We start from the raw sequence: 56596 nt of genomic DNA, 5'->3' as shown, positions 1-56596 counted from the left end.
GCGGACGTGGTGAACCGGCTGACCCACTCCGGCTTCTACGCCCTGGGCGCCATGGCCGCGGACCTGCCGCGGCCGTTCGACGCCAACCGGGCCGGCATCGTCACCGGCGAGGGCGGAGCGGCCCTGCTGCTCGAACCCCTCGACCACGCGCTGGCCCGCGGTGCCCGCATCTACGCGGAGGTGCTCGGCTACGCCGCGAACTGCGACGCCGAGCACATGGTGCACCCGGACGCGACGAGCATCGCCGCGTGCATCCGGGCCGCCCACCGCAACGCCGGGGTCACCCCGGAGCAGATCGACTACATCTGCGCGCACGGCACGGGTACGCCCACCAACGACTCGACCGAGGTGAACGCGGTCCGCCAGGTCTTCGGTGACCGGCTGCCGCCCATCAGCTCGCTCAAGTCCATGCTCGGCCACACCATGGGCGCGGCCAGCGGCTTCGGTGCGATCGCCTCCTGCAAGGCCCTGGAGCAGGGGTTCCTGCCGCCCACGGCCAACCTGCTGGAGATCGACCCGGAGCTGGGTCCCGGCGTGGACGTCGTTCCCGGCCGGGGACGCGACGCCCAGGTGGAGATCGTCCAGAACCACGGTTTCGCCTTCGGCGGCAACAACGTCATCACCATTCTCGGGAGGTACTCGTGACCACAGCGGCGCCCGTGCGGCCGTTGACCGTAGTCAGCGCCGGGGTCGTCTCCAGCGCCGGCTACGGCCTGGCCCCCCTGGCCGCCCTGCTGAGCGGGGAGGCCGTGCCGGGCGCCGGCGCCGGAACCGACGCGGAGGACTACCCTCCGCGTCCGGTCCGGCCGGTTCCCGACTTCAAGCTCGCCGACCACCTGGGTCGCAAGGGCATCAAGTACCTGGACCGCCTCACCGGCCTGAGCCTGGTCGCCTGCAAGCAGGCGCTGGAATCGGCCGGTCCGGGCGGGGCCGGCGAGGAGCCGGCCCGGACCGGTGTGGTGCTGGCCACCAACACCGGCAGCATCTCCGGGTACACCGACCTGCTGTACGACACGCTGACGCTGGACAAGCCGCAGCTCATCAACCCCGGCAAGTTCTCCCACAGCGTGATGAACGTCAGCGCCGGGCAGATGGCCATCCGGCACGGGTTCAAGGGCCTGAACGCCACGGTGGCCGGCGGGCGCAGCGCCAGTCTCTACGCCTTCCGCCACGCCCGGATGGCCATGTCGGTCGGGCACGCCGACCGGCTGCTGGTGGGCGGTTCCGAGGAGCTCAGCGCTCCGACGGCCTGGGCGTGGCACCACGCCGGGACGCTGGACGAGCGGGCGTCGGTCGGCGAGGGCTCGGCCATCTTCGTCGTCACGTCCGATCCGACCGCCGAGGAGCAGGAGAGCGCCCTCGCGGACCTCCTGGCCTGTGAGGTCGGCTACAACAGCTGGACGGGCGTCAGCCAGCGCCAGGAGGGGCAGCGCGGGCTGGCGAACGGGCTGGCCGCGGCCATCACCCGGGTGCTGGACCGCAGTGGGGTCCGGGCCGAGGACGTGGACGTGGTGTCCCTGGGCGCCACCCACCACGTGGGGCTGGAGCGGCTGGAGGAGCGCGCGGTCCGTCTCGCGCTCGGGCACCTGCCGCAGCAGGTGCGCGTCGGCGAGGTGCTGGGCGAGACGTACAGCGCCAGTGGCGCCATGCAGCTCGCGGGCCTGCTCGCCCACTGGCGGAACGAGCCGGCCGACCGGCCTCGGATCGGCCTGGTCACGTCGGTCGGCCATGACGGGAACGCCGGTGCGCTGATCGTGCGCAGCCGGGTCTGAGTGCACAGCGCGAGAAGGGGACGGTTACCCGTGGATCGGGATGAGTGGGACGCCATCGTCGTCGGCAGCGGCATCGGCGGTCTGGTGTGCGCGGGGTACCTCGCGGCCGACGGCCGGCGGGTGCTCGTGCTGGAACAGCACGACGTGGCGGGCGGCAACAGCCACGTCTTCCGCCGCCGCCGGGCTTACGAGTTCGACGTGGGCGTCCACTATCTCGGCGACTGCGGTCCGGACGGGGTGCTGCCCGCGATCCTCTCCGGCCTCGGTCTGGGCGGGCGGGTCTCCTTCCGGGAGATGGACCAGGACGGCTTCGACCAGATCGCGTTGCCGGACCTGACCGTGGACGTCCCGACGGGCTGGGACAGGTACGCGAAGCGGCTGTCGGAGGCGCTTCCGGAGGATGCCGCGGGCATCCTGCTGTTCACCGACGTGTGTGCCGCGATCGCGGACGAGACCCGTTCGCTGATGCTGTCGCGGGACGAGCTGTCCGTGGCCGACCTGATGGCCCGCACGCCGGTGACGGCCCGCTGGGGACGCCGTACGGTCTCCGAGCTGTTCGACCACTGCGGCCTGTCCCCGCGGGCGCGGACGGTCCTGGCCGCCCAGTCGCCCAACTACGGGATGGGTGCGCGGCAGGCCGTCGTGTCCATGCACGCGGCCGTCACCGACCACTACCTGCGGGGCGCCTACTACCCGGAGGGCGGTGGCCAGGTGCTGGCGGCCTCGCTGGTCGAGGCGCTGGAGGCGCACGGCGGCGAGCTCCGCACCCGGAGCCGGGTCGGCCGGATCCTCGTCGAGGACGGCAGGGCCGCCGGGGTGGAGATGAGGGACGGCGAGGTGCTCAGGGCGCCCCTCGTGATCTCGAACGCGGACTACCGCAGGACCGTGCTGGACCTCGTGGGCGAGGAGCACTTCGGGCGCCGGCTGGTGGCCAAGACCCGGCAGGCGGAGATGGCGCTGCCCTTCGCGACGCTCTACATCGCGCTGGACCGGGAGCTGCCGGCCCGTCCGAACGCGAACCTGTGGTGGTACCGGAACGACGACATCGAGGCCGCCTTCCAGGACCTGGCCGACGAGCGCGTCGACGAGGTGCCGCTCCTGTTCTTCTCCTTCGCTTCGCTGAAGGATCCGGGCGCGCGCAACGTGTGCCCGCCCGGGCACAGCAACTTCCAGGTGATGACGCTCTGTCCGCCCGGGTACGAGTTCTGGGGCGTCAACGAGGGGCCCGCGGCCGGGGAGCGGTACCGGCGCAACGCGGGCTACCAGGACCGCAAGGCGCAGCTGACCGAGGCGATGCTGAGGGCGGCGGAGGAGGCGATCGGACCCTTCCGGGAGCACATCGTGCACCTGGAAGCGGCGACGCCGATCTCGCACGAGCGGTACACGCTCGCGACCGGCGGGACGCCCTACGGGCTGGCCCACTGGGGCGGCGTCGGCGGCCGGCCCGACACGGCCACCACCGTCGAGGGCCTGTACGTGGTGGGCGCCAGCACCCGGTACGGCAGCGGGATCACCGGTGCCGCCGTCGGCGGGATGGCCTGTGCCGGCCAGATCACGGGGCGCCGGCTGCTCGCCGAGGTCCACGCGGGCGCGGTGCTGGGCGACCCGGGCCTGCTCCCGCCGCGCGCGGCGGACTGGGACCCGCTCGCCGTGTCCCGCGGGGCCGGCCGGCAGGGTGCGCGCGGCCTGGCCAGGATCGGCTGAGGTCAGCCGACGTCGCCCAGGCTGGGTCTGCGGACGATCAGCTGGGCGTCGATGGCCTTGTTGACCGCGTCCACCCTGGACACCGCTTCGAGCTTCTCGAAGATGTTGCGGAGGTGCCGTTTGACGGTGCCTTCCGCGACGCCGAGCTCACTGGCGATCTGCCGGTTGCTCATGGCGTGCGCCACCAGCGTCAGGACCTCTCGCTCCCTCGGCGAGAGGCCCGAGGGCGCCGGCGCGAAGGCACTGGGACGACCCTGCTGCGGCACCGCGATGATGGTGTGCGGATCCACGTTGCGGATGTTGCGGATCGCCGAGAGCAGGGTCTCGTGGTGCGTGCTCTTGTGCAGGTAGCTCCTGGCTCCCTGGCGCAGCAGCTCCTGGATGAGCTGCGGATCACCATGCATGCTGAGTATCAGGACCTGCAGATCGGGCAGGGCCCGGCTCAGCTCCCCCACCACGGTGGGTGCATGGTGATTCGGCATTTCCACGTCCAGCAGCACGACTTCCGCCCGGTGCTCGACGGCCAGCTCGACGAGGGCGGCCGACGAGTCGGTCTGGGCGACGACGCGCAGGTCCCCCTGCAGGTCCAGCAGCTCGCACAGGGCGTTGCGCAGGAGGGAGTGGTCGTCGACGGCGATGATCCGGATGGGGTCGGCCTCAGACGCCGGGTTCGCCATGACTGCCTCCGAGGAACGGAACGGTGATGGTGATCTGGGTGCCGCTGCCGGGGGAGCTGATGAGCTTCACGCTCCCGTCGAGCAGTCCGGCGCGCTCGTAGAGCGACCTCAGGCCGTTGCCGCTGCGCAGGTGGGGTTCGAACCCGACTCCGTTGTCCTGGACCCGCGCGACCACGTTGCGTCCCTCGATGCCCACGTCGACGGTGGCCACGGAGGCGTCGGCGTGGGCGAGCATGTTGCGCAGGCATTCGCGCACCATGAGGAAGAGGGCGTCTCCCATGCCCATGGCCGCGATGACGCAGTCCACGTCGTCGTCGACGTGGACGTGCACGACCGGGTGGGAGACGTCCGCCGCGGCGAGGTAGCCGAGCAGCGCGGACTTGAGCTCGTGGGGCGCGTCGAAGTCGCTGCGCAGGCCGTCGACGAGGTCCCGGGTGCTGTTCATGGTCTCGATGAGGGTGCGCTTGAGGTGTCCGATGCGCTCTTCGTGTTCCAGTCCCTGTTCGCCGGCTCCGCGCCTCAGCATGACCTCCAGCAGTTCCAGCTGGCGCAGCGCGAGGCTGGTGTGGTTGCCGATGCGGTCGTGGACCTCCCGGGACAGTTCGCGCTGGTTGTGCAGGGTGCTCAGGAGCTCGATGGCCGGCTTTTCGAGGCTCCGGTGGAGGACGGTGTGCAGGTCGGTGAGGACCTGGGCCAGGCGCCGGCTGTCCCGGGGGGCCGGGAAGACCTCGCACAGGACCTCGGAGATGACGCCGAAGAGGGTGCGGGCCGCGTGGATGCAGTGGAGGGCGGCCTGGTCGCGCTCTCGTGGGGTGCTGTAGCTCCGCCGGAGGTCGAGTCCGGCGCCTCCGGTGGCCGGCAGCCGTCCGAGCTGCAGGGAGAACAGGCACTCCGCGAAGACTTCGAGTGCGTACCTGCTGGTGTGCCACCAGTGTTCGGGATCGGTGCCGAAGGGGCTGCGGTCCATGATGAGCCGCTGCCGGTATGTCTGGATCATGTCGGACTGTCGTGCGATGAAGTCGGGTGTCGGGTCGAATGCGATTCCGACCCAGGCCGTCCTGTCCTTCTCGTTCGTCGAGGCCATTTTTTGCCATTCCCCCCGTTGCCGCATTCGCGATCTCAAACAGTGTGCCCCCCTCCTCTTAGAAGATCCCTTGAATGCCGCATGAGGAGGGCCGCAAGGCCGCTCGGGGGTTGGTTCAGGCCACTTTTTGGCGTTTCGGGCGCTTCCCCGGGGGGCGTCGTTGCCCGGGCATGCCGAAAGGCCGCCGGCTTCCGGGAAGCGGCGGCCTTTGCTCTGCGGGGGTCAGAGGCCCTTGGCGAGGTCGTCCAGCGGGTCGCGGTGCTGCGGGATCCAGCCCAGCTCGTCCTGGGCCCGCGTGGTGGCGAACTGCTGGTCCAGGAACAGGGCGTCGGCCAGGAGGCCGAGCTTCTGGGCGAGCTCCTCGACCGACACCGAGCGGGTCTGGCCGGGAATGCCCGCCGCCCGGCTCAGGGCCTCGGCCACCTCGCGGGTGCGCACGTTCACGCCGGTGACGCCCAGGTACTGGGTGCCGGCCGGGGCCTTGAGCGCGCGGGCGTAGAGGTCGGCTATGTCGTCGACGTGCACGAGCGACCAGGAGGAGTTGCCGTCGCCGAGGTAGCCGATGGCGCCGGCCTGGAGGCCCTCGCCGAGGAAGAAGCCGGGCAGGCCGCCGGACCGCCCGTAGACGAGACCGGGGCGCACGATGACCGGGTGCTTGCCCTGCGAGGTGGTGGCCAGCAGCTGCTGCTCCAGCGGCACGCGCCAGCCGACGACCATGGGCGGGGCGAACGGCGCGTCCTCGGCGACGGCGCCGTCGGTGTCGCCGTAGGCCCAGCTGCCGCCGGTGTGGACGTACGGGTTGCCGCCGACGCCCTCCAGCAGCGCGTTCGCCGCGATCCGGTCCACCTCTCCGGAGCGCTCGTCCCCGGTCAGGGCCAGGTGCACCACGCCGTCGGCCGCGGCCGCCGCCTCGCGCAGCAGCGCCTCGTCGGTCAGCTCGCCCACCAGCGGGGTCGCACCGAGGTCGGCGACCACCTTCGCCGACTCCTGCGAACGCACCAGCGCGGTCACGGAGTCACCCTGGGCGGCCAGCACGCGCAGCAGTGCGCGGCCGATGTAACCCGACCCGCCGGTGACGAATACCTTCATGGGATTTCCTTTCGAATCAACAGGACGTGCGTGCCCCGGCCGTCGGCGGCCGGGGCGGCGCGGCCGCCGGCGGTCAGCCGAAGGCCACGCCCGTGAACAGCGCGGCGAGCGTGAGCCCCTGGAGGACGACGCGCACGTTGATCACGCTGTCCCAGGTCTTCTGCAGCTCGCGGGCGTCGGGGAGGGTGACGCCGGCGAGGGCCGCCGCGCCGAGCTTCTTGTTCACCGGGCCGCTGATGCGGTTGTAGATGACCAGCCAGATCACGAGGGAGACGAGGGCGACCGCCCCGGTCACGATGGCGAGGGCGCCGCCCGTGAACACGGCGGCGACCAGGGTGAGGGCGGTGGCGATGACGCCGGCCACGCCCGGTACGGGCATCCGCTTGTCGCCGTAGTGGTGGGTGAGCCCCATGGCGCTGGTGAGCACCTCGTCGTTCGCGTGGGCCATGGCGGGCCGCTGGACCAGCGCGGAGAAGAAGTCCGTGCCGTACACCACCGCGTTGGCCAGCAGGGCTACGCCCGTCAGGACCGCGTGCAGGACCTCCATCAGGCCGCCACCTCGGGCGTGAGCTTCGGCGGGGCGTTCCAGGTGTGACCGGCCGCCGCGGCCGCCGCGTCGTCCAGCAGCCACGGGTCGGTGCCGTGGATGTCGCGGACCTGCTCGCGCAGCCACAGGTCGAAGGGGTCCTCGGAGGCGTCCCAGAGGCGGGCGACCCGGGCGGGGTCCTTGGCCTCGAAGTAGACGGCGACCTGGTCCCCGTCCGGACCCGGGGTGATGCGGAAGACCTCGTGGCTGATGCCCAGCCGGCGGCGGGAGGCCTCGTACTCGCGCAGGCGGGGGCCGGCCAGCTCCGTGTTGAGCCGGTGCCAGGCCTCGGACTTGTCCGCCGGCAGGGGGAGGACGCGGACCACGGGCAGGTCCGTCTTGCGGACCGTGCGCCGGCCCTTGCCCGGGGCGAACATCCGCATCCCGAGCTGCGCGAACATGTTGGACGCCACGCCGATCGCCCAGCGCTCCGCGATCAGTCCGTCCTCGAAGCGCCAGACGACGATCCCGGTGGACTCGATGGTGCGGCCGGTCGGCTCCATGCCCAGCAGCTCGCCGAGGTGGGTGCCGTGCCAGGTGTTGTGGATGACCACGTGGTCGCCGTGGGCGCTCATGTCCTCGATGACGACCTTGAGGTCGGGGAACGCGGTGCGCAGCCCGGCGATGGTGTACTTGACGCCCTCGACGCCCTCGGGCGCGCCCGGCAGGCCTTCGTGGTCGATGATGTCCGGCCGGTAGATGTCGTCCACGATGGAGAAGTCGCCCTGGTTGACGAACTCGTCGAAGACGCGGCGGATGGTCGCCTTGTTGTGTTCCGTGGAGCCGGTCGCCATGACCGTCCCTTCCTCTCGTGCCCTCTCGGGCTGGGGTCAGTGGTGGTTCTGCAGGGCGCGCTCGCGCCAGCGGGTTCCGTAGGCGACGTGCTCCTTCTCGGCGGCGGCGAAGGCGACGCGCGTCCAGGCGGCCCGCATGAGCTGGTCGCGGATCCAGACGGCCAGCGGGTTCTCCAGCGCGCCGGCCCAGCCGATCCGCGCGGCCAGCGTCTGCATGGGGGCGGTGCGGGTGCGGCGCTCGGCCTCGTAGGCGCGCAGCGCGGAGGTGACGTCACCGGGGCGGGTCAGGTGCTCGGCGAGCACCAGCGCGTCCTCGATGGCCAGGCAGGCGCCCTGCCCGATGTTGAAGCTGACCGCGTGCGCGGCGTCGCCCAGCAGGGTCACGCGGCCGCTTCCCCAGACGGGGTCCGGCTTCCGCTCGGTGACGTCGTTGCGGATGATGCTGTCGGGGTCGGTCGCCGCCAGGATCCGGGCGACCGGGTCGACCCAGCCGCGGTGCCTGGCCTGGAGCATCCGCAGGGTGTCCTGGGGGGTGCCCTGGTCGCGGCCGCCGGCCGGGCCGTTCGCCACGCTCATCCAGTGCACGACACCGGGGGCGATGTCGTAGTAGGTGAAGCGGGTGCCGCGGCCGAAGAGGCCGAGGAAGCTGCCCGGGGGGATCTCCTCGGGGCTCATCTTCGCGTGGCCGCGCCAGGCGATGTAGCCGGTGTAGTGCGGCGGCTGGGGGCCGAGGAGCTGGGCGCGGACCGCCGAGCGGACGCCGTCCGCGCCGATCAGCACGTCGCCGCGCTCCTCGGTGCCGTCGTCGAAGCGGACGGTCACGCCCTCGCGGTCCTGGGCGTAGCCGGTCACCCGGGCGCCGGTGCGCACGGGCACGGTCAGGGCGTCGCTCATGATGCCGTGGAGCTCCGACCGGCCGATGGCGACCGTCGGCTGGCCGTAGCGGGAGGTGAACTGGCCGACGGGCCAGTCACCGATGGAGTTGCCCCGCCAGTCGGCGAACGAGCAGACCTCCTGCGCCGGGGCGGTCTCGCGGACCGCGTCGGCAAGGCCCAGGTACTCCAGGGCCAGCATGCCGTTGGTCCAGATGTGCAGGCCTGCGCCTCCGTCGCGCAGCTGGGGCGCGCTCTCGAAGACGATGGAGTCGATTCCCTGCTGCTGGAGGGCCAGCGCGGTGGCGATGCCGCCGATGCCGCCGCCGGCGATCAGCACTCGGCGTATGCGCGGTGCGGACACGGTGTTCTCCTTGACTGGTGGGGGGGCGGGGGCTCAGCCGTTGAGCTGGGCCATGGCCTCGGCGGGGTAGCGGTCGCCCGCGGTGATGCCGTAGGGAGCGATGCGCTCGATCTCGGCGAGGGTCTCGGCGGAGAGGGTGACGGCGACGGCGCCGAGGTTCTCCTCCAGGTACTTGCGGCGCTTGGTGCCCGGGATGGCGACCACGTCGTCGCCGCGGGAGAGCACCCAGGCCAGTGCGAGCTGGGTGGCGGAGATCTCCAGGCTCGCCGCGAGCGCGACGAGCCCGTCCACGACCGGCAGGTTGCGCTGGAGGTTCTCCTCGGCGAAGCGCGGGGCGAAGCGGCGGAAGTCCAGGCCCTGCGGGATGTCCTGGGTGCTGCGGATGCCGCCGGTGAGGAAGCCGCGGCCCAGCGGGCTGTAGGCGACGAAGCCGATGCCCAGCTCGCGCACCGTGTCCAGCACGCCGTTGACCTCGACGTCGCGGGTGAAGAGGGAGTACTCGGTCTGGACGGCGGCCAGCGGGTGCACGGCGTGCGCCTGCCGGATCGTCTGCGCCGAGGCCTCGGACACCCCGAGGTGGCGGACCTTGCCGGCCGCGACGAGCTCGGCCATGGCGCCGATGCTCTCCTCGACGGGCACGTCGGGGTCGATGCGGTGCAGGTAGTACAGGTCGAGGTGGTCGGTGCCCAGCCGGCTCAGGCTGCCCTCGACGGCCTGCTTGATGTACTCGGGGCGGCCGTTGAGGCCGCCGGTCAGCTTGCCGTCGGCGCCGATCTCGTTGCCGACCTTCGACGCCAGGACCAGCTCGTCGCGGCGGCCGCGGATGGCCTTGCCGACGAGGGCCTCGTTGGTGTGCGGTCCGTACATGTCGGCGGTGTCGAGCAGGGTGACCCCGAGGTCCAGGGCCCGGTGGACCGTGGCGATGGCCTCGGTCTCGTCCGAGTCCCCGTAGCCGAAGGTCATCCCCATGCAGCCGAGGCCCTCGACGGAGACGGTGACTCCGTCCCGGCCCAGCGTGCGGTGTTCCATGTGTTCCTCCATCGTGCGCTGTGTTCGTCCTGGTGTTTCCGCGTCCCGGCCGGGTCAGGCGTGGGCGGCGGCCCGGAGCTCCTGGAGGACCTCGGTGAGGTTGGTCTGGTCCCAGTGCTCGGCGAACAGGCCGTCCTCCAGGCGCCAGATGTCGATGGAGCGGATCTGGACCTTGCGGTAGGTGGCCGGGATGCCGAGGAACTCGCCCTGGTGGGTGCCCTCGTACTCGAAGCGGCCGGCGACGCGGTCGCCGGAGACCAGCAGGTCCTTGACGGTGGCGGTGATGTCGGGGAAGGCGGCGAAGACGTTCTTCCAGAAGAGCCGGTTGGCCTCGCGGCCGTTGGGGACCACGGGGTTGTGGTCGATGTGCTCGAAGGTGCAGTGGGTGTCGACGCGGTCCGCGTCACGCGTGTTGACCATGGCGAGGAAGTCCTCGACGGCGGGGTGGGTGGTGGTGATCACTGACATCTGATTCGCATCCTCTTGTCGTGGGTGGGGGGGGCGCCGGGCGGGCGGGGATCAGGCGGCGGCGGTGACCGGCGCGGGGGCGTGCCAGGTGAGCGACAGGCCGGTGTAGACGTAGCGGCTGGCCTCGATGCCGAGCAGCACGACCTTGTGGCCGGGCTGGATCCGGCCCGACGTCCAGGCGGCGTCCAGGGCGAGCGGCACGGCGGCGGAGCCGGTGGCGCCCACTTCGGCGAGGTTCTCGACGATCTTTCCGGTCTTCAGGGCCTCGTCGTCGGCGGCGGACAGGCCGGCGTCCTCGTACTCGCGGGCGAAGTAGTCGGCGTTGCCCTCGGGCAGCACCAGCGCGTCGAGGTCGCTCAGCGACCAGCCGGAGCGCTGGGACATGTCCTTGATGGCCTCGACGAAGACCCGGGGGCCGAAGGTCGTGGTGCCGGGGACGTCCACCTTCATGTCGATCAGCCGCTTGCGGCGCAGCTGCTCGGCCTGCGACACGTCCGTGCCGCCGCCGATGATCTCCATGCCGGGCTTGCGGAGGCCGCCCATGCAGGCGTTGACGAAGGCGAAGTCGTCCTGGTGGCCGGCCTCGGCGGGCTCGGCCCGCAGCAGGACCGCGCCGGCGCCGTCGCCGAAGGTGTACAGGGTCAGGCGCTCGCGCATCCGGACCTTGAAGGGGTCCTTGCCGATGAACATCGGGGCCATCAGCGGCGAGATGGCCTCGCTGCCGATCACGAGCGCGGTGCGCGCGGTGCCGTCGGCGAGCTGGCGGCGGGCGATGTCCAGGGCCTGCACCCAGCCGGCGCAGGCGCCGCGCACCTCGATGGCGGCGCACCGCTCCAGGCCGAGGTAGTGCTGCACGGTCGTGGCGACGTTCGGCAGGAGGTACTCGGGGCTGGCGGTGCACACGACCAGCAGGTCGATCTCGTCCGCGCCGACGCCGGCCCGTTCGAGGGCCTGGCGTCCGGCGGCCTCCGCCATGCGGCTGTTGGAGGTGAGGTGCTCGCCGGTGACCGTGTCGATCATCCAGTGGCGGGTCTCGACCTGGATCCCGGCCAGGACGTCGTCCGGGAGGGGGCCGACGATCTTCTCGATCTGGGTGTTGTCGATCGGGTCTCCGGGGACGTACCCGCCGGTGGAGAGGATCTTCACGCTGAGGTTCTCGGTGGTGCCGGTCATCGGGCGGACTCCGTTCGGGAGGTCGGGGCGGGCGACAGCACGATCGACGTGTGCGTTCCGCCCAGCGAAGAGCTGTTGATCAGGGCGTCGCCCTGGGAGAGGCCGTGCTGCCAGGAGCCGATGGCGAGCACCGCCGCCAGCTGCGCGCCCGCGCCGACCGGCTCGCCCAGCGAGCGCTTGGGGGTGCGGACGGGCACCTCGGCACCGTCCAGCAGCCGGTCGATGGCGGCGGCCTCGGGCTGGTCCACCGGGGTCAGTCCGGCAGCGTTGGCCCACACCTCGGCGAGCTCGCCCGGTGCGATCCCGGCGCCGGCCAGGGCGCCGCGCATGGCCCGCTCCAGGCCGTCGCCCGACGGGTCCCAGCGGCCCACGCCGGCAGCGTCGGAGGCCGTGGCGTGGGCGCGGACCACGGCGTGGACGGTCGCCCCGCGCTCGCGGGCCGCTCCGGCGCGTTCCAGCACCAGGGCGATGCCGCCCTCGGCCAGGGTGTAGTCGGCGGCGGACCGCGAGCCGAACAGCGGGATGGTGCGGTAGCCGTCGAGGGCGCCGGGCGAGAAGGCGTCGACCGCCGGGACCACGATCCGGTCGGCCCGCCCGCTGCGCAGCAGGTCGTGGGCGACGCCGATGGCGGCGGCGCCCGCGGCGTGCCCCGAGGTCAGGGTGGACGTCGGGCCCTTGACCCCGAGGGCCATGGCCACCTGTCCGGCCGCGGCGTTGTACACGGTGTTGGGGAAGACCCCCGGGTTGCCGGCGGCCGGGCCGTCGGTGAGCAGCGGGAGGAAGAACCGCTCGTTGCTCTCCACGGGGCCGATGCCGGTGCCGAGGACCACGCCGGTCGCCGCGCGTTCGTCGTCGCCGGTCACCCCCGCGTGCTCCAGGGCCGCCCGGCAGGCGGCGATGGCGAGCTGCGAGATGCGGTCCATGCGGCGGCGGTCCTTGCGGGTGCCGGCCGCTTCCGGGTCGAACACGGCGCGGGCGACCCGCAGTCCGTCCTCGTCCTCGCCGGGGCGGGTACCGGCCTCGAAGGCCTGCCACAGGGCCTCGACCCCGTCGCCCGCCGCGGTCAGCGCGCTGAACCCGGTGACGACCACCTCGTCGTGGTGCTCGTCCGCGGGACCCTCGAAGAGGGCTCCGGGGCGGGCGTAGGCGACCGTGGCGTTGGCTCCGCCGAAGGCGAAGTTGTTGGAGAGGGCCACGTCCAGGTCCATCGGGCGGCCCGTGCCGGGGATCGGGTCGAGGCCGCACTGCGGGTCGGTCTCGGTGAATCCCGCGGTGGGCGGGGCGATCTGGTCGCGCAGGGCGAGCACCGTCGCTATGCCCTCGACCGCTCCCGCCGCGCCCAGCAGGTGGCCCACCATGGACTTCGTGCTGCTCAGGGCGGTCTTCTCGGCCGCCTCGCCGAGGGCCAGGCGCACCGCGCCGCTCTCGGCGGAGTCGTTCTTGGGGGTGCCGGTGCCGTGTCCGTTGACGTAGCGCACGTCCTCGGGCGCCAGTTGGGCGGAGGCGAGCGCCGCGCGGATCGCACGGGCCGCGCCCTCGCCCTCGGGGTGGGGGGCGGTGGGGTGGTAGCCGTCGGCGGACAGGCCGTAGCCGAGCACCTCGGCGAGCACGGGGGCGCCGAGCCGGGCCGCGGCGTCCGCCGAGAGCAGGACGAACATGCCGCTGCCCTCGCCGAGCGACAGCCCGGAGCGGTCCTTGGAGTAGGGGGCCGCGGGCTTGCCGGACAGCGACTCCAGGCCGCTGAAGCCGGCGAACGCGGTCTCCGTGAAGGCGTCGCTGCCGCCGACGAGCATGGCGTCGGCCCGGCCCGCCCGGATCACCTCCAGGGCGTGGGCCATGGCGTGGGCTCCGGACGCGCAGGCGGTGTTCACCGAGAGCACCGGCCCCTTGATCCCGAAGGCGGCGCCGAGCGCCTCGGCCCCCGCCTGGGGCGGTACGAGGGCGTACCGCTGCCAGTCGGGCTCCTCGTCGGCGGCGCGGGCGCGCAGCGCGTGTTCGGCGCTGCGCCAGCCGCCGTTGCAGGTGCCGTAGGAGACGCCCCAGCGCTCCGCGGGGATCTCGACGCCCGGGGTGAGGCCGGCGGCGCCGAGGGCCTCCTCGGCCGCGACGAGCGCGAAGTCGACCGAGGGCTCACGGACCTCTTCGTCCGAGGTGTACGCGTAGGCGGGCCGCCGGGTCTCGGTGACCTCGCCTCCGATGCGGGTCTGGTAGCCGTCCATCGGCAGGCCGCGCACCGGCCGGATCGCGACCCGTCCCGTGCGGACACCTTCCCAGAACTCTTCGGCGGTGCCCCCTTGGGAGGTGATCGCGCCCACGCCGGATACCACCACCCGCGCAACGCCGGAAGGCATGTTCTCCATGTGTCTGACTCCTCCTGACCTGGGTTTCCCGTCTCCTCGGACGGACTGGACGTACCGGATGTACTCGATGAACTCGCCCTCCGGTGTCCCGGAGGGGATGGGACTCGGCACGGGCTAGGCCGCCCGTCCCAGGGCCAGCGCGACGGCCTGGCCTTCGAGGCCGCGGGCCAGGGCGAGGGCCGTCTCCGGCCGGGTGTCGCGGGCCTCGCCGCGGACGAGGTCCATGTCGCAGGCCGCGTCCGGGGTTTCAAGGTTGGCGGTGGCCGGGATGGCGCCGTAGTGCAGGGCGAGCGCCGACACCGCGACGTTGAGCGCGCCGGCGCCGCCGACGAGGTGGCCGGTCTGCGGCTTGATGCTGCTGATCGGGACCGACCGGGAGGCCTCGCCGAGCGCGGTGCGCAGGGCGGCGGTCTCGCTGCGGTCGCCGATCTTGGTCGCGGCTCCGTGGGAGGCGATGTAGCCGAGGTCGGCCGGGGCGAGCCGGGCGTCGTCCAGGGCCCGCCGCACGGCGCGGACGAGGCCGCGGCCCTCGGGGTCGGTGGCGGGCGGGGTGCGCCCGTCGTGGCCGTTGCCCACGCCCCGCAGCTCGGCGTAGATCCGGGCGCCGCGGGCGAGCGCGGCCTCCTTCTCCTCCAGGACCAGCAGGGCGCCGCCCTCGCCGAGCACGGCTCCGCTGCGGGTCTGGTCGTAGGGCCGGAAGGCGGTCTCGCCGAGCTCGTTGCGGGTGGTGAGGACGCCCATGCGGTCCATGTGCGTCATCGACCACCAGCTGGTGGCGTCCTCGTAGCCGCCGGCGATGATCCGGTCGGCGTCGCCGCGCTGGATGGCCCGCACGGCCCTCGCGATGGCGGTGGCGCCGGCGTCGGCGGTCCCTGCGAAGAAGGCGTTGGCGCCGCGGATGCCGAAGGTCTGCGAGATGTGGAAGACGGCGCCCGGCTGGAGCCCCTCGACGAAGAAGAGCGGCGGCATGATGGTGTCGGCCTTCTCGCCGAGCGCCTTCATGTCGGCGGTGCCGTCCGGGCGGCGGACCGTCCGCAGCCCCTTGATCAGCTGGTCCATCCGGCCCATCGACTTGTTGCCGCCGAGGAACAGCCCGGTGCGCAGGCCCAGTTCGGTGCCGGTGTCGATGCCGGCGTCCGCCAGGGCCAGGGAGGCCGCCGCGAGACCGAGCTGGTCGCCCCGGTTCATGGTGTTCAGCTGGCGCCGGGTGGCGAAGCGGCTGGGGTCGAACCCGTCGATCTCCGCGCCCAGCGTGGTCTGGAGCCGGGAGGTGTCGTAGGCCTGGATCTGCCTGACGCCGCTCCGGCCGTCGACGATGGCCTTCCAGTTGGCCTCACCGCCTTCGCCGAGCGCGGTCAGCAGGCCGATGCCGCTGATCACTACCTGGCGTCCGATGCCGCTCATCGCTGCTCCTTGGGGGATTCGCCGACTGTGGCCGGGGCGGGGAGCCGGCGTACGAGGGTCAACTGCCGGACGGTGGCCACGGGCTGGCCGTCCACCGTCGCGGCGATCTTGAAGTGGAGGGTGTCGTCGCCGTCGCGGCCGGTGAGCTCCGCGAGGATCGCCACCTGGTCGCCCGGCCGGACCGGCCGCCGCCAGCGCACCCGGGTCGCCTCCCCGAGGCGCCAGCCGTGGTCGGATGCCGGCGCGGCCAGGGCGGCCACGTCGGCGGCGCTCGCGACGAGCAGCACGCCGGGCAGGATGGGGAAGCGCGGGAAGTGGGTGGCGAAGAGGTCGAGGGTGTTGGGGACGTTGCGCAGGGCCGTGGCCTGCTCGCCCGGGCGGACCTCGGGGTCGAGCAGTGCGCCGTGCACGGGGTGCCCGGTGGCCCGGTGGTCCGTCGTCACGCTCATCGCTCGTAACCGCCGACGACGAGGCTGATGTTGGTGCCGCCGAACGCGAAGGCGTTGATCAGGGCGTGCGAGACGGACCGGTCGCGGGCCGTGTTCGGCACGTAGTCCAGGTCGAGCTTGCGGTCCGGCGAGGTGAGGTTGATGGTGGGCGGCACCAGCGAGTTGTTGATCGCCCCGATCGCGGCGAGCACGTTGAGCGCGGCGCCGGCCGAGGTCAGGTGCCCGGCCATCGACTTCGGCGAGCTGATCACGAGCCGGTGGGCGTCGTCGCCGAACACCTTCTTGATCGCGACGGTCTCGGACTGGTCGTTGCCGTGGGTGCTGGTGCCGTGGGCGACGACGTAGTCGATGCCCTCGGTGCCGACTCCGGAGTCGGCGATGGCGCTCGCCATCGACTCGATCGCGCCGGAACCGTCCGGCGGCGAGTCGGTGATGCGCCAGGCGTTGAGGCTGGACCCGTAGCCGAGGACCTCGGCGTGGATGCGGGCACCGCGCGCCAGCGCGGACTCCAGCTCCTCCAGGACGAAGAGCACTCCGCCCTCGCCGAGGACGAACCCGGACCGCTCGCCGTCGAAGGGGCGGCTGGCGGACTGCGGGTCGTCGTTGTACCGGTCGGTGAGCGCGCCGAGCAGGGTGAAGCCGAGCACGTCCATCCACGAGGTCAGCGAGTCGAAGCCGCCGGCCACCATCAGGGTGGCATCGCCCTCCTGGATGGCCCGGAAGGCCTCGCCGATGGCGTGGCCGGAGCCGGAGCAGGCCGTGCTGACGCCCATGAGCGGACCCGTCGCGTCGAACAGCCGCGCGATGGCCGCGGCGGGCACGTTCTGGCTGAACTCCAGGGACTCCGAGGGCGTGTACGGCAGGAACGCCGTCTCCTCGCCCGTGGTCTCGCGCAGCTCGCCGACGTCGAGCAGCCACTGCAGGCCGGGCCGGCCGACGCTGGCGCCGACGGAGACGCCCATCTCGCCGCTCTCGTAGGTGTCGCGGTCCACGCCCGCGTCGCGCAGCGCCTCCGCCGCGGCCGCCAGGCCGAACTGTCCGGGCCGGGACAGGTGGCGCAGGCCCACCTCGCGCGGTACCAGGTCCTTCAGCCGGAAGTCCTTGACCTGGCCGGCGATGCGTACGGGGAACCCGTCCGTCTCGATGGTGGTCAGTTCACCGACGCCGCTGCGGCCGGTGGCCAGTCCTTCCCAGGTGGTCGGGGCGTCGTTCCCCAGGGGGGTCACCGCCCCGATCCCCGTGATCACTACACGCTTCATCGCAGCACCTCCGTGCGCAGCAGATGCCGGCCCATTCGCTCGGTGTCCTCCGGGTCTTCGAGCTGGTCGCTGCCGAGGGCGGCACACATCAGGCCGCTGACCTCCAGCACCGTCCGGTCGCCGACGCGGACGGTGCCGTCCAGGGTCACGGCCGTCTCGTCGAACGAGACGAATCGGACATCAAGGTCGAGTACGTCGCCGGGGAGCACCTCGGTGTGCCAGCGCACGCTGGCGGCGCTCGCCAGAGCGGCACGCCTCTTGTAGCCGGTGCTCAGCAGCAGGAGCCAGGTGCCCGCCTGGGCCAGCGCTTCCAGGACCAGCGCGGCGGGCATCACGGCCCCGTTCGGCGTGGGGGTCCAGTAGGACTCGTCGGCGGAGGTGACCTTGCGCCCCCGCAGACTCACCCCGGACTCCCATGCCTCGATACGGTCGATCAGGTGGAATCGCACGGCCGGCCCCTACTTGGAGCGGCCCAGGCCGAGCTGGCCCGCCCAGCCGCCGTCGACCCGCAGCAGCTCACCGGTGACGTACGAGGAGTCCTCGCCGGCGAGGAAGGAGACGACGCCGGCCACCTGCTCGGGCGTGGCGAACTCGCGGAAGGGCAGCTGGCGCTTGATGTTCTTGCCGCCGTCCTTCTCCAGCAGTCCGCCGATCAGGTCGGTGGCCGTGTATCCCGCGAGGACCGCGTTGACGCGGATCTCGAAGCGCGCCAGCTCGATGGCGGCGGCGCGGGTGAAGGAGTTGACGGCACCCTTGGAGGCGGAGTAGTTAGACTGCCCCACCCATCCGCCCTCCCCCATGACGGAGGAGATGTTGATGACGTTGCCCTCGCGCTGGGACATGAAGTGCCCGGCCACGGCGTGGGTGCAGTTGTAGACACCGCCGACGTTGACCTTGAGCACCTCCCACCAGTCCGCGGGAGCCTGGTCGTAGATGAGGCCGTCCTGCGCCACCCCGGCGTTGTTCACCAGGATGTGCAGGCCGCCCAGGCCGTCGATGGTCTCCCGGACCAGCCGCTGCGCGGCCTCGGGGTCCGACACGTCGGCCTGCAGGGCGACCGCCCGGCCTCCCGCCGAGGTGATCTCCTCGACGACGCGCTCCGCCTCGTCCTTGCGCGAGCGGTAGTTGACGGCGATGGCAGCACCGTCGGCGGCGAGGCGGAGCGCGATGGCCCGCCCGATGCCGCGTGAGCTGCCGGTGACCAGAGCGACGCGGCCTTCGAGCGTCATGAGTCTTTTCCTCCTTATTGGTTCCACACCAGGAGCGCCTGGGCTATCGCCAGCCCAGCGCTGTGAGTCATAGAAATGTCGAGCTGCTGCATCCCCAGCCGCTCGGCCTCTGCGGCCACCTCGCCGTACAACCTGACCGTCGGACGGCCGGCACGGTCGTTGACGACCTCTATGTCGGTCCACTCCATGCCCGCCGCCATGCCGGTGCCCAGTGCTTTGAGCACGGCTTCCTTGGCGGCGAAACGGGCGGCCAGATGATCACCGGGTCGGCGTCTTCGGCGGCAGTAGGACCGTTCCCGAGCGGTGAAGACCTGCTCCTCGAAGCCGGTGTCCGAGGCGACGAGTTCGTCGATCCGCTCGATTGCGACCACGTCCGTGCCGATACGCATCCGAGGTGGGACGGGGCGGTCGGCCGACGACCGCTCCATCACGTCGTCAGGCCGCGGCCAGGGTGCTGTCGGCACGTTCCGAGACCATGTCCGTCAGGTTCTGGACGGTGAACAGGGTGAGGACCTCGTCCGCGACGAGCTTGCCCGCGAGGGCGTCCGTGTCGATCTGCGGCAGCACCTTCTTCAGCTGCGCGAGACCGACCGCGGTGATGACGTCGTCCTCGTCGGCGAAGTCCTCGTCCGCGATGCCGCCCTGGATGACCTCGGTGAGGTCGGCCATCTTCACCTTCACGCCGGAGGCGCGCTCGATGCGGAAGAGGATGTCCAGGAGGTCGATCGACTCGGCGTCCAGGTCGCCGAGGAGGGTCGCGTCGGGCACGACCTCCTCGGTGTCCAGGCCGAGCGCCTCGGCGATGGAGTTCTGGACGATGGCGTCGAGGCTGGCGTTGTTCGTCATGCGTGAATCACCTTTTCCTGAGGGGATTTTGTGTGTGGGTCGTGGGGTCAGACCGGGACCGGCACGGCGGCCGAGAGGGTGTCGACGAGCGAGCCGAGGCGCCGCTCGTCGCCGGTGCTCGCCACCCGCGCGTCCGGGTCCGTACGGCGGACCAGCCCGTTCAGCACCCGGCCCGGACCCACTTCGATGTAGGTCTCGGTGGGGAGCCCTCCGGCCCGCCTGACCACGTCCACCCAGCGGACGGGTCCGCTGAGCTGACGGCGGAGCAGCTCCCGCGCCTGCTCGCCGCCGCGTACGTGGTCACCCGTCACCGAGCTGATGACGGGCAGTACCGGGTCCGCGAAGGAGTGGCCGGCCAGTTCGGCGGCGAACTCCTCCTCGATGGCGCTCATCAGGGAGCAGTGGAAGGGCGCGCCGACCTTCAGCGCCACCACCTTCTCCGCCCCCTCCAGGAGCGCCGCGCGGCCCGCCGCCTCGACGGCGGCGGCCTCGCCGGACAGGACGGTCTGCGTCGGCTCGTTGAAGTTGGCCACCTCGACCAGCCCCGTCTCACGAGCCTGTTCGCAGATCCGGACGACCTGCTCGGCGGACAGTCCCAGAACCGCTGCCATCGCGCCCGGCTGCTTTCGGCCCACCTCCGCCATGAGCCGACCGCGTACCTGGACGAGACGGAGCGCCGACTCCGGCGTCAGGACCTCGGCCGCGACCAGGGCCGCGTACTCGCCCAGGCTGTGACCGGCCACCGCGCCGGGCGCGCAGCCCGCCTCGCGCAGGACCTGCCAGGTGGCCAGGCTCGTCGCGAGGATCGCGGGCTGGGTGATGTCGGTGGCGGCGAGTTCCTCCGCCGTTCCGGTGGTGCAGATTTCGGAGAGCGGCATGCCGAGCACGGCGTCCGCCTCGTCGAACACCCGTCGGGCGGCGGAATACCGCTCCAGCAGGTGAGTGGCCATGCCGGCCCGCTGAGACCCCTGTCCGGGGAACATCACCAGGTCGGCGGAGCTGTTCGAGTTCATCAGTGGGATTCCTTCGGTACCTTGTGGCCCGGCTGGTGCGGCGCGGTCTCCGTCGACCGTTCCGGGGTGCCGGGCCGGCGCCTCATGGCCGACGGACCACCCGCCCGATGCGGGCTTCGACGACATGGATGCGATCGGGCGGGCTGGTCGTGATCGGCACTGCCCTTCGAACCTAAGGCAGGCGCTCGGCCGCTCCCAGACTTCCAATGGTCAGTGGCCATGCCTCCTTAGAGGCATTACAGGCGCTCACCCGTGGTGACCTTGAGGTTCGCGGCGCGCAGGTCGACACCCTGGCCCCAGATCCGGCTGCCGGTCTGGCTGGTCTCGTCGAGGAACGTCTGGCCGGTGGGCGCGCCCAGCCGGGTGTTGTAGTAGAAGCCGTTCGTCGAGTCCAGGCGCACCAGGCCGCGGCCGTCCGCGCCGGCGCCGTCGAGCATCGTGAACACGCCCAGCCCGCAGGTCGCCTGCTTGGGTGCGACGACCTCCTCGGTACCGCCGTGGTCCGTCTGGAGGTACTTCCGGTCGAGTTCGAGGGTGCCCAGCTTGTTCACGGTGAGCACGGTGAAGCCGTTGAGCTTCCAGCGGGCCCGGGTGCCGCCGTTCTCCAGGACGACCTGGGTGTTGACCTGGGTGCCCGGGGTGATGCGGGCGACCGGCACCGCGTAGGTGAACGCCGCGTAGTTGGTGCCCGGGTACCGCAGGCGCTCGTAGAAGGCGTAGACGGTGTTGTTGGTGACGTGGAAGTCCATGACCATGCCGGTCTGCAGGTCCGCCGTGACCAGACCCGCCGAACCGAGCCGGACGTCGCCCTGCGGGTCGCTGACCGCGCTGCCGAACGGGTGCTTCTCCATGTTGCGCGTCTGGACGGACAGCGAGGACTCGCAGGTCAGCTGCCCGTTCGGCGGGATGTCGTAACCCGGGTAGCCGGTGGTGCCGTTGTGCCGCGGGTAGGCGAGCCACTTCATGTGGTCCTTGTCGCCGCCGCCGCCGGCCGCCTGCTGCCCCGTGGTCCAGGCGAACGCCGGCTGGCCCGTGACCGGGTCCGTGCCGGAGGGCACCACGTTCAGACCGCGGGTCGAGGTGGTCGCGATGCCGTCGTTGGCCGTGAGCCCGCCGTTCTCGAACAGCTGCCACTTGCCCGCGGTCGAGGTGTCGAAGCCGTTCTGGAAGGTGTCGCTGAAGACGGTCTTCTTGAGCATCGGGGCCTCTTCGACCTGCTCGGCCTGCTCGACCGCCACCGCTCCCGTCGCCGGCGTGACCACGACCGCCATGGCCACCGCCACCGCGCCGAACATCAGCCGCTTCTTCCAACTCGTTCTCACTGTCGTCTCCTTGAGTGGTCTCGGATGTCTTCACATCGTCGGGACCGCCCGTAGAGATCGACTTAAAACTTCTTTGTCGAACGCATGAGGTCGTACTTCGACAGAGCTTTGATGCCGCCTTGAACACCGCCGGGCAGCGTGGAACGCCCCTCTTGCCATCGATCCGAGGAAAGGGCACCACGTGAGCATCACCGAGGACCGTCCGACGTGGACGCAGTCGCACCTGCGGTCGTACACCGCCGAACTCTCCGAACTGCGTGACTCCGTGGTCCGGGGTCCCAGCGAGGCCGCCACCGAGGCACAGCACGCGAAGGGCAAGCTGACCGCCCGCGAGCGCATCGAGCACCTCTTCGACGAAGGGACCTTCACCGAACTGGAGGGCCTGCGCCGGCACCGGGCGACCGGTTTCGGCCTGGAGAACCGCAGACCGCACACCGACGGCGTGGTGATCGGCTGGGGCCTCGTGCACGGCCGCACCGTCTTCGCCTACGCCCACGACTTCCGCATCTTCGGCGGCGCGCTCGGCGAGGCGCACGCCGAGAAGATCCACAAGGTCATGGACCTGGCGGAAGCCGCCGGGGCCCCCGTGGTCGGCCTCTGCGACGGCGCCGGCGCGCGCATCCAGGAAGGCGTCACCGCGCTCGCCGGCTACGGCGGGATCTTCCAGCGCAACGTCCGCAACTCCGGCGTCATCCCCCAGATCAGCGTGATCCTGGGCCCCTGCGCGGGCGGCGCCGCCTACTCCCCGGCCCTGACCGACTTCGTGTTCATGGTCCGCGGCATCTCCCAGATGTTCATCACCGGCCCCGACGTCGTCCAGGCGGTCACCGGAGAGGTCATCACCCAGGACGCGCTCGGCGGCGCCGACGCGCACGCCGCCACCTCCGGCGTGGCCGCCTTCGCCTACGACGACGAGCAGAGCTGCCTGGACGACGTCCGCTTCCTACTCTCCATGCTGCCCTCCAACAACCGCGAGCTGCCGCCCGCGGCCGAGACCGACGACCCCGCCGACCGCCGCACCGAAGCCCTGCTGGACCTGGTGCCCGGCGACCCCAACCGCTCCTACGACATGCGCAAGGTCATCGAGGAAGTCGTCGACAACGGCGAGTACTTCGAGGTCCACGAGCTGTGGGGCACCAACATCATCTGCGCCCTGGCCCGGCTGGACGGCCACGTCGTCGGCATCGTCGCCAACCAGCCGTCCGTCACGGCGGGCGTCCTGGACATCCACGCCTCCGAGAAGGCGGCCCGCTTCGTCCAGACCTGCGACGCCTTCAACATCCCGCTCGTGACGCTGGTCGACGTACCCGGCTTCCTGCCCGGCGTGGACCAGGAGCACAACGGCATCATCCGGCACGGCGCGAAGCTGCTGTACGCGTACTGCAACGCCACCGTGCCCCGCATCCAGCTGATCCTGCGCAAGGCCTACGGCGGCGCCTACATCGTCATGGACTCGCGCTCCATCGGCACCGACGTGTCCCTGGCCTGGCCGAGCAACGAGATCGCCGTGATGGGCGCCGAGGGCGCGGCCAACGTGGTCTTCCGGCGCCAGATCGCCGAGGCCGACGACCCCGACGAGGCCCGCACCCGCCTGGTCAAGGAGTACAAGACCGAGCTGATGCACCCCTACTACGCCGCCGAACGCGGCCTGGTCGACGACGTCATCGACCCGGCGGAGACCCGGTCCCGGCTGATCGGCGCCCTCGCGATGCTGCGCGGCAAGCAGGTCACCCTGCCCAGCCGCAAGCACGGGAACCAGCCCCAGTGAGCGGGGCCGAACCGCAGATCCGGATCACGCGGGGGGCTCCGGATCCCGTCGAGGTGGCGGCGCTGACCGCGGTCCTGCTGGCCCTGGGCGCCGCCCGCGGCGACGCGGACGCCGGCTCCGGCGAGGCGACCGCGCCCGCGCCCTGGTCCCGCGTCGGATCGGGACCCGGCTCGGCCGGCTCCTGGTCGGGCCGCGGCCTTCCCGCCTGGCGCGCGAACCTGTGAAGACGCGCGTACGACATCAGAAGGGAGAGATACCGAGGCCGGTCATCGGGGACGGAACCCGTCAGGGCACGCTCGTCGGCTCGTTACTGCCCCCGGGGGTCGCCACCTCCGAGGCGTTCTCCGATCCGGTCCTGCCCACGCCCCTCTTCGCCTCCGAGGAGGAGCTGATAGCCGGCGCCTCGCCGGGCCGCCGCCGGGAGTTCAGCACCTCCCGGGCCTGCGCCCGGGAGGCCATGGCCGACCTCGGGGTGGCACCGGTGGCAGTGCTCCGCGACGCCCACGGCGCCCCGCTGTGGCCGGCCGGGGTCGTCGGGAGCATGGCGCACAGCAAGGGGTACCGGTGCGCCGCCGTGGCACGGTCGGCCGACGTGGCCGGCATCGGCATCGACGTCGAACCCAACGAACCGCTGCGCCACACCATGGTGCGCGAGCGGGTGACCATCCCGGAGGAGCGCGGACAGCTGGCCCGGCTGAGCACCTGCCCGTCGGGCATCCACTGGGACCGGCTGCTCTTCGCCGCCAAGGAGAGCGTGTACAAGGCCTGGTACCCGCTCACCGGGGTCATCCTGGACTTCGACGAGGCCGCGGTCGCCGTGAACCCGTGGTCGGGCACCTTCAAGGCCCGGGTGCTGGGCCGGGGACCGGTCGTCAACGGCGTCCGGCTCTCCGTCTTCCACGGGCGCTGGCTCGTGGAGGACGGGCTCGTGATCACCGCCGTGGCGCTGCCCGCCCCGGACCGGGGCGCCGGCACGCCGAACACATGACGGCGGGCCTCCACCTGGGTGGAGGCCCGCCATCAGCAGACGCACGCGGCCTGTTCGGAAGGCCGCAAGGAGCCCTTGGTCGGGGATTCCCGCGTCAGCCCTCGGCCGGGGGACAGCCGGCCTCGGTTCTCGGGGTGGTGCCGGGGACTAGCCCAGGCGCTCGACGAGCGCGTGGTACTGCTCCCACAGCTCCTTGGGGGTGTGGTCGCCGTAGGTGTTCAGGTGCTCGGGGACCAGGGCGGCCTCCTCGCGCCAGACCTCCTTGTCGACCGTGAGGAGGAAGTCGAGGTCCTCGTCGGCGATGTCGAGGCCGTCGAGGTCGAGCGAGGCCTTGGTCGGCAGGACGCCGATCGCGGTCTCGACGCCCTCGGCGGTGCCGTCGAGGCGGCCGACGATCCACTTCAGGACGCGGCTGTTCTCGCCGAAGCCCGGCCACACGAACTTGCCCGCGTCGTTCTTGCGGAACCAGTTCACGTAGTAGATCTTCGGGAGCTTGGTCTGGTCCTTGTCGGCGGCGACCTTGACCCAGTGGGCCATGTAGTCACCCATGTTGTAGCCGCAGAACGGCAGCATCGCGAACGGGTCGCGGCGCAGCTCGCCGACCTTGCCCTCGGCGGCGGCGGTCTTCTCGGACGCGATGTTCGAGCCGATGAAGACGCCGTGGTTCCAGTCGAAGGACTCGGTGACCAGCGGGACGGCGGAGGCGCGGCGGCCGCCGAAGAGGATCGCGGAGACCGGGACGCCCTTCGGGTCCTCCCACTCGGGGGCGATCGTCGGGCACTGGGCGGCCGGGACGGCGAAGCGGGCGTTGGGGTGGGCGGCCGGGGTCCCGGACTCCGGGGTCCAGGCGTTGCCCTTCCAGTCGATGAGGTGCGCGGGCGCCTCCTCGGTCATGCCCTCCCACCACACGTCGCCGCCGTCGGGGGTGAGCGCGACGTTGGTGAAGACGGTGTTGGCGTACATCGTCTTCATGGCGTTGGCGTTGGTGTGCGCGCCGGTGCCGGGGGCGACGCCGAAGAAGCCGGCCTCGGGGTTGATCGCGTAGAGGCGGCCGTCCTCGCCGAAGCGCATCCAGGCGATGTCGTCGCCGATCGTCTCGACCGTCCAGCCGGGGATCGTGGGCTCCAGCATGGCCAGGTTGGTCTTGCCGCAGGCGGACGGGAACGCGGCCGCGACGTACTTCGCCTCGCCCTCGCCGGCCGGCGGGGTCAGCTTCAGGATGAGCATGTGCTCGGCGAGCCAGCCCTCGTCGCGGGCCATGACGGAGGCGATGCGCAGCGCGTAGCACTTCTTGCCGAGCAGGGCGTTGCCGCCGTAGCCGGAGCCGAAGGACCAGATCTCGCGGGTCTCGGGGAAGTGCGAGATGTACTTGGTGGTGTTGCAGGGCCACGGCACGTCGTCCTGGCCCTCGGCGAGCGGAGCGCCGAGGGTGTGGACGGCCTTGACGAAGAAGCCGTCGGAGCCGAGCTCGTCGAGGACGGCCTTGCCCATGCGGGTCATGGTGCGCATGGCGACCGCGACGTAGGCGGAGTCGGTGATCTCGACGCCGATCGCGGAGAGGTCGGAGCCGAGGGGGCCCATGCAGAACGGGACGACGTACATCGTCCGGCCCTTCATGGAGCCGCGGAAGATGCCCTGCTCCCCCGCGAAGATCTCCTTCATCTCGGAAGGAGCCTTCCAGTGGTTGGTCGGGCCCGCGTCCTCTTCCTTCTCGGAGCAGATGAAGGTGCGGTCCTCGACGCGCGCGACGTCGGAGGGGTCGGAGGCGGCGTAGTACGAGTTCGGGCGCTTGGTCTCGTCGAGCTTCTTGAACGTGCCCTTCGCGACGAGCTCCTCGCACAGGCGCTCGTACTCGGCCTCGGAGCCGTCGCACCAGACGATGCGGTCCGGCTGGGTCAGGGCTGCGATCTCCTCCACCCAGGAGATCAGCTCCTGGTGGGTCGTCGGGACGGAAGTGGGAGCCGCGTTGTCGCGCGCCACGATTGCTCCTTGTTGAGGGGTTTGTTTGGTGTATGCCCCGTGGGGGCTGCGACCCGGACGCTTCGCGCTCCGCTCATCCGGTGCCGACCGCACTCATCTGATCATCCGGTGGATGTGCGCATATGTCCAGGGGGCCTCTCACGTGAGCATCGCCACGTCCGTCAATCTTCCGTAAAGAGGAAATCCGAAACCTACGGACCCGTAGGTAGCATGTGGACCATGACTTCAGACGCCGTCGCCGCACCGGTCATCCCGGCAGGTCCGGAGGCCAAGCCGCTGATGCGCGGCTGGCTGCACACCGGGATGTTCCCCGCCGTGGTGATCGCCGGCCTGGTGCTGATGGCCTTCACCGACTCGACGAAGGCCCGCATCGCCTGCGGGGTGTACGTCCTCACCGCCTGCCTGCTCTTCGGCGTGAGCGCCGTCTACCACCGCGGCACGTGGGGGCCGCGCGGCGAGGCCGTCCTGCGGCGGCTCGACCACGCGAACATCTTCCTGATCATCGCGGGCACCTACACCCCGCTCGCCGTCATGCTGCTGCCCGACTCCACCGGCAGGCCCCTGCTGTGGGCCGTGTGGATCGCCGCCGCGGCCGGCATCGCCTTCCGCGTCTTCTGGGTCGGCGCCCCGCGCTGGCTGTACACCCCGTGCTACATCGCGATGGGGTGGGCGGCTGTGTTCTTCCTGCCCGACTTCATGCGGACCGGCGGTATCGCCGTCCTCGTCCTGGTGATCGTCGGCGGTCTGCTCTACAGCGTGGGCGGGGTCATCTACGGGATGAAGCGCCCCAACCCCTCCCCCCGCTTCTTCGGCTTCCACGAGGTCTTCCACTCCCTGACGCTGGCGGCCTTCGTGGCCCACTACGTCGGCATCTCCCTGGCCGCGTACCGGCACGCGTAGGCGGATCCCCGGCCGCCCCCCCGCGCGCTCCCCGGCCCTCGGGCGTACCGTCGTCGAGGGGGAAGTCCGCCAGTCGGTCGACTCGGGGAAGACCACCGAAGTCCCGGAGGGTACGGCCATGAAACTCCGGCAGCACCCGGCCCTGCTCGTCCCCTGCCTCCTCCTCGCGCTGGCGCCTGCGCCGGCCGTGGCGGCCCCGGCCCCCGCCGCGCCCGCCGAAGCCTGCGCCCTGGTCAAGGGCGCACCCACGGGTGACGGCACGGCCACCTACGACCTCGCACTCTCCGGGTTCCAGGGCAACACCCGGGTGGTGATCTCCGGCCCGGGCCGGACCCGGGAGGCCCGCGTCGCGTCCGACGGCACGTACACGGCCGAGAACGTCCCCTACGGCGACTACCGGGTCAAGGCGAAGAACCGCAGCTCCCCGCCGGTCACCTGCGGCAAGGCTCCGCGGGAGGCGGAGAAGCCGGCCGAGCCGAAGGCGGCCGCGGTCACCGGCGCCAACGCAGAGTACGAGGGGGGTCTCAACGGGAACATAACCTGTGCCATGTTCAGCCCCGAGTACCCCGTATCGTTCGCCGGCACCATCACCACGTCCACCCCGGGAGTCGTCACCTACCGCTGGACGACGAGCAGCGGCGCCGTATCGGGAGAGCTGACGGTGGACTTCCCCACGGCGGGCACGCAGGCCGTGCCCCGGTACGTGTGGGGGCCCACGGGCCTGGCCGGGGTGGGCCCCAAGCTCAGCGGCTGGGCGCAGATCGTCATCTCCGACACGGGCACGAAGTCCAACCGGGCCACGTTCGACATCACCTGCGTGTGACCGCCCGAACGGGACCGAACGGGACCAGCCCGGCACCGGCTACCGGTGACGGGCTGGTCCTGGTGCTCCTGTCGCTCCTGTCCCGCGGCTAGCCGCAGGCGTAGCCGTCCCCGTCCGGGTCGAGCCGCAGCGGGTCGCTGCCGTTGACCTTCATCCGCTTCGGGAACTGGTGCGCGGCCAGCCACTCGCACCGCGCCTTGGTCGTCTTCTTCACCTCCGCCGGGAAGGCGCCCGGTACGCAGATGCTGGCCGTCCCGTAGTGCCGGTCGCAGCCGGCCACGGTGGGCGCGACCGGGGCCGAGTCCCGCTTGCCGGGGTTGGCCTTGGGCGGGGCGAGCTTGTCGGCGAAGGTGTGCTCGTGCGGCGCGGGCTGCTGCTTCCCGTCCGCCTTGGCCGCCGCCGCCAGCGCGGGGGCCCCGCCCAGGTGGACCCAGGTCGCGACCGACGGGACGCCGTTCGCGTCGACCCCGAACAGCATGTACCAGCCGGGCGGGGCCAGGTTGGGGTTGCTGGTGACGTTGAGGTCGATGGTCTTGTTGTCGATCACCGTCATCGGCAGGTCCACGAACCGCTGGTTGGGGTCCGAGGAGTGGGTGACCGCCGCCGGGCGGATCAGTTCGGCCTTGACGATCGGCCGGTCGACGGTGATCCGCTGCGTGTCCCCGTACACCCACTCCGTGTCGATCACCGAGGTGAGCTGCGGACGCGGCCCCTTGAACAGGTAGGGCGGGGTGTAGATGGACACCGCGTGGTTGTACGTGCCGTTGCCCGGGTTGTCGCCGACGGACATGACCCGCCCGTCGGGCAGCAGGAACGACCCCGAGTGGTAGGTCCGCGGGATCGGGTCGGTGGCCAGGCCCGCCTGGTAGGTGTTGCTCGCCGGGTCGAAGAACGAGGCCTCGAAGACCGGGTCGGCCCGGTCGTGGAGGCCGCCGCCGGTCTCCAGCACCTTGCCGTCGGGCAGCAGCACCGCGGACACGAACATCTTGCCCTCGGCGCCGGTCTGCGGACGCTTGCCCTGGCCCTGGTCGACCAGGCCCTGCGGAAGGTCGGGGCCCGCGGTGTAGGCGGGGCTCGGCTTCTTCAGGTCGATGATGTCGGTGAGCCGGTTCGCGGCCGGGTTGCGCTCGTTGTTGCCGCCGCCGATCGTCAGGACCCGCTGGTCCTGGGCGGGCGGCAGCAGCACGCTCGCCGACTCGTCGCGCTCGTCCTTGTTGCGCAGGCCGGGCACGTCGGTGATGGTGTTGGCGTCGTAGTCGTAGACCGAGGCGCCCGAGCCGGGCGTGCCGTTGCCGAAGGTGTGGCTGCCGGAGTAGAAGAGCCGGCCGTCCTGCATGAGGATCATCGACGGGTACAGGCCCCAGTACGACCAGGTCTGGTTGACCTCGTTCATCGGAAGCCACTTGTTCTGCGCCGCCGAGAACTTCTCCGCGGTGACGTTGCCCGTGGAGTCCTCCTTCAGCCCGCCGAAGGAGATCACGTCACCGTTGCCGAGGATGGTGGCGGACGGGTACCAGTGCCCGCCGTTCATGTCGTTGGTCTTCGTGTACGTCTCGGTCACCGGGTCGAAGACGTAGCTGTCCTTCAGCCCCTGGTAGCCGATCTTGCCGTCGGCGGACGGATAGCCCTTGTTGCCGCTCATCACCAGCACCCGGCCGTCGGCCAGCTGCACGTGCCCCGAGCAGAACATGTCCACCGGCGTCGGGATCGTCTTGGCGGTGCCCGCCACCGGGTCGTAGACGGCGGAGGTGAAGGTGCCCGCGTTGAACTGGGAGATGTCGTTGCCGGAACCGGCGATCAGCAGCACCTTGCCGTTCTTGAGGACCACCGCGTGCATCGAACGCACGGGGTTCTGAGTGGCCATCACCTCCCACTTGCCCTTGGCGCACTGCTCGGCCGTGCCCGTGCAGGTGGGCTGCGGCGGGACGGCGCCCACCTCCTCCAGCGCGTAGTCGTCGGTGGTGAGGGTGCCCACGCCGTAGACGGACAGGCCCCACGCGATCTGGTCGGTGTTCGGCGGTACGGCCGGCGTACGGACCTCCGTACGCGCCCACGCGGCGCTGACCGGCGGGTTCTGCAGGTCGGTCCAGTACTGCCAGCCCGCGGTGGTGTCGTGCCGGAACACCGTCACCGACACGTCGGGGGTGTCCGACTTGTACCAGGCGGACAGGTCGTACTGCTTGCCCGGCACCACGGTCGGGGCGCAGGCCGCGTTCTCGGTGACCAGGGCCTTGCGGTCGCCGCTGACCCGGCGGGTCACCGACACCTTCATGGCCTTGGTGCCGCTGTGGGAGTCGGCGACGGTGGCGAAGGTGAAGTCGTTGTCGCCCCAGCCCGACTTCGACCAGCAGGCGGGCATGTCGGAGCCGGCCGGACCGGCGGTCTCGAAGCCGGGGTTGGTCAGCAGGTTCGGCGCTCCGGCCGTGGCCTGCTGGGGTGCGGTAAGGAGCAGGCTGGCGGTCATCGCGCCGACGGCGACCAGGGCGGCCCGGCGCCCCGTCCCCCGTCGGATCTTCCTACGCATACGTGGGTCCTTTCGGTACGGCTCAACCCCTGGTGGTGCGTGCCGCACGTGGCCCGCGCGGCAGATAGACGAGCGCCTCGGTGGCGGCGAAACGCAGGACGAAGGTGATCACCAGCGCGACCGCGGTCGCGGGCAGCACCTCCAGGCCGAAGCGGTCCACGAACAGCGCGATGAGCGGGACGCGCAGCAGCAGGTCGGCGTTGGCGATGAGGGCGAAGCGGCCGATGCGGTCCGCCCAGTGGCGGTGGCGGCGCCGGTCGCGGAAGAGCAGCGTCTCGATGAACAGGAAGTTCCACAGCACCCCGGCCTGGTTGGCGAGCACCCCGGCGACGAGGTACTGCATCCCGGCGTGGGTCAGCAGCCAGAGCGCCGCCAGGTTCGGCACGAAGCCGGACACCCCGACCAGCCCGAAGCCGATCATCCGCACGAGGGGGCTCGCGGAACCCAGGGCCGCCAGCCGCGTCAGGACCCCCGGCCCCTCCCGGACCCCGCCGGGGGCACCCGGCGGCGGAGCGTCGACTTCCGGATCATCCAGGGCGTGCGGGGGCCCCAGGTTCTCGCTCATCGTGGCTCAGCTCCCACTCTCGCGGTCGGTCCGGCGGATCTCGATACGGTCCTCGCCCGTACCGAAGACGGCGACCGCGGTCGAATGCTCCAGAGCAGCCTTCACGTTCGGGAGGTCCGCCGCGTCGCGACGCACGGTGGGCGAGGAGACCACGTAGTCGATGTCCCGCCACCCGCGCGGCAGGGTCTTGGTGACGGCCGGGTCGAGGTCCGCCTTGTAGAACCAGATCGCCCCGTCCCCGGGTGCGAAACCGTGGTGAACGGCGTCGAGCCAGAGCGCGTCGTCCACGAGGACACGGGTGTTCGCCGGGTCGGCCACCTCACGGCCGAGCCAGGCCGCCGCCTGCCGGTAGGGGGCGTTGGCGTCGACGGTGAGGGCGGTCCGGTTGCCCTCGTACCAGCGCGGCAGCACGAACGCGGCCGCCGCCACGGCGAGTACGCCGACCAGCGCCCGCCGCGCGTACACCACGCCCCGGCGCTCCCCCGGCGCACGCCGGCGGCGCAGCACGGCGTGCGTGACACTGGCCGCGCCCCCCGCGAGGACCAGCGCCAGGAACGGCAGCGCCTGGATCACGTACATCGCCGGGAGGTAGCCGGAGGGCCGCATCGCGACCACGGCCAGGATCACCACGGCCAGGGCCGGCCCGGCGAGCGCCCGGGCGGTCACCGACCAGCGGTGGGTGGCCAGCAGCAGCACCGCGCCGGCCAGCCCGCCGAGCGGCAGGACGGAGTCGTAGTAGAGCCAGGAGCGGAAGACCCCGTTCGAACCGGTACCGGATTCGAGGATGAAGCCGGAGCCGGGACGGCTCATCTGGTAGGTGATGCCGTCGATCAGGGAGACGTGCCCCGCGCCGGGCAGCAGCTCGTTGTTGAGCAGCGCGTACAGCGGGTACGACAGCCCTATCATCGCGCAGGCGGTTATCGCCCCGGTCACGGCGAACTTGCGGGTGTCACGGTGGCTGTGGCGCCACATCGTCACCAGCAGCGCCGGGAGCACCACCAGCATCGTCTCCTTGGTCAGGACGGCGGTGGCGGCCGCCAGACCCGAACCGAAGTGGTGCCACAGGTGGCGGCTGGGGGACGCGGCGAGGCAGAACGCCAGCAGCATCCACATCACGGCCAGGTTGTCGAGGAAGATCTCCCGCTGCAGGACCACCGCCAGCGGCGACAGCCCGAACAGCCCCATCGCCAGCCCCGCCGCCCAGCGCGGCAGCCACAGCCGGCGCGCCAGCACGTACATCAGCACCGAACTCGCGGCGGAGACGGCCAGCATCGAGAAGCGCATCGGCGCGACCGTCATCCAGTCGGGCACCAGGAGGGCGGGCAGGTACGTCAGGCCCGCGATCTGTATCCAGCCCAGCGGCGGATGGTCGTACCAGTACGTGTAGTGGGCCAGCCCGTCGCCCTGCTGGACGGCCCACGCCTGGGCGAGGTACGTGCCCTCGTCGTCGCTCAGGGTCGGGAAGTTGGTGATGTTCCAGCCCTGTACGAGGACGATCGCCAGCAGGATCGCCCCGCACAGCAGCAGGTCCGGCCGGGAGGACCGGAACCGCACCATCGGGCGCGCGAACGCCTCCGGGCGCACCCCGAGACCGCCCCGGGGACCGGGGACCGGCGAACCTGCACCGCCGGAACCGGGCGGACGGCGTACGGGCAGCAGCTGGGCGGTGTCGGCGGGGTCAGCCGGCTGGGGATCAGTGGCCGTGGGCAGGGTGGCGGTCACCGGAGGCTGTCCTCTCGGATCGAATTGGCGGAGACGGCGGCGCCGGCGGCGGAGCCGGCAGGAGCACCGGACGTGGCGGACGTCAGGTGCGCACCGGTGTGACTGGTCAGCTCCCACTCGTTGCGGCCGCGCTGCTCGCGCCAGACCGCGCGGATCGCGGCACCCGCCAGCAGCACCTGGTAGAACGGACCGCCCACGATGAGCTTGACGTAGTGCGTGAACCGCACGCGCAGGCCGTACTGGCGGCCGAAGTCGTGCAGGCCGACGATCTCGAAGACGAACGTCACCATCGCCGTGATCATGGGGAGGAAGGTGATGATCGCGATGCCCACGGGCACGTCGAGGAAGACCGCCACGGCGAAGTTCACCGGGATGATCACCCCGGTGGCCGCCTGCATGAACGGGGTCATCAGCGTGTAGCGGGCCAGCCAGCGCTGCCCCCGGCCGGGCAGCTGCTGCCAGTCCTTCTTCCGGTAGACCTGGAGGAAGCCCTGGTTCCAGCGGGTGCGCTGCTTCAACAGGCTCATCAGGGAGCCCGGGGTCTCCTCGCGGGTGACCATGTCGGAGTCGTACGCGACGACCACCTTCTTGCCCACCGACGACAGCCGCACGCCCAGGTCGCAGTCCTCGGCGAGGCAGTTCTGGTCCCAGCCGCCCGCCTCGCGCAGCACCGCGGTGCGCACGAAGACGGTGTTGCCGCCCAGCGGGATGAAGCCCTTCTCGGCGTGCAGGTGGAGACGGGAGCGGAACCAGAAGAAGTACTCCAGGCAGTTGCGCAGGCTGTACCAGCTGGAGTGGAAGTTGATCAGCTGCACCCCGCCCTGGACCACGTCCGCGCCGGTGGAGCGGAAGGCGTGGTCCACGTGGGTGAGCAGCTCGGGATGGACCTGGTCCTCGGCGTCGAAGACCCCGACGATGTCGCCCCGGCAGTGCGGCAGGGCGGTGTTGAGGGCCTTCGGCTTGTTCTTGGTCTCGTTGTGGTCGACGACGACCCGTACGCGCTCGGGCGCGCGGACGGCGGCCCGCTCGGCCACGGCGGCCGTCTCGGGGTCGTCGTGGCCGACGATCACGATGATCTCGTAGTCGGTGTGGCTCGATTCCAGCAGCCGGTCGATGGTGTGCTCCAGCACGGCCTGCTCGTGGCGGGCCGGCAGCAGCAGCGAGAACGCGAGCCGTCCCCCGCCGTCGGGGCTGTCGAAGCGGGTCGCCGCGAGCGTCTCGGGCGTCCGCCAGGCGTGCATCTGCCACCACAGCGTGAACGCGGCCATCCAGAAGAGCGCCAGAGAAATGGCGGCAATAAAGACAGAGGTGAGCAAACTGTCCCCCACAGCCGAGCCGCAACCCCAGGCGGCGATCGAAAACCCCCCGGAGACGGCCCGGCCCCCCGGCCTGCCGCCCCCGCGTCCCCCCGCGCGCGCACCCCCCAGCGCGCCGTCTCGTTACTCCCGAAGACAGGAGACTAGACAGTGAAAATGAAACTCAGGCGCCACTCGAATAAAAACCACGTTTCCAAGTGGCGCTTGAGCAACCGGAATTGACGCTACTCTGCCACAATCACGGATGAACCACACCCAACTGCTCAGCCAGTGAGACCAGTTCCGTCGTAGGCCGCGCGCAGACGAAATGACGGCACACATACGCCGTCGGAAGGTCGCGCACGAGTGTGCGCTCGGCCAGAAGTGGGAACTCCCCACCGCTCCCGTCACCCTTGCGCGGCAGACCGACCGCGACCACCGCCCCCGGAGCCGTCGCCAGCAGCGCCGTCCGGTGCAGCGCGGCCGTCGCCGGATCCTCCGGATGACCCACCACGGCCACCTCCCGCGGCCCGTCCACCAGCGCCTCCGCGACCGCCAGCCCGTGCCCGATGAAGCGCGGCGCCCGCGGCCCCAGCGCGTGCACCACCCCCAGCGCCCGCTCCGCCGCCTCCCGGTGGGGCGCCGAACCGGTGTGCGCCGCGTACGAGAGCAGCGCGCCCGCGGCCGCCGTCCAGCCCGAGGGCGCGGCGGTGTCGGTGGGGTCCTGCGGCCGGCGGATCAGCTGCTCGGCGTCGTGCGCGGTGTCGTAGAGCGTGCCGTCCTCGGCGGCGAACCGGGCCAGGACCAGGTCGACGAGGAACCCGGCGAACTCCAGCCACACCCCCTCCCCGGTCACGGAGGCCAGCGCCATGAACCCCTCGGCGACGTCCCCGTAGTCCTCCAGCACCCCGGCGTTGGCCCCGACCCGCCCGTCCTTGCTGGTCCGCGCCAGCCGGGCCATCCCGTCCATGTGCACGCGCACGAGCAGGTCGGCGGCCCCGATGGCCCGCTCGACCAGGTCCGGCCGCTCGAAGAAGGCCCCGCACTCGGCGAGCGCCGCGACGGCCAGCCCGTTCCAGGCGGCGACGACCTTGTCGTCCCGCCCGGGCGCGGGCCGCCGGCCGCGCGCCTCCAGCAGCCGCTCCTTGACCGAGGCGATCCGCTCCGCCTCCACCACCGGCCCGTCCTGCGGCAGTTGCAGCACCGACTTGCCGTGCTCGAAGGTCCCCTCCTCGGTGACCCCGAAGTACGCGGCGGCGAGCGCCCCGTCCTCCTCCCCCAGCACCTCGGCCAACTGCGCGGGCGTCCAGGCGTAGTACGCCCCCTCGACGTGCCTGCCGCTGGACGGCTCTTCGCTGTCGGCGTCGAGCGCGGAGGCGAACCCCCCTTGCTCCGTGCGCAGTTCCCGCACCATGAAGTCGGCGGTCTCCAGCGCCACGCGCCGCGCCAGGTCCGAACCGGTGGCCCGCCACAGGTGCGCGTACACCCGGCACAGCAGCGCGTTGTCGTACAGCATCTTCTCGAAGTGCGGCACGACCCACTCCCGGTCCACGGAGTACCGCGCGAACCCGCCGCCGAGCTGGTCGTAGATCCCGCCCCGGGCCATCGCCTCACAGGTGTCGGCGGCCATCTGCAGGGCCCCCTCGGACCCGGTCCGGGCGTGGTGGCGCAGCAGGAACTCCAGCACCATGGACGGCGGGAACTTCGGCGCCCCGCCGAACCCGCCCCGCGCGGCGTCGTACTCCCGCGTCAGCCCGAGCAGCGCCTTCCCCAGCTCCTCGGGCCCGGGCAGCCCGGCCTTCCCGTAGTCCAGCTGCCGCCCGGCCAGGTCCCGCACGATCCGCTGCGCGACCTCGGCGACCTCCTCGCGCCGCCCGGCCCAGGCGGTCCGCACACCTTCGAGCACCTGCATGAAGGAGGGCATCCCGTGCCGGGGCTCGGGCGGGAAGTAGGTCCCGAAGTAGAAGGGCTCGGCGTCGGGCGTGAGGAACACGGTCATGGGCCACCCGCCCTGCCCGGTCGCCGCCTGCACGGCCTCCATGTAGACGGCGTCGATGTCGGGGCGCTCTTCGCGGTCGACCTTGATGTTGACGAAGTGTTCGTTCATGTAGGCGGCGGTTAGTTCATCTTCGAAACTTTCGGAGCTAAATACATGGCACCAATGACACGAAGAGTAACCAACACTGAGCAGAACAGGCACCTCGCGCTCGCGCGCCTCCGCGAACGCCTCGGGCGACCAGGGCCACCAGTCGACAGGATTGTCGACATGCTGGAGCAGGTACGGCGAGGTCTCGTTGACAAGGCGGTTAGGCATGCCCCCATCCTGCCGCACGACCGGATGCGCGGCTCAGAACGGGGCCATCAGGCCGCCGGTTCGGCCGCCTTGATGCGATCAGCCCACTTCCATACCGGAACCACACGGGAGTGGTCCCAGCCGACGGCCCCCTTCCTTCCCGGCTTGATCACGAAATGATCGAAGACCGATGAGATGACCTTCCGCTTCTCGTCGAAGGCCATCTCCCCGGACTGCCACCGCAGGCGGATCGGTTCCGGCAGCCGGACCCGACCGCCCCCTTCGCCGGGGAAGAGCAGCCTTTCAATGGCCTCCTCCACGAGGGGACCGCTGATGGCGCATCGACCGCAGCCGCGCCCCGAGCTGCAGACGTAGTTGTAGGGGCTCTTCCGGCTGCCGCCCTTACCGCCCCCCATGAGCTGGTCGCACACACCCCCCTCCGCCAGTTCCGCGCCGCAGCGCACGAATCCGCTCGCAACGTACTTCGGCCCGGCCTTCCGGTCGGTCAGCCGCGGACTGAGCGGCCCCCGGTGCATGTACAGGCTCCCGGCCGAGAAGGTCGCGCAGACCGCCACCCACTGCTCGGGCGGGACGATCGCCTGCCACGCGCCGACCAGCGGCCGGTCCGTCTCCGGATCGATCAGCAGCTCTCCCCGATTGGCCCTGAAACCGCACACCCTCGGAGCCGTGATGATCTGTGTGACCGTCTGTGGATTCGGACGCCCACCACGCGTCCCGGTGACACCCATCGCGGCCCACTCCCGCGCCACCTGCCCCATCGATCCGCCGGCGATACGGTGCTCGATCGCCTTGCGTACCAGCTCCGACTCCACCGGGTGGACGGTCTGCCGGTCCTCCAGCCACCCGAAGGGCCTCGGCCCGCTGTGCGGGAGTCCGTCCATCGCCCGGGACCAATGCCAGTCCTGGACGCGACGGCTGCGCATCTTCCCCTCGACCACCGCCCCCTGGAGTGATGCGGCACCCTCCAGGAGACCGGCCTTGATGTACGGGTCACGCAGGCCGTCCCGGCCGACGTACACGCGTCCGGGCTGCGCGGTCAGCGCCGCCATGAAGCGGATGAAGTCATCGGGCCTGCGGTAGAGCCGGTCGTCCGCCGCCGCGACGACGCCCTTGAGCGGACCCGCCGTGAAGGCGTGGCCGCGGTGCAGGTCGGCCAGCAGGTGGTCGAACGCCGGCCGTTCCCGGTCGTCCTTCGTCGCGCCGCGCGCGTTGTCGGTGTAGGTGGCCACGACGACGCAGCCGTGGTCGCGGGCCGTGCGTTCGTTGATGCGGTGCTGATTGCGCACCCCTCGCGCGTCGCCGTACCGGGAGTCCTGTGAGGTACGTGCGTACGACGCGACCGGGATGAGGTCGCCTTCCGTGTTCCGCCGCGGCATGGGGTCCATGACGCGCTCCCCCCTCGAGAGTGTGTCTGACATTCGACCTAACGAGCGGGCACAAGGGGCGGTTACGGGCTTTTCCCCCATCGCTTCGCAGCGGACCAGGGCAACGAAATCCGTAGCTGTCCAGCATTTGGATGCCGATTTCCGCGCTTCGATGGGCCATCAACAAAAGAAACCGAAGAGTAGGGCTTGTATCTCCACTTCGGCGCATGCAAGATCGGCCCCCTGTGACACGGCCGGAAGGGGCAGCGCGTTGGGCAGGAGGGCCGGGAACGGTGGCGGGGGCGAGCTGCGGGCCGGGGTGTTCGGGACGTTCGACGCCGTCGTCATGGCAGTCGGGGGGTGCGGGCCCGCGTACACCCTCGCCGCGACGATTCCCGTACTGGTCGCCACCGTCGGACTCGCCGGCCCCGCCGTACTGCTGTACTGCGCGCTGCCGACCATCGGGATCGCGCTGGCCTTCCGCCACCTCGGGCGCCTCGACGTCAACGCCGGGGCCAGTTACGCCTGGGTGGCGCGGGCGCTGCACCCCTTCCTCGGGTTCCTGAGCGGCTGGGCCCTCGTCGTCTCCGCGACCGTGTTCCTCGTCGCCGCCACCCGGCCCGCCGGCAGTGCCGTGCTCGCCCTGGCCGGCGCCGGTACGGACGGCCGGGCCGGCCTGGCGACGGCGGTGGGCGCGGGGCTGTTCGTCCTCATGGCGGGTGTGGTGGCGCTCGGGGCGCGGATCGGCCCGTACGCGCGGCGGATCATCACGGGCACGCAGCTCGCGCTGCTCCTGTCCTTCGCGGTGGCGGCCCTCGCCACGGACGGCCACAGGACGGAGTTCTCGCTCTCCTGGTTCGGCTTCGGGCACTTCGACGCCGCGCACGGCTTCGTCGCCGGGGCGCTGGTCGCCGGGGTGATGTACGCGGGCTGGGACGTGGAGAGCAACCTCAACGAGGAGACGCGCGGGGGCCGTCGGGCCTTCGGGCTGGGCGGGCTGATCTCGGTGGTGGTGTCGTTCGTGGTGTTCTCGCTGTTCACCGTGGCCACCGTCCGGCTGATCGGCGTGGACGCGGTGCGCAGGAACCCCGACGGCTTCCTGTCCGAGCTGGGCGAGGCCGTCTGGCCCGGCTGGGGCGGGCGGCTGCTGGTGCTGGCGGTCGTGCTGTCGACCGTGGCCACGCTGGAGACGGCCCTGCTCCAGGCGACGCGGACGCTGTTCGCGATGGGCCGCGACGGCACCGTGCCGTCCGTGTTCGGGCGGATCCACCGGGAGTGGGGGACGCCCGCCGTGGCCACCGGGTGGATGGCCGGCGTGGCGCTGCTGGTGGTGGCGGTCGCCGCCACGGCCGGGTCGGGTGAGCAGTTCGTGCGCGACGCGGTGAGCGGGATCGGGCTGCACATCGCCTTCTACTACGCGCTGGCGGGCCTGTCGGCGGTGGTGGCGTACCGCAAGGTGCTGTTCCGGTCGGCCGGGAGCCTGCTCTTCGTCGGGGTGTGGCCGCTGGCCGGGGCGCTGTTCATGGGCTGGGTCTTCGTGGTGTCGCTGCCCGAGCTGACGGGCAGCGCGCTGGCCGTCGGGCTGGGGGCGCTGGCCCTGGGGCTGGTGCCGATGGGCGCGGCGTGGCTGCGGGGCCTGCCGTACTTCAGTCCCCGGCCGCTGGATCCCGGGCAGCCGGCCGTCGGCGGCGAGCTGCACGCGGCCGCCCATGCGGGGCGCCGGCGGGACGGCGTGCTGAGCGACTTCTGACGCACCTGCCCAGGTCCCCTCGAAGAGGAGTACGCATGTCAGCGTGGCTGCGCCGCCGGCGGTCCGGTACCCCGGACTACGATCCGGCGTTCGGTGACCGGGCCCTGGAAGAGGGCTGCCAGGACATGGCGATGGGCCGTTGGGAGGGCGCCCGGGACCTGCTCGCGCAGCATCCGCGCGAGGACTGGGACCGGCGTGCGCACCGTATCCGGCTGCTGGCGGACGCGGCGGCGGACCGGCACACGGTGGACGTGTGGCACGCCTCGGACCCCTCGGACCCGGACGCGGCGGTGCTGCGCGCGGAGACCGAGGTGATGCGGATGTTCGCGGTGGCGCGCGGCGGGGCGATGCCGGGGCGCGAGGCGCTGGACCGGGCCTCGGAGCTGTGCCTGCGGGCGGCGGGGGCGGCTCCGCGGGATCCGCATCCGTACGTGTCGCTGGTGGCGCTGGCGCGGCTGTACGAGGGCGGTGACCCGAACCTGGGGCACTGGTGGAAGGAGCTGCGGGCGCGGGACCCGTTCCACCGGGAGGGGCACCACCAGGCGCTGCGCTACCTGTCGGCGCGGTGGCACGGTTCGCACGGGGAGGCGTACAACTTCGCGTGGGACACGGCCGTCTACGCCCCGGTCGGCTCGCCGCTGGCGGTGCTGCCGCAGGTGGCGCGGGCGGAGCAGTTCCGGTACGCGCAGGCGGAGCAGGGGCGTTCGGCGATCGGGCTGGCCGCGCACTGGAGCGGCGGGCGGGCGCAGTGGGACCTGCGGGAGGCCCTGGAGAAGTGGATCGGGGGCCGGGCGGTGGCGTACGCGCAGGACGTGGCGGACCTGAACCATCTGGCGCACGGTCTGGTGCATGCGGGGATGGAGGGGGAGGCGGGGCCGGTGTTCGCGTTGCTGGAGAACCGGGCGACGCGGGTGCCGTGGTCGTACACGGGGGATGCGGAGGGGTCGTTCATCCGCTGGCGGGACCGGGTCCTGGGTTCTTGAGCAGGGGTGCGAGGTCGCGGGTCCAGCCGTCGCGGACGGTGGGCCAGTCGGGGGCGCAGCCCTGGGCGGCCGGTGCGGGGTGGCGTTCGGGGGCGGCGCCGTGGAGCAGGCAGAGGTGGGCGGCTGCGCGTTCGGCGGGTGGGGCGTGTACGTCCGGTCCGGGTCCGGGCGGGGGTGCGAGGCGGTGGGCCTCGGCGGCGGCGAGGAGGGCGCGTTCGCCCTGGGGGCCTTCGCGGATGAGCATGAACGCGGCGAAGGTGTCGGCGGTGTCCTCTTCCGCGCGGTCGGAGGCGACGGGCAGGCCGAGGGTGTCGACGAGGGCGTGACCGGCTTCGTGGTAGACGGTTTCGGCGGTGACGTCGGCGGCGGCCGCGTCGTCGCCGAGGAGTTCCCGGTCGTCGGCGAGGTCGTCGTAGCAGAGTTCGATGCGGCGGGCGGCCGGGTCGTAGCCGGCGCCCTCGCCGGAGCAGGAGCGGGCGAGGACGGTGACGCGCTCCGGGAGGTCGAGGTAGGCGTTGAGGGCCGCGACGGCGCGTTCGGCCGGGCGGCGGGCGCGGAGGAGGGCGGCGTCGTCCTCGTCGGCGGGGTCGGGGGTCGCGTAGCGGAGGGTGAATCCGCGTTCCGGCGGCGCCTTCGGGGGGTCGGTCAGGGACACGGACACGGGCGTGACGGCGAACGCGACCGCGACCGCCGGCGTGAGGAGGGCGGCGCAGAGGGCCAGGACCTTCCACCGTGGGGTCATGGGTCCAGGGTAGGCGCGGCCCGGGCGCGCCGGGGCGTACATATATGCACGCGGATGTCCGTCGAGCCCCCAACTCCCTCTGAAATAGCTCAGATTCCTCGCGCTCCGGACTGTCCCGCAGGACACTTGGCGCACGTTTCCGGAGCTCTCCGAGGAGGATGCCGATGCGGGACAGCCATCGTGTCGAGGCCGAACGGGTGCTGGCCCGGGCCGTCGAGGAGGAGGTCCGGCGGGCGGGCTCGGGGGATGCCGGGGCGTTGCTCGCGCGCGGGCGGGAGGCGCTGGACGGGATCGCGGCGGCGGCCGGCGAGGAGTACGCGGCCTACGTGGCGGCGCTGGACGAGGCGGCCGCCGGGGAGCAGTCGCTCGGGGAGGCGTTCCGGCGGGGCAACACCGGGGCGTCGCTGTTCGTGACGGGGGTCGCGGCGGCGGCCGCCGTCGGGGCGGACCTGGCGTTCGGGGTGGACGCGGGGACGGCGTTCAGCGCGGGGATCGTCGTGGGCGTCGCGGGGGCGGCGGCGACGGTGGCCAAGGTGACGGCCCTGCACGTGCCCGCGGCGAACCGGCGGGCCGGGGCGGCGGGCCGGCCGGGCGGTGCGGAGCAGCTGCGGCTGCAGTGGCTGACGGCGCTTGAGGTGCGCGGGATCCGGCCGTTCCTGGAGCAGGAGCGGGCGGTGGCGGCGTCCGCGGTCCGGGGTCCGGTGCGCGGGCGCGTCGCGAACGGGGCGCCGGTCGGCGCGGGCGGAGGCGGTGCGGCGCCGCTGCGCGGGGGCGACCGCAGCGCGGAGGCGCGGCGGCGCAGCATGCTGGAGCAGTCGTTCGGGCAGCTCCCGGACGCGGACGCGCTGTTCACGGGCCGGCGCGCGGAGCTGACCCGGATCGCGCAGTGGGTGTCGGCGGCGCGGGCCAGTACGGAGACCCGGCCGGTGGTGGTCGTGCTGCACGGCGAGCCGGGGGTGGGCCGTACGGCGCTGGCGCTGCGGGCGGCGCACGCGCTGCGGGACCAGTTCCGCGGGGCGTGCGCGGTGGACCTGCGGGGCGGGGCCACGGGCGCGGGCGAGGCGCCGCTGTCGACGCGGGAGGCGCTGCTGCACCTGCTGAACCGGCTGGGGGCGCCGCGCGAGCAGCTGCTGTTCCGCGAGGGGGCGTCTGCGGAGTCCCAGGTGCGCCGGCTGACCGAGCTGTACCACCAGCACCTGCAGGGGTTCCCGGTGACGGTGGTGCTGGACGACGTGGTGGACGCGGGGCAGGTGCGGGCGCTGGTGCCGGAGCGGACGGAGAGCCTGGTGCTGGTCACGGCGCGGGAGCCGCTGGAGCTGCCCGGGGACCTGGGGGCGTGGGTGCACCAGCTGCCGGTGGTGCGGCTCGCTCAGGAGGAGGCGGCCGAGGTGCTGCGCGCGGGGGCGCGGGCGGCGGGCGAGGCCGCGCCGGAGGGGGCGGCGCTGGACGGGCTGCTGGAGCTGGGGGCGGGACTGCCGCTGGCGCTGCGGGTGCTGGCTCCGCTGGGGTCGGCGCGGGCCTCGGACGGGGGTGGGGGCGGGGGGCTGGAGCACGCCCTGGAGCTGGCGTACGTACGGCTGCCGGAGGAGCGGCGGCGGCTGCTGCGGAGACTGACGCTGGCGGGGCGGGCCTCGCTGGGGGCGGCCGCGGCGGCGGCGCTGGCGGGCGCGGACCGGGTGGAGGCCGGGCGGCTGCTGGGCGAGCTGGCGCGGGCGGGTCTGCTGGACCTCGTACGCGGGGAGCGGTACCGGATGCACGACGCGGTGCGCTCGTACGCGGCGGCGCGGCTGGCGGCGGACGAGGACCGGGCGCAGGCGGCGGCCGCGCACGAGCGGCTGATCAGGGACTACGCGCAGCTGGCGGACTCGGTGATCCGGATGGTCGACGGGAAGATGTCGACGCGGGCCAATCACTTCGGGGGGCACGGCTTCTCCTCGCTGGACGCGGCGCTGCGCTGGCTGGACGAGGAGTCGAGCTTCATCACGGCGGCGCTGCGGCATTCGGAGGGGGTGGACCAGCAGGCGGTGCTGGACCTGCTGGGGGCGCTGTGCGACTTCTGTCTGCTGCGCGGGGACCTGTACCGGCTGGGTGAGATCAACGAGCTGACGCGGGCGGTGGACCAGGGGCGGATGAACCGTTCGGTGCAGTGGCGTACGGGTATCGCGGCGCGGCAGCTGGGTGAGCTGGACAAGTCGCGCACGACGCTGACCTCGCTGGTGGACCAGTACCGGGAGGCGCAGCAGGAGGCGGGCGCGGGGATGGCGCTGGTGTCGCTGGGGATCACGCTGCACCACCAGGGGAATCTGCCGGAGGCGGCGGCGCGGATCCGGGAGGCGCTGGTGCTGCAGGAGCCGGAGGAGCTGGCGGGCGACCGGGCGTGGGCGCTGCACGCTCTGGGGGCGGTGGAGCGGGACCGGGGGCGGCTGGGCGAGGCGGTGGCGCTGCTGGAGCGGTCGCTGGAGCTGCACCGGGAGAGCGAGAGCGTGCACGGGGAGGCGTGGGCGCACTTCCAGCTGGGGCAGGTGTACCTGCGGACGGGTGAGGTGGTGCGGGCGGAGGAGGAGCTGCGGCTGGCGCTGGACCTGTACGGGCGGACGCGGGACGACCGGGGCCAGGCGTGGGCGCTGACGCAGCTGGGGCGGGCCCGGGTGGTGGACGGTGATCCGGAGGCGGCGCTGGAGCGGCTGCGGGACGCGCTGGCGCGCCACCGGCTGGCGGAGGACGCGCGGGGCGAGGCGTGGACGCTGTACTACCTGGGGCAGGCGCTGGAGGAGGACGGCGAGCGGGACCGGGCGGTGCGGGAGCTGGAGCGGGCCCGGACGATGTTCTCGCGGATGCGGGACGTGTACGGGCTGGCGCACGCCCGCTACCACTCGGGGCGGGTGACGCGGGACCAGCGGGCGGCGCAGACGGGGAACCTGCGCAACTCCGGTTTCGCGCGGCAGCTGCTGGTGGACGCGCGGGCGGACTTCCGGCGGATCGGGCTGGCGCACGGGGAGGGGTGGACCTGCGTGGAGCTGGCGGTGGTCGACGCGGGGAACGGGCGGGTGCCGCAGGCGGTCGGGCTGTGCGAGGACGCGGTGCGGCTGTTCGTGTCGTACGGGGACCGGCGCGGGGAGGACTGGGCGCGGTTCCTGCGCTGCACGATGCTGCCGTACGCGGGCGCGGGCGATTCGGCGGTGGAGGAGGCGCGGGTGGAGCTGGCCCGGCTGGCGGCGGCTCCGCATCCGCTGCGGGACGGCCGGCTGGAGGACTGCCTGGAGACGTACGGGGTGGTGCTGGCGCGCGGGGTGGACCCGGCGGAGGGCTGGCAGGCGTGGCGGCTGGGCCTGGTCCCGAACCTGCGGGCGCGGGAGGTGATGGGCGTCCCGATGCCCTAGCCGGGCGGTCACGGGAGCTCCCGGGCGCACCGATGCCCTAGCCGGGCGGCCACGGGAGCTCCCGGGCGTACCCGGCACCGGCGCCCTGGCCGGCGGGGCGCGGGGTCCCGGGCGCACCCGGTGCCCAGGCCCTGGCCGGGCGCACGCCGGAGGTCGCGCCGAGGCCGTCGCCGTGGCCGGGCAAGCACGGGAGGCGGTGCCCAGGCCCCGCCCCTGGCCGGGCGGGTACGGGGGGACGGGCGCACGCCGGAGGTCGCGCCGAGGCCGTGGCCGGGCGGGCGTGGGCCGGGCCGCGACGCGGCCCGGTCGTACGCCCGGACCGGACGGCGCGCGTGTCCCGTTTGCCCGCCCTCGGGGGTAGCGGCGCCGTCCCGCCCGGTCGTGCCGGGCGGGGCGGCGCTCGGCGACCGTGTCGCGGGGTCCTACGCCTTGGAGGCGTCGGCTGCCGGGGTGGCGGCGGCCGGTGCGGGGGCTTCCTCGAAGTCGACGCGGCCCATGTGCTTGCTCATCGACTTCATCAGGCCCCACACGCCGAGGGCGAGTGCGGCGAACACGATGAACCCGAGGAGGCCCGGGGTCACCTTGTTCTTGTCGAAGGTGTCGGCGGCCAGCGGAAGGAACTGGGTGATTGCTGCCTGCGTAGCGCTCATGGCTACACATTCTCCCGGATGCCCGCGAAGAGGTCGGACTCGGGGAGGGAGGTGTCGACGAACGACTTGGCGAGCTCGTACTCCTCGGTGGGCCAGACCTCCTTCTGGATCTCCATGGGGACGCGGAACCAGCCGCCGTCCGGGTCGATCTGCGTGGCGTGCGCGATGAGGGCCTTGTCGCGGATCTCGAAGAAGTCGGAGCAGGGGACGTGGGTGGTCAGGGTCCGCTCCTTGCGCTCGAACTCCTTCCAGCGCTCCAGCCACTCGCCGTAGGGCGATTCCAGGCCGCGGGCGAGGAGGGCCTCGTGCAGGGCGATGGTGCGCGGCTTGTTGAAGCCCTGGTTGTAGTAGAGCTTCTGCGGCTGGTACGGGGCGCCGTACTCGGCCTCGGGGAACTTGTCGGTGTCGGCCGCGCCGTCGAAGGCCACCATCGTGATCTTGTGGGTCATGATGTGGTCGGGGTGCGGGTAGCCGCCGTTCTCGTCGTAGGTGGTGATGACCTGCGGCTTGAAGGCGCGGATCTTCTTCACCAGCTCGCCGGCGGCCTCCTCCACGTCCGCGAGGGCGAAGCAGCCCTCGGGGAGCGGGGGCAGCGGGTCGCCCTCGGGCAGGCCGGAGTCGACGTAGCCGAGCCATTCCTGGTCGATGCCGAGGATCTCGCGGGCCTCGTCCATCTCCTTGGCGCGCACCTCGTGGATGTTCTCCTCGATGTACTTGTCGCCCTGGAGCTTGGGGTTCAGCACGGAGCCGCGCTCACCGCCGGTGCAGGTGACCACGAGCACCGGCACCCCCTCGGACACGTACTTGGCCATCGTGGCCGCGCCCTTGCTCGACTCGTCGTCGGGGTGGGCGTGGACGGCCATCAGTCGAAGCTGCTCGGTCAAGACAGGATCCTCTGTGATTCGGCGCGACGGTCAACCTCTATATTGACCGAATCGGGGGTTGGAAAATTCCTGGGTGCCCCACCCCTCCCCGACGAGAGGAAACGATCATGAGCGCGGTGCGCGAAGGGCTCCCCGAGGGCCGGTACGGCCGGTCGGCGGACGAGCGCGCGGACCGGAAGCTGAAGATCGTCGGATCGGTCCTCGGGGTCGGGCTGCTGGCCGTGGTCGGCTGGATCGGCTGGGACTACGTCGGCGGACAGAGCGTCAGCGCCGAGGTGATCAAGTTCCAGATCGTCTCCGACAGCGAGGTCAAGGTGCACCTGGAGGTCCGCAAGGAGGCCTCGGTCACCGGCGTGTGCACCCTCAGCTCCCAGGACGAGCAGCACGGCGAGGTGGGCCGTGCGGACTTCACGTTCGGGCAGGACGCGAAGCGGGTCGACGAGATGGTCACCCTGAAGACCACGGGCCGCGCCACGATGGTGGAACTGGTCGGCTGCCAGCCGACGGGCACCAAGGGCTGACGCCCCGCACCCCCGGCCCGCAGGGCCCGGCGCGCCGTCTTTGATCACGGCGAAGGCCCCCACCTAGCATGGACATGCCACTCCCCCGCGCCCTGTCCAGCCGACGGAAGACATCCATGCGCCTCCAGCGGATATTCACCGCGACCGCAGCCCTCGCCGCACTCACCACCCTCGCCACCGCCTGTGAGGATTCCGCCAAGCCGGCCAAGCCCGCCGCGAGTCCCGCCGCGAGCCCCTCGGCGACCGCCGCAGCCTCCGCCTCGGCCTCCCCCACCGCCGCAGGCACGGGCACCGGCACCGGCGCCGCACCGGCCACCCTCGCCGAGGCGCAGGCGTACCTGCGGAAGTACACCTCCTGCGAGGACCTGAGCAGCGACCCGAACGACAGCCGGGTGAACCTCACCGGGTACAACCCCGTCGGCACCTCGGGCATCACCGAGCTCGGCGTCTGCACGGACGAGAAGGCAAAGGGCGAGATCGTCATCCACATGATCTCGGACATGAAGGCCAACCAGCAGGCCGAGAAGGACCACGTCACGAAGCGGCTCGACGAGGGCTACTGGGACGCCGGCCTCTACGACCCGGTCTTCTACGGCAAGACCTTCACGGCCTTCTCGCGGAAGACCGAGACCGCCCTGGCCCTCGCCAAGTCGGACCTGCGCGTCCTGGTCTGCAACCCGGACTTCACCGTGCCGGAGGGCTACAAGAAGGAGAAGGCCCTGGTCGACGGCTGCGTCCTGACCGACTTCGTCAACACCCGGGACGGCAAGGGCAGCCCCGTCAAGGGACCGGCCCTGCCGAGTGCGAACAGCATCGAGGAGCTCCGCAAGCTCGTCAGCCCGAAGGCGGTCGACTGCACGGAGATGCTGGTCACCAACGAGCACATCGCGTCCATCGACTACCAGCCGGTCGTCGGCCGCGACGTCCAGGGCGCCGGCGTCAAGCAGCGCGCGGTCTGCGGGCAGCTCGGCGGGGCAACGCGCGCGCACAACCTGAACTGGCTGGACCTCGTCGCCGACATGAAGGCCCTCCAGACCCTGTCCAAGGAGTCCCAGCTCGCCGAGGTGGGGCACCAGCGAAGTCTCACCAAGAGCAAGCTGCTGGTCGGCACGAACATCGCCGTGGAGAGCAACAACAAGACCGTCCGCCAGGGGCTCTACAAGCTGGGCTTCCTGCGTCTGGAGTGCGAACCCGCCTTCAGCGCGCCCGCGAAATACCAGATCCGCAAGGCCCAGGTCGACGGCTGCGTCCTGACCGACTTCGAGCTCCCCGGGATCTGACAGCTGACAGACGGCCGCCCGGGGCGTGCACGGCACGCCCCGGGCGGGGTATCGACTGGGGTGTCATACCAACCGCGCACCAGCAGCCCCAGCAGCGAACCCCAGGAGCCGACATGTCACTGTTCATCCCGGATTTCGACGACTCCGTCGTCGTCCGCGCCGCCGACGCGGAGGAGATCCACTACGGGCCGGACTCCTCCCTGCGGCTGCTGGCCGACAGCTCCACGGGCGGCGGGTTCCTGTCCACCATGCGCGTGAGCCTGCGGGCCGGCTCCGACGGCGCCCGCCCGCACCACCACGGCCGGTCGGCCGAGATGTTCTACGTGATCGACGGGACGGCCCAGCTGCTGGCCGGGGACAAGGTGGTCACCGCCGAGACCGGCGACCTGGTCATCGTGCCGCCGGGTCAGCAGCACGCCTTCGCCGCCGCGCCCGGGGAGGGCGCCGAGATGCTGGTAGTCATCACCCCGGGGGTGGAACGGTTCGAGTACTTCCGCCACCTGGAGCGGATCCGGCACGGGAAGGTGCCCCCGGAGAGCCTGCTGGCGGCCCAGGAGCTGTACGACACCTACTTCGGCACCAGCACCGTCTGGGAGGACGCCCGCGCCCCCCGGACCCAATGACACACTTCATACACATGGTGTCCTCCCCCTTTTCTTCCCGAATTGTTAGGCTCGTGGTTTCGCCCGCCGCTGGCGGCTTTGTAGTCCCCTGTACCGACGAGGAGCACCCGTGACCCAGACGAGCGAGAGCGTCACCTGGCTGACCCAGGCGGCGTACGACCAGCTGAAGGCCGAGCTGGACTACCTCTCTGGTCCCGCCCGCACGGAGATCGCCATGAAGATCGCGGCTGCCCGCGAGGAGGGCGACCTGCGCGAGAACGGCGGTTACCACGCGGCCAAGGAGGAGCAGGGCAAGCAGGAGCTGCGCGTGCGCCAGCTCACGCAGCTCCTGGAGAACGCCAAGGTCGGCACGGCCCCCGCCGCGAGCGGCGAGGTCGCCCCGGGCACCCTCGTCACGATCGCCTTCGACGGCGACGAGGACGACACCCTGGAGTTCCTGCTGGCCTCCCGCGAGTACGCGTCCGACGACTTCGAGACCTACTCCCCGCAGTCCCCGCTGGGTGCGGGCGTGAACGGCAAGAAGGTCGGCGAGGACGCCCAGTACGAGCTGCCGAACGGCAAGAAGGCCACGGTCAGGATCCTGTCCGTCAAGCCCTTCAACGGCTGATCACCCCCGTACGCACACCCGTGCGCGAGCCCCCGCCGGACCGGTTCCGGCGGGGGCTCGCGCGTTCCGGCGCCCCGGCCGACTCAGGCGGTCGCCGAGCGGTACTTGCGGACCGCGAGGGTCCGGAAGACCACGATGATCAGCAGCGACCAGAGGACCGAGGCGATGACCGGGTGCTGCATGGGCCACGCCTCCGGCACCGGATAGCCCTCGGGGAGGTTCCCGAAGAGCTCGCGGGCCGCCTGCACGGTGGCGCTGAAGGGGTTCCACTCCGCGATGTGCCGCAGGAAGGACGGCATGTTCTCGGAGGGGACGAAGGCGTTCGAGATGAACGTCAGCGGGAAGAGCCAGATCAGCCCGCCCGAGGTGGCCGCCTCCGGGGTGCGCACCGACAGGCCGATCAGGGCGCCGATCCAGGAGAACGCGTATCCGAGCAGGAGCAGCAGGGCGAAGCCGGCGAGCACCTTGCCGATGTTCTCGTGGGTCCGCCAGCCGACGATCAGGGCGACGACGGCGAGTACGACGAGGGTCAGCGTGGTCTGCACGAGGTCGGCGAGGGTGCGGCCGGTGAGGACCGCGCCGCGGGCCATGGGCAGGGAGCGGAAGCGGTCGATCAGGCCCTTGTGCATGTCGTCGGCGATGCCCGCGCCCGCGCCGGCGGTGGCGAAGGTGACGGTCTGGGCGAAGATGCCGGCCATCAGGAACTCGCGGTAGGCGGCCGGCGAGGTGTTGCCGCCGACGGCGATGGAGCCGCCGAAGACGTAGCTGAAGAGGACGACGAACATCACTGGCTGTATGAGGCCGAAGACCACGACCTCGGGTATCCGTCCCATGCGGATCAAGTTCCTGCGGGCGATGACCAGGGAGTCCCTGACGCCCTGGGTGATGCCGCCGCCGGGGCGGGGGGCGGTGGGGCGCGCGTCCGAAGCGGTGATGGTCACTTCGTCGCCTCCTCGGGGCTCCGGGCGGTCGCGGGGGCGCCGTTCTCCTCCGGGGTCAGCTCGGCCGCGTGGCCGGTGAGGGAGATGAACACGTCGTCGAGGGTGGGCCGGCGCAGGCCGATGTCGTCGATCTCGATGCCCCGGGAGTCCAGCTCCCGGATGACCTCCGCGAGCAGCTTGGCGCCGCCCGTCACCGGGACGGTGAGCTTGCGGGTGTGCTCCTCGACGGTGGTCTCGCCCTTGCCGAAGCCGGCGAGGACCTCGCGGGCGGTGGCGATGTGGCCGCGTTCGTGGACGACGACCTCGACGCGTTCGCCGCCGGTCCGCGCCTTGAGCTCGTCGGAGGTGCCGCGGGCGATGACCTTGCCGTGGTCGACCACGCAGATGTCGTGGGCGAGGCGGTCGGCCTCCTCCAGGTACTGGGTGGTGAGCAGCAGGGTGGTGCCGCCCGCGACGAGTTCCTCGATGACGTCCCACAGGGCCTGCCGGTTGCGGGGGTCGAGGCCGGTGGTGGGTTCGTCCATGAACATCACGGGCGGGCGGACGACGAGGGCGGCGGCCAGGTCGAGGCGCCTGCGCATGCCGCCGGAGTAGGTCTTGGCGGTGCGGTCGGCGGCGTCGGCGAGGTTGAAGCGTTCCAGGAGCTCCGCGGCGCGGGCCTTGGCCGCTTTGGCGTTCATCTGGTAGAGCCGGGCGACCATCTGGAGGTTCTCGCGGCCGGTGAGGTATTCGTCGACGGCGGCGAACTGGCCGGAGAGGCCGATGGAGCGGCGGACCTCGTTGGGGTGCTTGAGGACGTCGATCCCGGCGACGACGGCGCGGCCGCTGTCGGGCTGGAGGAGGGTGGTCAGGACGCGCACGGTCGTGGTCTTGCCCGCGCCGTTCGGGCCGAGCAGGCCCAGGACGGTTCCTTCGGGGACGTCGAGGTCCACGCCGTCCAGTGCCCGTACTTCGCCGAAGGTCTTGACCAGGCCTTCGGCGTATATGGCGCCTGGCATAGGGGTTCTCCCTGAGCGATGGGGCCGTTAGATTCTGGACATTCCTAGGCAAAGCCTAGGGGCGTCGGGCAGCGCTCGCCCGACGCACCGGCACCATATCGCGTCATATCGCGTCCCCGCCACGGTTTTCGCGCAGGGCACGAGAGCTCGTGGGCGGCTTCAGTCCATGACCCGGTAGCCCGCCGCGTGCAGGGAGCGGGCGACCTCCGTGCAGTGCTCGGGCCCCTTCGTCTCCAGCTGCAGCTCCACCTCGACCTCGGTCAGCCCGAGCCGCGGGTCCGTGCGCACGTGGCTGATGTCCAGCACGTTGGCGTCCACCGTCGACAGCACCGCCAGCAGCCCGGCGAGGGCCCCCGGCCGGTCCGCGACCCGCAGCCGCAGCGACAGGTAGCGGCCCGCCGCCGCCATGCCGTGCCGCAGGATCCGCTGGAGCAGCAGCGGGTCGACGTTGCCGCCCGACAGGACGGCGACCACCGGGCCGTTCCCGTACAGCTCCGGCTCGCTCAGCAGGGCCGCCACCGTGCTGCACCCGGCCGGCTCCACGACCAGCTTGGCCCGCTCCAGGCAGAGCAGCAGGGCGCTGGAGAGGGCGTCCTCGGACACGGTCCGTACGTCGTCCAGCAGCTCCCCGATGATCGAGAAGGGGACGTCGCCGGGACGGCCGACCTTGATGCCGTCCGCCATCGTGTTCGGGTTCTCGATCGACACCGGGTGCCCGACCCGCAGCGAGGGCGGGTACGCGGCGGCGCCCGCCGCCTGCACGCCGATCACCTTCACGTCCGGGCGCAGCGCCTTGACGGCGACCGCGACGCCGGCGGCGAGGCCGCCGCCGCCGATCCCGACGAGGATCGTGCGCACCTCGGGGCACTGCTCCAGGACCTCCAGGCCCACCGTGCCCTGGCCGGCGATGACGTCGCGGTGGTCGAAGGGGTGGATGAACACCGCCCCGGTGCGGTCGGCGTGCTCCTGGGCGGCGGCGAGGGTCTCGTCGACGACCTGGCCGTGCAGGCGCACCTCGGCGCCGTACTCCTGGGTGGCGGCCACCTTCGGCAGCGGGGCCCCGACCGGCATGAACACGGTGGAGCGGACCCCGAGCAGGGAGGAGGCCAGCGCCACGCCCTGGGCGTGGTTGCCGGCACTGGCGGCGACGACCCCGGCGGCGCGCTGTTCGGGGCGCAGGCCCGCGATGCGCACGTACGCTCCGCGGAGCTTGAAGGAGCCGGTGCGCTGGAGGTTCTCGCACTTGAAGTGGACGGGGGAGCCCGTGAGGGCCGACAGGTGCCGGCTGCCTTCCATCGGCGTCACCCGGGACACGCCCGACAGCATCTTCTGGGCCCCCCGGACGTCGTCGAGGATGACCTGCGGAACGGGCACGGGCACGCGGTAGTTCATGCGGCCAGTCTCGCAGCCCGCGGGGGCCCCGGCTCAGGGACGGGCGGGGCGCGGGCGGGGCGGGAGCGGGCCGGGGGCGGCAGCGGGGCGCGCGTCTTCCCGGAGTCGCGAAGAGGCCTACAAGGGGCGCATAAGGGGCACACAAGCGGCGAAATCTCGCCATGCGGGACACTCCTCCGGCGGTCTCCGCTCCCGGCCGTATCAGTTGTCAAACGCGGCGTACGAGCCGCCGCACGGCCGCGTACTCTGTCCCCCATCCCTGTCGGCCCCATGCGAAGAGAGCCCACGGCCATGCCCTCGATCCCGGCCAGTTCCGACCTGCCCACGGCGGCCGAAGCGCCCGCCGGAGCCGGACTCCTCGACGCGCTCCAGCACCAGGTGGCGGTCTTCGCCCGCCGTGCCGAGCAGACCCGCCTGGGCGGCGTCGGCCAGGCCCGCAACTCCATGGACCGGGCCGCCTACCTGCTGCTGAACCGGCTCGACCTGGAAGGCCCGATGGGCGTGAAGGCCCTCGCGGGCGGGATGGGCATCGACTCGTCCACCGTGACCCGCCAGGTCGCCCCGCTCGTCGACAGCGGCCTGGTCAAGCGGACCTCGCACCCCGAGGACGGCCGGGCCGTGGTGCTCGCGCTGTCCCCGCGCGGGCTGGCCCGCCTGGAGGAGGTCCGCTCCTCGCGGCGGGAGCTGATGGCCCGGGTGACGGAGGGCTGGGCGGAGGACGAGCGCGAGGTGTTCACCGCGCTGCTGACCCGCTTCAACGGCTCCCTGTCGGAGCTGATGTCCGCCGCCTCCGAGGGCGGCCCCGCCTCCTGACCCGGCGGGCCCCGACGCTCCTGACCCGGCGGGCCCCGGTGCGCCGGATCCGGCCGTGTCCGACCCCTTGACCGGGGTGGTGGCACCGGCCCCACCATGTGTGCTGTGGACCGGCGTTCGGGGCGGGATGCGGAGTTCGAGGCCTTCGTCGCGGGCGCGGCGGGGCGGCTGCTGCACGTCGCCGCCCTGCTGACGGCCGAGCCCCCGGACGCGGCGCCCGCCGCCCGGCGGATCCTCGCCGGCGCGCTGGCCCGGACGTACGCCCACTGGGCGCGCCTGCGCGACGACGACCCGTACGACCACACCCGCGCCGAGCTGTGCGCCGCGTACGCCCGCACCGCCCGCCGGCTCCCGGCGGGCGCCGGGATCCTGGCGCCGCTGGGCCCGCTGGAGCGGCTGGTGCTGGTGATGCGGATCTACGAGGGCGTCGCCGAGGAGGTCACGGCCGCGCAGCTGGGCCTGCCGCCGGAGCGGGTGGAGGCCGTCTGCAACCGGGCGGTGGCGATCCTGCGGGACGCGGCGGCGGAGGCGGCATGAGCCCCCTCGACCGCAAGGAGACGCAGGTCAGGCAGCTGCTGGACGGTCCGCACCCGGCGGTCCCGGCCGGCCTGGCCGCGGCGGCCCGGACGCACGGCAGACGGCTGCTGCGCCGCCGGCGCGCCCTGCGCCGGTTCGGCTGGGCGCTGCTGTGGGCGGCGGCGGTGGCCTTCACGGTGTGGGCGGCGCTGACCCGGCCGTGGGTGGTCCCGCCGAGCGAGGTGTCGCCGCCCCTGCAGGGCTGGTAGCCCTGCAGGGACGGCGGTCGGCGTCTCAGCCGAGGGCCTGGACGAGGTCCGCGACGAGGTCGTCGGCGTTCTCGATGCCGACGGAGACACGGATGAGGTCCGCGGGGACCTCCAGGGCCGAGCCGGCCACCGAGGCGTGGGTCATCCGGCCCGGGTGCTCGATGAGGGACTCGACGCCGCCGAGGGACTCGGCCAGCGTGAAGATCTTCGTGCGGCCGCAGACCGCGACGGCCTCCTCCTCGCCGCCGGCGACCTGGAAGGAGACCATGCCGCCGAAGTTGCGCATCTGCTTGGCGGCGATCTCGTGGCCCGGGTGCTCGGGCAGGCCCGGGTAGAGGACCTTGGTGACCTTCGGGTGGCGCTTGAGCGCCTCCACGACCTTCGCCGCGTTCTCGGCGTGCCGGTCCATGCGCACGGCCAGCGTCTTGATGCCGCGCAGCACGACCCAGGAGTCGAAGGGCCCGGCGACCGCGCCCATCGCGTTCTGGTGGTAGGCCAGCTCCTCGCCGAGGGCCTCGTCGGCCGTGACCAGGGCGCCGCCGACGACGTCGGAGTGGCCGCCCATGTACTTGGTCAGCGAGTGCACGACCACGTCGGCGCCGAGCGCCAGCGGCTGCTGGAGGTAGGGGGAGGCGAAGGTGTTGTCGACGACCAGCTTCGCGCCGGCCTCGCGCGCGATCTGGGAGATCATCGCGATGTCGGTGATGCCCAGCAGCGGGTTCGAGGGGGTCTCGACCCAGATGACCTTGGTCTTCGGGGTGATGGCCGCGCGCACCGAGTCCGCGTCGGAGGTGTCGGCCACCGACCACTCCACGCCCCAGCGGGAGACGACCTTCGCGAAGAGGCGGAACGTGCCGCCGTAGGCGTCGTTGGGGATGACCACGTGGTCGCCCGGGGAGAGCAGCGTACGCAGCAGGCAGTCCTCGGCGGCGAGCCCGGACGCGAAGGCCAGGCCGCGCCGGCCGCCCTCCAGCGCCGCGAGGTTCTCCTCCAGCGCGGTACGGGTCGGGTTGGCGCTGCGGCTGTACTCGTAACCGCCGCGCAGTCCGCCCACGCCGTCCTGCTTGTAGGTGGACACCTGGTAGATGGGCGGTACGACCGCGCCGGTCTGCGGGTCCGCCGTGTTGCCCGCGTGGATCGCGCGGGTCTCGAAGCTCTGGTGCTCGTGGCTGTCGTCGCTCATGAGGCAGATGCTATGCCCCGTCAGCCGCCCGGTCCTCTCCTGGCCTGACCGCACGCTGACCTGCACCCGCTCGCCATTCGGGCGCCCGGTCTGGTTCGCTTGGCGGTATGCAGATTTTCTGGGTCCTGATGGGGCTGGCCCTGGCCGCCGCCATGATCTTCTCGTTCAAGCGGGCCAGGCGGGGCGGTCTGGCGCTGGTCTCGCCGGACAGCCCCGACGCCGCCGACCCGGCGGACTACGGGTTCGCGCGCGAGGAGGACCTGGACATCCGGGTGCCCGGGCCCGACCACGACCTGATGGACGCCCTGGAGAACGTCCAGCGCACCGGCCACTGGCGGGCCGCCTCCGCACTGCTCGCCGGCACCCCGAAGGACGGCGAGCGGCGCTGGCAGCGCGTGCAGGCCTTCGGCGGCGCGGCCGCCCTCGACCTGGCGCAGCGGCCCGGGGAGGGCGCGCAGTGGCTGAAGGCCTGGCGGCTGGAGGCGGAGAAGGACGCGGGCGGCGCGCAGGTCCACGCGGAGCTGCTGGTGCAGCAGGCGTGGCGGTCCTCGGGCGGGGTGGGCTCGCAGGACCACCGGATCATCCTGGAGGAGGCCCGCGAGGCCTGCCGCAAGGCGTCGCTGCTGGCGCCCGGCGACCCGGTCCCCGTCATCACGGAACTCGCGATCGCGCGCGGGCTGGGCTACTCGGAGGCGGAGTTCGACGCGCTGTGGGCCCGCGTGATCGACGTGGCGCCGGCGCACATGGGCGCGCACCTGGCCGCGCTGCACTACTGGTGCGAGAAGTGGCACGGCTCCCGCGAGAAGGCCGACGCGTTCGCGCAGACGGCCGCGGCCCGCGCCCCGCAGGGCTCGCTGCTCGCGGCGCTGCCGCTGTTCTCGGTGTACGAGAACATGCCCGACACGGTCCTGGTGAGCGACTTCGGGAAGACGGCGGTCGTCTCGCGGGCCCTGGAGGGCGCCCTGTACGCGGTGCACCAGGCGCGGCCGGAGGACCCGATGCTGGCGCACGTACGGCACCTGCTGCTGTGGTTCCTGGTGGGTGCGGGCCGCTGGGCGGAGGCCATGGAGCAGGTCCGGCACGTCGACGGCTGCGTGGGCGCCCTGCCCTGGTCCGCCTCGGAGGAGCCGGCGGCCGCGTACGCGGTGGCGCGGGCGATGGCGGTGGCCGGCTACGAGGCCAACGGCGGCTCCCCGGCGACGCTTCCGCACTGACCCGCGGCGGCGGGGGGGGGGGGGGGGGGGGGGGGGGGGGGGGGGGGGGGGGGGGGGGGGGGGGGGGGGGGGGGGGGGGGGGGGGGAGGGGTGCCTAGTCGACCCGTTCCGTA

Annotated in this window: 51 protein-coding genes and 1 pseudogene (1 of these 52 cut by a window edge); 19 read left to right on the top strand and 33 right to left on the bottom strand. The window is 72.2% G+C overall.

Annotation, left to right across the window (positions count from 1 at the left end; genetic code table 11):
• The 3 genes in view from AC07A6_RS22130 to AC07A6_RS22120 are tightly spaced (at most 30 nt apart) and all read left to right on the top strand, a layout consistent with a single transcriptional unit that may run on beyond the window.
• On the top strand, positions 1-645 hold the 3' portion of the coding sequence (locus AC07A6_RS22130) for a beta-ketoacyl-[acyl-carrier-protein] synthase family protein (protein ID WP_362465713.1). The gene continues 579 nt to the left of window position 1, outside the view; only the last 645 of its 1224 coding nucleotides appear in the window; its start codon lies off the left edge, out of view; its stop codon occupies positions 643-645.
• Positions 642-1772 (top strand): beta-ketoacyl synthase N-terminal-like domain-containing protein, encoded by a 1131-nt coding sequence (locus AC07A6_RS22125; protein ID WP_478778211.1) that lies wholly within the window; start codon positions 642-644, stop codon positions 1770-1772. Before AC07A6_RS22130 ends, AC07A6_RS22125 begins: the two co-directional genes overlap by 4 nt.
• A 30-nt stretch (positions 1773-1802) precedes the next feature.
• On the top strand, positions 1803-3476 hold the full coding sequence (locus AC07A6_RS22120; protein WP_478778210.1) for a phytoene desaturase family protein: 1674 nt from the start codon (positions 1803-1805) through the stop codon (positions 3474-3476).
• 2 nt (positions 3477-3478) lie between these two features.
• Here the strand turns inward: AC07A6_RS22120 and AC07A6_RS22115 are convergent, their stop codons facing one another.
• The 19 genes from AC07A6_RS22115 to AC07A6_RS22025 all read right to left on the bottom strand — a co-directional run bounded on the left by AC07A6_RS22115 (position 3479) and on the right by AC07A6_RS22025 (position 21494).
• Positions 3479-4153, bottom strand: coding sequence for a response regulator transcription factor (locus AC07A6_RS22115; protein WP_362465722.1), 675 nt, complete (start codon positions 4151-4153; stop codon positions 3479-3481).
• Positions 4134-5150 carry a sensor histidine kinase gene (locus AC07A6_RS22110; protein WP_362465725.1) on the bottom strand — a complete coding sequence of 339 codons (1017 nt, stop codon included), beginning with the start codon at positions 5148-5150 and terminating at the stop codon, positions 4134-4136. Before AC07A6_RS22110 ends, AC07A6_RS22115 begins: the two co-directional genes overlap by 20 nt.
• 309 nt (positions 5151-5459) lie before the next feature.
• Positions 5460-6326 (bottom strand): NAD-dependent epimerase/dehydratase family protein, encoded by an 867-nt coding sequence (locus tag AC07A6_RS22105; RefSeq protein WP_478778209.1) that lies wholly within the window; start codon positions 6324-6326, stop codon positions 5460-5462.
• Positions 6327-6399: 73 nt separating this feature from the next.
• Entirely contained in the window at positions 6400-6873 is a 474-nt protein-coding gene (locus AC07A6_RS22100; protein WP_478778208.1) for a DUF1772 domain-containing protein, read from the bottom strand.
• On the bottom strand, positions 6873-7706 hold the full coding sequence (locus AC07A6_RS22095; RefSeq protein ID WP_362465733.1) for an ester cyclase: 834 nt from the start codon (positions 7704-7706) through the stop codon (positions 6873-6875). The genes AC07A6_RS22100 and AC07A6_RS22095 overlap by 1 nt, the downstream gene beginning before the upstream one ends.
• Before the next feature lie 36 nt (positions 7707-7742).
• Positions 7743-8942 carry an FAD-dependent oxidoreductase gene (locus AC07A6_RS22090; RefSeq protein ID WP_362465736.1) on the bottom strand — a complete coding sequence of 400 codons (1200 nt, stop codon included), beginning with the start codon at positions 8940-8942 and terminating at the stop codon, positions 7743-7745.
• A 33-nt stretch (positions 8943-8975) separates the two neighbouring features.
• Positions 8976-9971, bottom strand: a complete 996-nt coding sequence (locus AC07A6_RS22085; RefSeq protein WP_362465739.1) for an aldo/keto reductase — start codon at positions 9969-9971, stop codon at positions 8976-8978.
• Between the two features lie 54 nt (positions 9972-10025).
• Positions 10026-10439, bottom strand: a complete 414-nt coding sequence (locus AC07A6_RS22080; RefSeq protein WP_427711099.1) for an ester cyclase — start codon at positions 10437-10439, stop codon at positions 10026-10028.
• 51 nt (positions 10440-10490) lie between these two features.
• Positions 10491-11612 carry a 3-oxoacyl-ACP synthase III family protein gene (locus AC07A6_RS22075; RefSeq protein ID WP_362465743.1) on the bottom strand — a complete coding sequence of 374 codons (1122 nt, stop codon included), beginning with the start codon at positions 11610-11612 and terminating at the stop codon, positions 10491-10493.
• The gene (locus tag AC07A6_RS22070; RefSeq protein WP_362465746.1) at positions 11609-13972 is read right to left on the bottom strand and encodes a beta-ketoacyl-[acyl-carrier-protein] synthase family protein; all 2364 of its coding nucleotides are present in this window, start codon (positions 13970-13972) and stop codon (positions 11609-11611) included. Before AC07A6_RS22070 ends, AC07A6_RS22075 begins: the two co-directional genes overlap by 4 nt.
• Positions 13973-14086: 114 nt before the next feature.
• Complete coding sequence (locus tag AC07A6_RS22065; RefSeq protein WP_478778207.1) at positions 14087-15376, bottom strand: beta-ketoacyl-[acyl-carrier-protein] synthase family protein; 1290 nt, start codon at positions 15374-15376, stop codon at positions 14087-14089.
• Positions 15373-15825 (bottom strand): ApeI family dehydratase, encoded by a 453-nt coding sequence (locus AC07A6_RS22060; protein ID WP_362465752.1) that lies wholly within the window; start codon positions 15823-15825, stop codon positions 15373-15375. The genes AC07A6_RS22065 and AC07A6_RS22060 overlap by 4 nt, the downstream gene beginning before the upstream one ends.
• Entirely contained in the window at positions 15822-17084 is a 1263-nt protein-coding gene (locus AC07A6_RS22055) for a beta-ketoacyl-[acyl-carrier-protein] synthase family protein (protein WP_362465755.1), read from the bottom strand. The genes AC07A6_RS22060 and AC07A6_RS22055 overlap by 4 nt, the downstream gene beginning before the upstream one ends.
• Positions 17081-17533, bottom strand: a complete 453-nt coding sequence (locus tag AC07A6_RS22050; RefSeq protein WP_362465758.1) for a hotdog family protein — start codon at positions 17531-17533, stop codon at positions 17081-17083. Before AC07A6_RS22050 ends, AC07A6_RS22055 begins: the two co-directional genes overlap by 4 nt.
• Positions 17534-17542: 9 nt before the next feature.
• Positions 17543-18313: an SDR family NAD(P)-dependent oxidoreductase gene (locus tag AC07A6_RS22045; protein ID WP_362465761.1), complete on the bottom strand. Its 771-nt coding sequence runs from the start codon at positions 18311-18313 to the stop codon at positions 17543-17545.
• A 14-nt stretch (positions 18314-18327) separates the two neighbouring features.
• Positions 18328-18702 carry a holo-ACP synthase gene (gene acpS, locus AC07A6_RS22040; RefSeq protein WP_386271264.1) on the bottom strand — a complete coding sequence of 125 codons (375 nt, stop codon included), beginning with the start codon at positions 18700-18702 and terminating at the stop codon, positions 18328-18330.
• A gap of 46 nt (positions 18703-18748) precedes the next feature.
• The gene (locus AC07A6_RS22035) at positions 18749-19159 is read right to left on the bottom strand and encodes an acyl carrier protein (RefSeq protein WP_478778206.1); all 411 of its coding nucleotides are present in this window, start codon (positions 19157-19159) and stop codon (positions 18749-18751) included.
• A gap of 47 nt (positions 19160-19206) precedes the next feature.
• On the bottom strand, positions 19207-20172 hold the full coding sequence (fabD, locus tag AC07A6_RS22030; protein WP_478778205.1) for an ACP S-malonyltransferase: 966 nt from the start codon (positions 20170-20172) through the stop codon (positions 19207-19209).
• Between the two features lie 236 nt (positions 20173-20408).
• Complete coding sequence (locus tag AC07A6_RS22025) at positions 20409-21494, bottom strand: DUF6081 family protein (RefSeq protein ID WP_478778204.1); 1086 nt, start codon at positions 21492-21494, stop codon at positions 20409-20411.
• 181 nt (positions 21495-21675) lie between these two features.
• On the opposite strand from AC07A6_RS22025, the gene AC07A6_RS22020 reads away from it, so the two are divergent.
• From AC07A6_RS22020 to AC07A6_RS22010, 3 genes are read left to right on the top strand one after another with little or no spacing between them, the layout of a single operon-like run.
• Positions 21676-23262, top strand: a complete 1587-nt coding sequence (locus tag AC07A6_RS22020) for an acyl-CoA carboxylase subunit beta (protein WP_007266141.1) — start codon at positions 21676-21678, stop codon at positions 23260-23262.
• The gene (locus AC07A6_RS22015; RefSeq protein WP_362465775.1) at positions 23259-23486 is read left to right on the top strand and encodes an acyl-CoA carboxylase epsilon subunit; all 228 of its coding nucleotides are present in this window, start codon (positions 23259-23261) and stop codon (positions 23484-23486) included. Before AC07A6_RS22020 ends, AC07A6_RS22015 begins: the two co-directional genes overlap by 4 nt.
• Positions 23483-24250, top strand: coding sequence for a 4'-phosphopantetheinyl transferase family protein (locus tag AC07A6_RS22010; protein WP_478778203.1), 768 nt, complete (start codon positions 23483-23485; stop codon positions 24248-24250). Before AC07A6_RS22015 ends, AC07A6_RS22010 begins: the two co-directional genes overlap by 4 nt.
• A gap of 147 nt (positions 24251-24397) precedes the next feature.
• Here the strand turns inward: AC07A6_RS22010 and AC07A6_RS22005 are convergent, their stop codons facing one another.
• Positions 24398-26230: a phosphoenolpyruvate carboxykinase (GTP) gene (locus AC07A6_RS22005; RefSeq protein ID WP_478778202.1), complete on the bottom strand. Its 1833-nt coding sequence runs from the start codon at positions 26228-26230 to the stop codon at positions 24398-24400.
• Between the two features lie 210 nt (positions 26231-26440).
• Here AC07A6_RS22005 and trhA point away from each other — a divergent pair, with 210 nt between their 5' ends.
• The gene (gene trhA, locus AC07A6_RS22000) at positions 26441-27130 is read left to right on the top strand and encodes a PAQR family membrane homeostasis protein TrhA (protein WP_478778201.1); all 690 of its coding nucleotides are present in this window, start codon (positions 26441-26443) and stop codon (positions 27128-27130) included.
• 118 nt (positions 27131-27248) lie between these two features.
• Positions 27249-27953, top strand: a complete 705-nt coding sequence (locus AC07A6_RS21995; RefSeq protein WP_478778200.1) for a hypothetical protein — start codon at positions 27249-27251, stop codon at positions 27951-27953.
• Positions 27954-28041: 88 nt separating this feature from the next.
• On the opposite strand, the gene AC07A6_RS21990 is transcribed toward AC07A6_RS21995, so the two are convergent.
• From AC07A6_RS21990 to AC07A6_RS21965, 6 genes and pseudogenes are all read right to left on the bottom strand, one after another.
• Positions 28042-30477 carry a galactose oxidase-like domain-containing protein gene (locus AC07A6_RS21990; RefSeq protein ID WP_478778199.1) on the bottom strand — a complete coding sequence of 812 codons (2436 nt, stop codon included), beginning with the start codon at positions 30475-30477 and terminating at the stop codon, positions 28042-28044.
• Positions 30478-30499: 22 nt separating this feature from the next.
• Positions 30500-30961: pseudogene (locus AC07A6_RS21985) on the bottom strand (GtrA family protein); the annotation flags it as partial.
• 87 nt (positions 30962-31048) lie between these two features.
• Complete coding sequence (locus tag AC07A6_RS21980; RefSeq protein WP_478778198.1) at positions 31049-32764, bottom strand: ArnT family glycosyltransferase; 1716 nt, start codon at positions 32762-32764, stop codon at positions 31049-31051.
• Positions 32761-34080 (bottom strand): glycosyltransferase, encoded by a 1320-nt coding sequence (locus AC07A6_RS21975; protein ID WP_478778197.1) that lies wholly within the window; start codon positions 34078-34080, stop codon positions 32761-32763. The genes AC07A6_RS21980 and AC07A6_RS21975 overlap by 4 nt, the downstream gene beginning before the upstream one ends.
• Positions 34081-34318: 238 nt before the next feature.
• Positions 34319-36373: a thioredoxin domain-containing protein gene (locus AC07A6_RS21970; RefSeq protein WP_478778196.1), complete on the bottom strand. Its 2055-nt coding sequence runs from the start codon at positions 36371-36373 to the stop codon at positions 34319-34321.
• Positions 36374-36420: 47 nt separating this feature from the next.
• The gene (locus tag AC07A6_RS21965; protein WP_478778195.1) at positions 36421-37758 is read right to left on the bottom strand and encodes a recombinase family protein; all 1338 of its coding nucleotides are present in this window, start codon (positions 37756-37758) and stop codon (positions 36421-36423) included.
• Between the two features lie 250 nt (positions 37759-38008).
• Here AC07A6_RS21965 and AC07A6_RS21960 point away from each other — a divergent pair, with 250 nt between their 5' ends.
• Positions 38009-39487, top strand: a complete 1479-nt coding sequence (locus tag AC07A6_RS21960) for an APC family permease (RefSeq protein WP_478778194.1) — start codon at positions 38009-38011, stop codon at positions 39485-39487.
• Positions 39488-39522: 35 nt separating this feature from the next.
• Entirely contained in the window at positions 39523-40470 is a 948-nt protein-coding gene (locus AC07A6_RS21955; protein ID WP_478778193.1) for a hypothetical protein, read from the top strand.
• On the opposite strand, the gene AC07A6_RS21950 is transcribed toward AC07A6_RS21955, so the two are convergent.
• Entirely contained in the window at positions 40436-41212 is a 777-nt protein-coding gene (locus AC07A6_RS21950; protein WP_478778192.1) for a DUF4344 domain-containing metallopeptidase, read from the bottom strand. The two genes, AC07A6_RS21955 and AC07A6_RS21950, sit on opposite strands and share 35 nt — an antisense overlap.
• 164 nt (positions 41213-41376) lie before the next feature.
• On the opposite strand from AC07A6_RS21950, the gene AC07A6_RS21945 reads away from it, so the two are divergent.
• Positions 41377-44592 carry a tetratricopeptide repeat protein gene (locus AC07A6_RS21945; RefSeq protein WP_478778191.1) on the top strand — a complete coding sequence of 1072 codons (3216 nt, stop codon included), beginning with the start codon at positions 41377-41379 and terminating at the stop codon, positions 44590-44592.
• A 422-nt stretch (positions 44593-45014) separates the two neighbouring features.
• Here the strand turns inward: AC07A6_RS21945 and AC07A6_RS21940 are convergent, their stop codons facing one another.
• Together AC07A6_RS21940 and mca are read right to left on the bottom strand one after the other, a co-directional pair.
• Positions 45015-45242, bottom strand: coding sequence for a hypothetical protein (locus AC07A6_RS21940; protein WP_362465808.1), 228 nt, complete (start codon positions 45240-45242; stop codon positions 45015-45017).
• A gap of 2 nt (positions 45243-45244) precedes the next feature.
• Positions 45245-46126, bottom strand: a complete 882-nt coding sequence (gene mca, locus AC07A6_RS21935) for a mycothiol conjugate amidase Mca (protein ID WP_362465811.1) — start codon at positions 46124-46126, stop codon at positions 45245-45247.
• 107 nt (positions 46127-46233) lie between these two features.
• Between mca and AC07A6_RS21930 the strand changes: the two genes are divergently transcribed.
• From AC07A6_RS21930 to greA, 4 genes are all read left to right on the top strand, one after another.
• On the top strand, positions 46234-46647 hold the full coding sequence (locus tag AC07A6_RS21930) for a DUF4307 domain-containing protein (protein ID WP_125814761.1): 414 nt from the start codon (positions 46234-46236) through the stop codon (positions 46645-46647).
• Positions 46648-46763: 116 nt separating this feature from the next.
• Complete coding sequence (locus tag AC07A6_RS21925; protein ID WP_478778190.1) at positions 46764-47927, top strand: hypothetical protein; 1164 nt, start codon at positions 46764-46766, stop codon at positions 47925-47927.
• A 113-nt stretch (positions 47928-48040) separates the two neighbouring features.
• The gene (locus AC07A6_RS21920) at positions 48041-48550 is read left to right on the top strand and encodes a cupin domain-containing protein (RefSeq protein WP_362465817.1); all 510 of its coding nucleotides are present in this window, start codon (positions 48041-48043) and stop codon (positions 48548-48550) included.
• Positions 48551-48659: 109 nt separating this feature from the next.
• A complete protein-coding gene (greA, locus tag AC07A6_RS21915) occupies positions 48660-49157 on the top strand; it encodes a transcription elongation factor GreA (RefSeq protein WP_362465820.1) in 498 nt (165 codons plus the stop codon).
• A gap of 83 nt (positions 49158-49240) precedes the next feature.
• Here greA and AC07A6_RS21910 read toward each other — a convergent pair whose 3' ends face one another.
• The 3 genes from AC07A6_RS21910 to ilvA form a co-directional block, all read right to left on the bottom strand.
• The gene (locus tag AC07A6_RS21910) at positions 49241-50098 is read right to left on the bottom strand and encodes an ABC transporter permease (RefSeq protein ID WP_478778189.1); all 858 of its coding nucleotides are present in this window, start codon (positions 50096-50098) and stop codon (positions 49241-49243) included.
• Positions 50095-51096, bottom strand: a complete 1002-nt coding sequence (locus tag AC07A6_RS21905) for an ATP-binding cassette domain-containing protein (RefSeq protein WP_362465823.1) — start codon at positions 51094-51096, stop codon at positions 50095-50097. Before AC07A6_RS21905 ends, AC07A6_RS21910 begins: the two co-directional genes overlap by 4 nt.
• A gap of 159 nt (positions 51097-51255) precedes the next feature.
• Positions 51256-52488 (bottom strand): threonine ammonia-lyase, encoded by a 1233-nt coding sequence (gene ilvA, locus AC07A6_RS21900; RefSeq protein WP_478778188.1) that lies wholly within the window; start codon positions 52486-52488, stop codon positions 51256-51258.
• Positions 52489-52779: 291 nt separating this feature from the next.
• Between ilvA and AC07A6_RS21895 the strand changes: the two genes are divergently transcribed.
• From AC07A6_RS21895 to AC07A6_RS21885, 3 genes are all read left to right on the top strand, one after another.
• Positions 52780-53301: a MarR family winged helix-turn-helix transcriptional regulator gene (locus AC07A6_RS21895; protein ID WP_007266115.1), complete on the top strand. Its 522-nt coding sequence runs from the start codon at positions 52780-52782 to the stop codon at positions 53299-53301.
• A gap of 96 nt (positions 53302-53397) precedes the next feature.
• On the top strand, positions 53398-53838 hold the full coding sequence (locus tag AC07A6_RS21890; RefSeq protein WP_478778187.1) for an RNA polymerase: 441 nt from the start codon (positions 53398-53400) through the stop codon (positions 53836-53838).
• On the top strand, positions 53835-54086 hold the full coding sequence (locus AC07A6_RS21885; protein WP_362465832.1) for a hypothetical protein: 252 nt from the start codon (positions 53835-53837) through the stop codon (positions 54084-54086). The genes AC07A6_RS21890 and AC07A6_RS21885 overlap by 4 nt, the downstream gene beginning before the upstream one ends.
• A 25-nt stretch (positions 54087-54111) precedes the next feature.
• Here AC07A6_RS21885 and AC07A6_RS21880 read toward each other — a convergent pair whose 3' ends face one another.
• A complete protein-coding gene (locus tag AC07A6_RS21880; protein WP_362465834.1) occupies positions 54112-55269 on the bottom strand; it encodes a cystathionine gamma-synthase in 1158 nt (385 codons plus the stop codon).
• Positions 55270-55376: 107 nt separating this feature from the next.
• Between AC07A6_RS21880 and AC07A6_RS21875 the strand changes: the two genes are divergently transcribed.
• Positions 55377-56483: a hypothetical protein gene (locus AC07A6_RS21875; RefSeq protein WP_478778186.1), complete on the top strand. Its 1107-nt coding sequence runs from the start codon at positions 55377-55379 to the stop codon at positions 56481-56483.
• The last annotated feature ends 113 nt before the right edge of the window (positions 56484-56596 follow it).

It is taken from the genome of Streptomyces sp. NPDC044002, assembly GCF_056434525.1.
Note: the sequence above shows the minus strand (reverse complement) of the source record. Positions and strands in the feature narration are given on the sequence as shown.

Excerpts from the sequence above, each read along its gene's own strand:
- AC07A6_RS22115 (WP_362465722.1), bottom strand. The coding sequence starts at position 4,153 with ATGGCGAACCCGGCGTCTGAGGCCGACCCCATCCGGATCATCGCCGTC.
- AC07A6_RS22110 (WP_362465725.1), bottom strand. The coding sequence starts at position 5,150 with ATGATCCAGACATACCGGCAGCGGCTCATCATGGACCGCAGCCCCTTC.
- AC07A6_RS22105 (WP_478778209.1), bottom strand. The coding sequence starts at position 6,326 with ATGAAGGTATTCGTCACCGGCGGGTCGGGTTACATCGGCCGCGCACTG.
- AC07A6_RS22100 (WP_478778208.1), bottom strand. The coding sequence starts at position 6,873 with ATGGAGGTCCTGCACGCGGTCCTGACGGGCGTAGCCCTGCTGGCCAAC.
- AC07A6_RS22095 (WP_362465733.1), bottom strand. The coding sequence starts at position 7,706 with ATGGCGACCGGCTCCACGGAACACAACAAGGCGACCATCCGCCGCGTC.
- AC07A6_RS22085 (WP_362465739.1), bottom strand. The coding sequence starts at position 9,971 with ATGGAACACCGCACGCTGGGCCGGGACGGAGTCACCGTCTCCGTCGAG.
- AC07A6_RS22080 (WP_427711099.1), bottom strand. The coding sequence starts at position 10,439 with ATGTCAGTGATCACCACCACCCACCCCGCCGTCGAGGACTTCCTCGCC.
- AC07A6_RS22075 (WP_362465743.1), bottom strand. The coding sequence starts at position 11,612 with ATGACCGGCACCACCGAGAACCTCAGCGTGAAGATCCTCTCCACCGGC.
- AC07A6_RS22070 (WP_362465746.1), bottom strand. The coding sequence starts at position 13,972 with ATGGAGAACATGCCTTCCGGCGTTGCGCGGGTGGTGGTATCCGGCGTG.
- AC07A6_RS22065 (WP_478778207.1), bottom strand. The coding sequence starts at position 15,376 with ATGAGCGGCATCGGACGCCAGGTAGTGATCAGCGGCATCGGCCTGCTG.
- AC07A6_RS22060 (WP_362465752.1), bottom strand. The coding sequence starts at position 15,825 with ATGAGCGTGACGACGGACCACCGGGCCACCGGGCACCCCGTGCACGGC.
- AC07A6_RS22055 (WP_362465755.1), bottom strand. The coding sequence starts at position 17,084 with ATGAAGCGTGTAGTGATCACGGGGATCGGGGCGGTGACCCCCCTGGGG.
- AC07A6_RS22045 (WP_362465761.1), bottom strand. The coding sequence starts at position 18,313 with ATGACGCTCGAAGGCCGCGTCGCTCTGGTCACCGGCAGCTCACGCGGC.
- acpS (WP_386271264.1), bottom strand. The coding sequence starts at position 18,702 with ATGCGTATCGGCACGGACGTGGTCGCAATCGAGCGGATCGACGAACTC.
- AC07A6_RS22035 (WP_478778206.1), bottom strand. The coding sequence starts at position 19,159 with ATGACGAACAACGCCAGCCTCGACGCCATCGTCCAGAACTCCATCGCC.
- fabD (WP_478778205.1), bottom strand. The coding sequence starts at position 20,172 with ATGAACTCGAACAGCTCCGCCGACCTGGTGATGTTCCCCGGACAGGGG.
- trhA (WP_478778201.1), top strand. The coding sequence starts at position 26,441 with ATGTGGACCATGACTTCAGACGCCGTCGCCGCACCGGTCATCCCGGCA.
- AC07A6_RS21995 (WP_478778200.1), top strand. The coding sequence starts at position 27,249 with ATGAAACTCCGGCAGCACCCGGCCCTGCTCGTCCCCTGCCTCCTCCTC.
- AC07A6_RS21990 (WP_478778199.1), bottom strand. The coding sequence starts at position 30,477 with ATGCGTAGGAAGATCCGACGGGGGACGGGGCGCCGGGCCGCCCTGGTC.
- AC07A6_RS21970 (WP_478778196.1), bottom strand. The coding sequence starts at position 36,373 with ATGCCTAACCGCCTTGTCAACGAGACCTCGCCGTACCTGCTCCAGCAT.
- AC07A6_RS21965 (WP_478778195.1), bottom strand. The coding sequence starts at position 37,758 with ATGGACCCCATGCCGCGGCGGAACACGGAAGGCGACCTCATCCCGGTC.
- AC07A6_RS21955 (WP_478778193.1), top strand. The coding sequence starts at position 39,523 with ATGTCAGCGTGGCTGCGCCGCCGGCGGTCCGGTACCCCGGACTACGAT.
- AC07A6_RS21950 (WP_478778192.1), bottom strand. The coding sequence starts at position 41,212 with ATGACCCCACGGTGGAAGGTCCTGGCCCTCTGCGCCGCCCTCCTCACG.
- AC07A6_RS21945 (WP_478778191.1), top strand. The coding sequence starts at position 41,377 with ATGCGGGACAGCCATCGTGTCGAGGCCGAACGGGTGCTGGCCCGGGCC.
- AC07A6_RS21940 (WP_362465808.1), bottom strand. The coding sequence starts at position 45,242 with ATGAGCGCTACGCAGGCAGCAATCACCCAGTTCCTTCCGCTGGCCGCC.
- AC07A6_RS21930 (WP_125814761.1), top strand. The coding sequence starts at position 46,234 with ATGAGCGCGGTGCGCGAAGGGCTCCCCGAGGGCCGGTACGGCCGGTCG.
- AC07A6_RS21925 (WP_478778190.1), top strand. The coding sequence starts at position 46,764 with ATGCGCCTCCAGCGGATATTCACCGCGACCGCAGCCCTCGCCGCACTC.
- AC07A6_RS21920 (WP_362465817.1), top strand. The coding sequence starts at position 48,041 with ATGTCACTGTTCATCCCGGATTTCGACGACTCCGTCGTCGTCCGCGCC.
- AC07A6_RS21905 (WP_362465823.1), bottom strand. The coding sequence starts at position 51,096 with ATGCCAGGCGCCATATACGCCGAAGGCCTGGTCAAGACCTTCGGCGAA.
- ilvA (WP_478778188.1), bottom strand. The coding sequence starts at position 52,488 with ATGAACTACCGCGTGCCCGTGCCCGTTCCGCAGGTCATCCTCGACGAC.
- AC07A6_RS21895 (WP_007266115.1), top strand. The coding sequence starts at position 52,780 with ATGCCCTCGATCCCGGCCAGTTCCGACCTGCCCACGGCGGCCGAAGCG.
- AC07A6_RS21890 (WP_478778187.1), top strand. The coding sequence starts at position 53,398 with ATGTGTGCTGTGGACCGGCGTTCGGGGCGGGATGCGGAGTTCGAGGCC.
- AC07A6_RS21885 (WP_362465832.1), top strand. The coding sequence starts at position 53,835 with ATGAGCCCCCTCGACCGCAAGGAGACGCAGGTCAGGCAGCTGCTGGAC.
- AC07A6_RS21880 (WP_362465834.1), bottom strand. The coding sequence starts at position 55,269 with ATGAGCGACGACAGCCACGAGCACCAGAGCTTCGAGACCCGCGCGATC.
- AC07A6_RS21875 (WP_478778186.1), top strand. The coding sequence starts at position 55,377 with ATGCAGATTTTCTGGGTCCTGATGGGGCTGGCCCTGGCCGCCGCCATG.